The following is a 49,050-nucleotide window of genomic DNA, read 5'->3' as shown; positions in this document are numbered from 1 at the left end:
ATCACGGGCGGGCCACCATTGCCGCAACCGAGCCTGCGGTATAGCCGTGTAGCCGCGTAGGTTGGCTTAGGCCGCAGGCCGTAAGCCAACAAGGGCGAGCACGGTTGCCGCTTTTGGAGCGTGCGAGCCGGAGGGGTCTTGCGGGCTGCGTTCGGTGTTGGATTACGCTTCGCTAATCCAACCTACGCGCTGCGGGCGCTGTGTGCTTCACGATCGTTGTGATCACGGGCGGGCCCGACCACTGCTGGATCCGAACGCGCTGTATAGCCGTATAGCCGTGTAGGTTGGCTTAGGCCGCAGGCCGTAAGCCAACAAGGGCGAGCACGAGCACGGATGCCGCTTTTGGAGCGTGCGAGTCGGAGGGGTCTTGCGGACTGCGTTCGGTGTTGGATTACGCTTCGCTAATCCAACCTACGCGCTTGGGTCGAAAGGGACCGTAGCAGCAGCGCAAACCCTCAGCTGCGAAGCATTCGATAACGACGCTGTGCCACGCAGCATCGCTGCCCTAACGGGGTGAATACAGACAGGCTCGTTTTCGATCGCCCAAGGTCGCGTTTTAATAACGCTTTTTGTCTTTATTTGCGCTTTTCGCGTTTATTTGCGGACCTGCCTACCCTTTTTCTTCGGGTTCGCGAGGAGGCGCTCTACAAACGCGAGGCCGATTCTATGCGGCGATTGGCTGCCCGTCGGCGCCGAGAATCTGACCGGTGGTGCCGCGTGCGGCGACCGACAGCAGGTGCACGTAGGTATCGGCGATCGTTTCCGGCGGCTGGGCCGATGGGTCTTCGGTGGGGAACGCCTTGGCGCGCAGCGGCGTCTGGCGCGGGCCGGGGTCGATGCCGTTGAAGCGCAGGCGGTCACTTTGTTCGTGTTCGACGGCAAACATCTTCACCAGCGAACTCAGCCCGGCCTTGCTCACGCCGTAGGCGCCCCAGAACGCTTTCGGCCTGGCGGCCGCGTCGTCGAGGGTGAATACCACCGAGGCATCGTCCACGCTCTGCAGCAACGGCAGGCAGACCTGGGTGAGCGTGAAGGCGGCGGTGAGGTTGATATGCATGATCCGCTGCCAGCCGTCGATCGGGTGGGTGGCCAGCGGCATGAGTCCGTCGAAGCGGGCGGCCAGATGTACGAGACCGTCGAGATGCCCACAGTCGGCAGCAATGCCGTCCACCAGGCGTTGATAGTCGTCTTCGCCGGCGCGGGTCACGTCGAGCGGAAACAGCGCGGGTTCCGGGCTGCCGTCGGCGACGATGGCATCGAACACCGGGGTGAGGGTACGTTCGCGCCGGCCCAGCAGCACGCATTCGGCACCCGCTGCGGCGATCGCGCGGGCGACCGTGGCGCCCAGGCCGCCGCCCGCGCCGGTAATGAGAATCACGCGATCGGCGAGCGGTTTGGAATCGTTGGATACAGTCATGAGACGGGTCGTTGTCGTTCAGGTCGGATGGGCGCCCGCGATGGCCTGCGCATCAAGCTGCTCAAGCGCGGCTGCGAGGCCGGCGACGGTGTCGATGACCACATCGGCCTGCCAGCCGTGGATATCGTCACCGGGCGGAATATAGCCGTAGGACACGCCGATGGTGGCCATGCCGGCAACACGGCCAGCTTCGATATCGCGATCCGAATCGCCGATATAGACACAGCGGGCCGGTTCGATGCCGATGCGTTCGCAGGCCAGATACATCGGCGCCGGGTCGGGTTTGGCTACGCCCGCGCTGTCGCCGCCGATTACGCAGCCCGGTGGCGGGTCGAAGTTCATATGGTCCATCAACGGCAGCGCAAGGGCTTCCATCTTGTTGGTGACCACGCCCCAGGCCAGGCCGCTGTCGGCGAGCTGGCGCACGAACTCGCGCATGCCGTCGAAGGGCTGCGTGTCGCGGGTCATGCGTTGGCGGTAGGTTTCGATGAACAAGTCGTAGCTGGCGCGATAGTCGGCGTCGTCGGGGGTCAGACCCAGCCCCTTGCCGAGCATGCCGCGCCCGCCGAAGGAACACATGGGCGCGAGCTCGGTGAGCGGCATGGCGTCCAGCCCACGCTCGGCGCGCATGTCGTTGATCGCTCCGGCCAGATCCGGGGCGGTATCGAGCAGGGTGCCGTCCAGATCGAACAGCACCGCATCGAAGGCTTGTAACTTCATGCGCGGCTCGCGGCGGGTTTGCGGGCGTGCAGGAAGTAGTTCACGTCGGGCCGCTGGGTGAGCGAGGCGCGGCGGGTGAACGGGTTGTAGTGCATGCCCGCGATCTCGGCGACCTCGAGATGCGCGCGCCGGCACCAGGCGCCCAGCTCCGAGGGACGAATGAGCTTGCTGTATTCGTGGGTGCCGCGGGGCAGCAGTCCGAGCACGTATTCCGCGCCGCCGATCGCCAGCAGCCACGCCTTGGGGCTGCGGTTGATGGTCGAGAAGAACAGATTGCCGCCGGGGGCGGTGAGCATGGCGCAGTCGTCGACCACATAGGCCGGGGTGTCGACGTGCTCCAGCATTTCGTAGCAGACCACGATATCGAAGGCGCCGGGGGCTTCGCGCATCAGGTCACCACTGGAGATACAGCGGTAGTCGATATCGAGCCCGCTATCCTCGGCATGGGCCTTGGCGGCTTCGATCAGCTCAGGCGCCAGGTCCAGGCCGGTCACCTGGGCACCGCGCCGGGCCAGCGCCTCCGAGAGAATGCCGGCGCCGCAGCCGACGTCGAGCACGCGCTTGCCGGCGAGCGGGGCGCGGCGGTCGATGAAATCGGTACGCAGCGGGTTGATATCGTGCAGCGGGCGCATTTCGCCCGACGTGTCCCACCAGTGCTCGGCCATCCGGCCGAATTTCGCCAGTTCGGCGTTCTGATCGCTTGTCATGAGGCGTCCTTTGCGTGGGCGGCGAGCTTGTGCTGCCAGTCGGCCGCTCGTGCGGCGATATCGGCTTCGTCCAGGGTCGTGAGTCGGCGCTCGGCCAGTAGCCGCTGACCGGCCACCCAGGTATCGCTGACCTGTTCCCGGCATACGTTGTAGACCAGGGCGGAAATCGGGTCGAACACCGGCTTGGTTTCGAGTGCGTCCAGATCGATAGCGCAGAGATCGGCCATCTTGCCGGGCTCGATCGAGCCGGTGGTGTCGGCGATGCCCAGGGCTTCGGCGCCGCCCATGGTGGCCATGCGCAGCACGGTATCGGCGCTGACCGCGGCCGCGTCGTCGGCGGCGATCTTGCCGATGAAGGCCGCGGTGCGCATTTCGCCGATCATGTCCAGATCGTTGTTCGACGCCGCACCGTCGGTGCCCAGGGCCACGTTGATGCCGGAATCGATGAGTTTCTGTACCGGACACAGGCCGCTGGCGAGCTTGAGGTTGGACTCGGGTGAATGCAGCACGTGCACGCCGTTGCGGGCGCACAGCGCGATTTCCTCGTCGCTGAGCTGGGTCATGTGCACGGCCAGAAAGTTCGGCGTGAGCAGGCCCAGGTCGTCAAGTCGGGCCAGCGGGCGCTGGCCGTTCTTTTCCTGGGCGTCGGTCACTTCGAAGGCCGTCTCGTGCACGTGCATGTGCACGCGTAGATCCATTTCGTCGGCATAGGTGCGGATCTTTTTGAGCGGCGCATCGGAGACGGTATAGGGCGCATGCGGGGCGAATACCGTGGAGATGCGATCGTGCCCACGCCAGGCATCGTGCAGGGCCAGGCCTTTTTCCAGGTATTCCTCCGCGTTGGCCGCCCAGACCGTGGGAAAGTCGATCACGATCATGCCCACCGTGGCACGCATGCCGGCGGCTTCCACGCGTTCGGCCACCACGTCGGGAAAAAAATACATGTCGTTGAAGCAGGTGGTGCCGCTCCGCAACATCTCGGCCATGGCGAGGTCGGTGCCGTCGGCGACGAATTCGGGCGACATGAACTCGCCCTCGGTCGGCCAGATGTATTCGCTCAGCCAGGGCATGAGCGCCAGATCGTCGGCAATGCCGCGCATGAGATTCATCGCGGCATGGGTATGGGTATTGATCAGCCCCGGTATCAGCAGATGCGTGCTGCGGTCGATGACCTCTTTCGCATCGAAGCGCCTGCGGGCTTCATCGCTGGGCAGAACCGCTTCGATCATGCCGTGATGGATGGCTACGGCGTGGTTTTCCAGCAGCCGCGGCTCACCGCAGACAGGGGCGACCCAGCGGGCATGGACAAGGGTATCGATCTGGCGCATGGAAACAGGCGATCAGTAGGGAGCGCGAACGCCCGCCACTCTAGCGCAATCAAGCGCTTTTGGCACACGCGCTGTGCTAACATGACCGGCTTTACGCGACGGCGCTGAACCGCGCTGCACAACCGGCCAACACGGCCCGGTTGTGCCGACCCCAGCCCGTGGATACGCACCGAACGCGGCCTGCGTTGCAGGCTGCTTGAACGAAAACAAGTCTATGGCCGACGTCGCAAAAGAGATTCTTTCGATCAACCTCGAAGACGAGATGCGCCAGTCGTATCTCGACTATGCCATGAGCGTGATCGTCGGGCGTGCGCTGCCCGACGTACGCGACGGCCTCAAGCCGGTGCATCGGCGCGTGCTCTACGCCATGCGCGAACTGGGCAACGACTGGAACAAGCCGTACAAGAAGTCGGCCCGCGTGGTCGGCGACGTGATCGGTAAATACCACCCTCACGGCGATTCGGCGGTCTACGACACCATCGTGCGTATGGCGCAGGATTTCTCCATGCGCTACGTGCTGGTCGATGGCCAGGGCAACTTCGGCTCCATCGACGGCGACGCGCCGGCGGCGATGCGTTATACCGAAGTGCGCATGGCCCGGCTGGCCCATGAAATTCTGGCCGATATCGAAAAGGATACGGTCGATTTCATCCCGAACTACGACGAATCCGAGTCCGAGCCGGCGGTTCTGCCCACCCGTTTGCCCAACCTCCTGGTCAACGGCGGCACCGGTATCGCGGTGGGTATGGCCACCAACATCCCGCCGCATAACCTCACCGAGGTGGTGAATGCGGTGCTGGCGGTCATGGACGATCCGCAGATCAGCATCGCCGGGCTGATGGAACACGTGCCCGGCCCGGATTTCCCCACCGCGGCCATGATCAACGGCGCGGACGGCATTCGCGAAGCCTATGAAACCGGGCGTGGGCGTATCTACATGCGGGCCCGTGCGCACTTCGAAGAAGTGGACGAGCGCGGCAAGCAGGCGATCGTGGTCACCGAGCTGCCGTATCAGGTCAACAAGGCCCGGCTGCTGGAAAAGATCGCCGAGCTGGTGAAGGACAAGCGCATCGAGGGCATCACCGAGCTGCGCGACGAGTCCGACAAGGACGGCATGCGCATGGTCGTGGAGCTGCGCCGCGGGGAAACGCCCGAGGTGGTGCTCAACAACCTGTATCGCCATTCGCAGATGCAGACCGTGTTCGGCATCAACATGGTGGCACTGGACGACGGCCAGCCGCGCACGCTCAACCTCAAGCAGCTGCTGGAAGCCTTCATCCGCCATCGGCGCGAGGTCGTCACCCGGCGTACCCAGTACGAGCTGGCCAAGGCGCGTGCCCGGGCCCATGTGCTGGAAGGGCTGACCATCGCGCTGGCGAACATCGACGAGGTGATCGCGCTGATCAAGGCCTCCAGCGGCCCGGCGGAAGCACGCGAAGCGCTGATCAACCGCGAATGGCCGCCGGGGCAGGTCGTGGACATGCTCGAGCGCGCCGGCGCGGAATCGTCGCGCCCGGCCGATCTGTCCAAGGCCTACGGCCTGCAGGAAAACGGCAGCTACCGGCTGACCGAAACCCAGGCCCAGGCGATTCTCGATCTGCGTCTGCACCGGCTCACCGGCCTGGAACAGAGCAAGATCATCGAGGAGTTCGAGCAGCTGCTCGACAAGATCGCCGATTACATCGAGATTCTGTCCAACATGGCGCGGCTGTTCGAGGTCATCCGCGAAGAGCTGGAGGCGATCCGTCGCGACTACGGCGACGACCGCAAGACCGAGATCCTCGACAGCCACCTGGACCTGACCACCGCGGATCTGATCACCCCGGAAGACGTCGTGGTCACGCTCACTCACGAAGGCTATGTGAAGTCCCAGCCGCTGGATGCCTACCGCGCCCAGCGTCGCGGTGGGCGCGGCAAGTCGGCCACCCAGACCAAGGACGCCGACTTCATCGACAAGCTGTGGGTGGCGCATACCCACGATACGCTGCTGTGCTTCTCCTCGGCCGGCAAGGCGTACTGGCTCAAGGTCTACGAACTGCCCAGCGCCGGGCGCGGCGCGCGCGGCAAACCCATCGTGAACCTGCTGCCGCTCGAGGCCGACGAGCGTATCTCCCAGGTGCTGCCCATCAAGGATTTCAACACCAGCGAGAACGTGTTCTTCGCCACGCGCAACGGCACGGTCAAGAAGACCGCGCTGGAGCAGTTCTCGCGCCCGCGTTCGAACGGCATCATCGCCATCGATCTGCGCGACGACGATGCGCTGGTGGGCGTGGACCTGACCAGCGGCGACGACGAGCTGATGCTGTTCTCTTCCGGCGGCAAGGTGATTCGTTTTGCCGAACAGGACGTTCGCGAGATGGGCCGTACGGCCGCGGGCGTGCGTGGTATCCGCCTGCCCGAGGACGAGGCCGGCGCGGCCGTGATCGCGCTCATCGTGATTCGCGACGGCGATATTCTCACCGTCACCGAGCAGGGCTACGGCAAGCGCACGCCGGTGGACGACTATCCGCTGCGCGGTCGTGGCGGTCAGGGCGTGCTCGCGCTCAAGCAGTCCGACAAGAGCGGTGCGGTCGTGGGCGCGACCCAGGTGCTCGAGGACGATGAAATCATGCTGATATCCAATATGGGTACGCTGATTCGTACGGCGGTGGCCGAAATCTCGGTGCTCGGGCGTAACACCCAGGGCGTACGCATCATTCGGGTGGCCGACGACCAGCATCTGGTCGGCGTCGATCGCATCGTCACCGACGACGAGGAAGACGACGGCGAAGCGGATGGCGAAGACTCGGGCGCGGACAACGGCGCCGAGGATTCGAGCGACGAGCGCAGCGCGGGCGACGCGTCGGCCGCCGACGACAACGATTCGGACCCTGCCGCGGACTGACCTTCGCGCAGCGTCGATTTTCAAAGGAGATTTGTTCTATGGCACGCGTCTACAACTTCAGTGCAGGGCCGGCCACGCTGCCGGTCGAAGTGCTCGAAAAAGCCCAGGCCGATCTGCTGGATTGGCAGGGCACCGGCATGTCCGTGATGGAGATGAGCCATCGCGGCGATGCGTTCGTCTCCATTGCCGAAAAAGCAACCCAGGATCTGCGCAAGCTGCTGAATGTGCCCGAAGGCTACAGCGTGCTGTTCCTGCAGGGCGGCGCCGCCGGCCAGTTCGCGGGCGTGCCGCTCAACCTGATGGGTCGCTCGAACAAGGCCGATTACGTCATCAACGGCAGCTGGGGCAAGAAGGCGGTCAAGGAAGCCGGCAAGTACGGTGATGCCCAGGTCGCGGCCAATTCGGCGGTCGACGGCAGCTTTACCGACGTGCCTGCCCGGGCCGACTGGCAGCTGCGAGACGACGCGGCCTACGTGCATTACACCCCCAACGAAACCATCGAGGGCATCGAATACCCGGACGTGCCGGATACCGGCGACGTGCCGCTGGTGGGCGATTGGTCGTCGGCGTTCCTGTCGAAGCCGATCGACGTATCCAGATACGGCGTGATTTATGCCGGTGCGCAGAAGAACGCCGGCCCGGCCGGGGTCACCATGGTCATTGTGCGCGACGACCTCATGGGCAACCCGCAGTCCGGTGTGCCCATGGTGCTGGATTACAAGCAGCAGGCCGATGCCGATTCCATGCTCAACACGCCGCCGTGTTTCGCCTGGTACATGGCCGGTCTGACCTTCGAATGGATCCTGGACAACGGCGGCCTGGAAGGCATGGCCGAGCGCAACCAGCGCAAGGCCGACAAGCTGTACGGCTTCATCGACGGCTCGGACTTCTACAGCAACCCGGTGGCACCGCATGCGCGCTCGCGCATGAACGTCCCGTTTTTGCTCGCCAACGACGAACTCAACAAGACGTTCCTCGCCCAGGCCGAGGAAGCCGGGCTGTCCACCCTCAAGGGCCATCGTTCGGTCGGCGGCATGCGTGCCTCGATCTACAACGCCATGCCGGAAGAGGGCGTCGACGCGCTGATCGACTTCATGCGCGGCTTCGAAAAAGCCAACGGTTAAGACATTTGATCCACGGGTTACACCGATCGCACAGATTCGAAGACATGCCTCGTTAGCGGCTGTACTCGAATCGGCGCAATCAGTGAAATCCGTGGATGCCTGCTTTTGAAGAGTTTGCGGATAAAAGGGTTTTCATGACATTCAAGATTCAGACGCTGAACAATATTTCGGCCAAGGGGCTCGATCGCCTGCCGCGCGATCTCTACGAGATCGCGTCGGAGATGTCCAAGCCGGACGCCATCATCCTGCGTTCGCACAACATGCACGACATGACGATCGCCGATTCCGTGCGGGCCATCGGCCGCGCGGGCGCGGGCGTGAACAACATTCCCGTTGCCGACATGAGCAAGCGCGGCGTGCCGGTGTTCAATGCCCCCGGCGCGAACGCCAACGCCGTTAAGGAGCTGGTGCTGGCCGGCATGCTGCTGGCCTCGCGCAATCTCATGAGCGCCTGGCGCTATGTGGAAGAGCTGACCTCCACCGGGGAAGAGCTCAAGAAGGAAGTCGAAGCCGGCAAGAAGCGCTTCAAGGGCGTGGAACTGCCGGGGCGCACCCTCGGCGTGGCCGGCCTTGGCGCCATCGGCGTGAACGTGGCCAACGCCGCCCAGGCGCTGGGCATGAGCGTACAGGGCTTTGACCCGGGTATTACGGTCAACAACGCTTGGCGCCTGACCTCCAACGTCTCCCAGGCGCTGTCCATCGATGAACTGCTGTCGCGCTCCGACTATGTCTCGCTGCATGTGCCGCTGGTCGACGACACCCGTGGGCTGGTCGACGCCAAACGGCTCAAGCTCATGCGCAAGGGCGCGGTGCTGCTCAACTTCTCGCGTGCCGAAATCGTGGATGAAGACGCGGTGCTCGCCGCGCTGGAAAACGGCCGTCTGAGCTACTACGTCTGCGACTTCCCCTCCGAGAAGCTGCGCGGCCACGACCGCGTGATCACGCTGCCGCATCTGGGCGCCTCCACCGACGAGGCCGAAGACAACAGCGCGATGATGATCGCCGACCAGCTGCGCGACTATCTCGAAGTCGGCAATATTCGCAACTCGGTGAACTTCCCCGAGGCGATCATGCCGCCGACGGCCAGCGCCCATCGCCTGGCTGTGGTCAACCATAACGTGCCCAACATGGTCGGCCAGATCTCGTCCACGCTGGCCCGGCACGGTCACAACATCGCGGACCTGCTCAACAAGTCCAAGGGCGAGGTGGCCTATACGCTGGTCGATATCGACGCGCCGGTCGCCGATGAAGCCATCGAAGAGTTGCGTACCATCGAAGGCGTGCTGTGCGTGCGGTATCTGGGTGCCGTGGGTAGCGACGCGGCCTAAGCGATGAGTTCGTCGCAGGACAACTCCGACAACGAGGCTCTCGCCGGCGCGCGCGAGCGTATCGATGCCCTGGACGCACAGATCCAGGCTTTGATCGCCGAGCGGGCCGGCGTGGCCCTGGACGTCGCCCGTATCAAGGCCGAGCGGCAGCGCACCGACTTCTATCGGCCCGAGCGCGAAGCCGACGTGCTGCGTCGGGTGGCCGAGCGCAACGAAGGCCCGCTCGACGATGCCACCATCATGCGTCTCATGCGCGAAGTGATGTCGGCGTGCCTGGCCCTGGAATCGCCGCTGAAGGTGGCCTATCTCGGCCCTGAAGGTACCTACACCCAGGCCGCGGTCTACAAGCACTTCGGCCATTCGGTACGGGCCATGCCACTGCCGGCCATCGACGAGATCTTTCGTGAAGTCGAGGCCGGCAACGCGGATTTCGGCGTCGTGCCGGTGGAGAACTCCACCGAAGGCGTGGTCAGCCATACCCTCGACCAGCTGGTAGGCAGTTCGCTGCGCATCTGTGGTGAGGTCGCGCTTGGCGTGCATCACCACCTGCTGTCGAAGGCGGCGGATATCACCGGCGTCAAGCGCGTGGTCGCCCATGCGCAATCGCTGGCCCAGTGTCGCAAGTGGCTCGATCGCCACCTGCCGGGCGTGGTGCGCGAAGCCGTATCCAGCAACGGCGAAGCCGCACGACGCGTGGCCGGGGAGAGCCAGGCGGCCGCCATCGCCGGGCGCGCGGCTTCGGAATTCTACGAGCTGCCGATTCTGGCCTCGAACATCGAAGATGAGCCGAACAACACCACGCGTTTTCTCGTGCTCGGCAAGCAGCAGGTGCCGGCCACCGGCAATGATATGACCTCGATTCTGGTCGCCATCCGCAACCAGCCGGGCATGTTGCATCGGCTGCTCACCCCGGGCGCAGAAGCCGGCGTGGATCTCACCCGTATCGAGTCGCGGCCGTCGCGGCGCCAGGCATGGGACTATAATTTCTTCATCGATCTGGAAGGCCATATCGACGAGCCGCGGGTGCGCCAGGTGCTCGAAGCGATCGAATCCCAGTCGGCGATGCTGAAAGTGCTGGGTGCCTACCCGCGTGCGGTCGACGTCTCGTCAACTTGATGTCGCGAATTAAATTCAATCGTTAACGTGTTGAAATAACATGGGTAAGAGCCTAAACGAACAGGCGCATGCCGGTATTCACGGCCTGCACGCCTATGTGCCCGGCAAACCGATCGATGACCTCAAGCGCGAGCTGGGGCTGAGCTCGATCATCAAGCTGGCTTCCAACGAGAACCCCTTCGGCGTGGCGCCGGCGGTCACGAAGGCGTTTGCCGACTTCGTTCAGAACGGCGCCTCCGACCTGCATCGTTACCCGGACGGCGGCGGTTATGCGCTCAAGCAGGATATCGCCGCCCGCCATGCAATCGAGCCGGAGCGGGTCACACTCGGCAACGGTTCCAACGACGTACTGGAGCTCACCGCACGGGTTTTTCTGGGCCCCGGCAAGAATGCGGTGTTCTCGCAGTACGCGTTCGCGGTCTACCCGATCGTGGCCCAGGCGGTGAACGCCGAGGTGCGCGAGGTACCGGCACTCGGACCCGATGCCGACATGCCCTATGGCCACGATCTTGAAGCGTTTCTCGAGCATATCGACGAAAACACCGGCGTGGTCTTCATTGCCAGCCCGAACAACCCCACGGGCACCTGGTTGGCACCTGAGGCGATCGAGGCGTTCATGCAGTCCGTGCCGGCCGGCGTGGTCGTCGTACTTGACGAGGCCTATCTCGAATATCAGGCGGACAGCGAGCGTCCGGACAGCCGTGAATGGCTCGAACGCTTTGAAAATCTGATTGTTACGCGAACATTCTCGAAAATTTATGGGATGGCCGGCCTGCGCGTCGGCTATGCCTTGACCTCGCCCCAGGTGGCGGACTGGATCAACCGCATCCGCCAGCCGTTCAACGTCAACACCGTGGCCCTTTACTGTGCCCAGGCGGCGTTGTCGGACGAGGAGTTCGTGATCTACTCGACCCAGACCAACGCCGTGCAGCGGGCGTCGCTGGGCAGCGAGCTCGAGGCGCGGGGTCTGCGTTGTGTGCCGTCACAGGCCAATTTCATCACCTTCGACTGTGGCCGACCCTCCACGCCCGTCTACCAGGCAATGCTGCACGAAGGCGTGATCGTACGCCCGCTCGAAAGCTATGCAATGCCTGAACATTTGCGTGTAACTGTCGGTAGCGAAAAAGAGAATCAGGTGTTTCTGGCGGCGCTCGACAGCGTTCTCGAACGCGCATGAATCGAACCGATCAAAGCCTTGAAAACGAACGAATCTGTGTAATCGGGCTGGGCCTGATCGGCGGTTCGATCATACGTGCGCTGCAGGCGAAAGGCTGCGGCGCCCGCGTTGACGCCGTGGTGGCGGATGCCAACGAGGCGCGCCAGGCACGCGAATTGGGTTTGGTGAGCGAGGCGTCGACGGATGTCGCCACGGCCGTGGCCAAGGCCACGCTCGTGATCGTCGCCGTACCCATCGGCGCGATGGCCGGCGTGTTCGCCGATCTGGCCGCGGCGCTGCCCGCAGATGCCGTGGTGACCGATACCGGCAGTACCAAGCTGAGCGTGATTCGCGAGGCCCAGGCCAGCCTGGGCGAGGGCTTTGCCCGGTTCGTGCCGGGCCATCCCATCGCCGGCACCGAGCGTAGCGGGCTCGATGCGGGCTTCGCCGAACTGTTCGAACAGCGCCGGGTCATTCTCACTCCCACGCCGGCGACCGAGCCGCAGGCGCTGGCCCGGGTCGAAGCGCTGTGGCGTACGATTGGTGCGCGCATCAGCGAAATGGACGGTGCTCACCACGACGAGGTGCTGGCGGCCACCAGCCATCTGCCGCATCTGCTGGCTTACACGCTGGTGGATACCCTGGCGCGGATGGCCGAACGTACCGAGATATTCGAATATGCGGCCGGCGGCTTTGCCGACTTCACACGTATCGCATCCAGCAGCCCCTCGCTGTGGGCGGATATCGTGACCGCGAATCACGATGCCGTGCTGCCGGTGCTCGATCGCTATATCGGCGATCTGGCGGCGGTGAGGGCAGCGATTGCCGACGACGACCGCGATGCACTGGCGGCCACTTTCCAGCGCGCGAAGACCGCGCGCGACGGTTTTGCCATGAGGCGTTCCTGATATGCGGCGTTTTCATCTGCGGCCGGGCGGCGCCCTGCGTGGCGAGTTGCGCGTGCCGGGCGACAAGTCCATTTCGCACCGTGCGGTCATGCTGTCGGCGCTCGCCGACGGGCGCTCCCGTATTACCGGCTTTCTTGAAAGCGCGGACTGTCTGGCCACGCTGCATGCCTTTGAGGCGATGGGTGTGGTCTTCGCGCGCGACGGCGAGGCGCTGACCGTCGACGGGGTGGGGCGCGACGGCCTGCGGGCGCCGCAGGCGCCGCTCGACCTCGGCAATTCGGGTACGTCCATGCGTCTGATGTCCGGCCTGATGGCCGGGCAACGCTTCGACAGCCGTCTGGTCGGCGATGCCAGCCTGTCGCGTCGACCCATGGCGCGTGTGATCGAGCCCCTGAGGCTCATGGGTGCACGCATCGACGGCGAGGAAGGCGGGCGCGCGCCGCTCGTCATCCAGGGCGGCCAGGCGCTCAACGGCATCGACTACACGCCGCCGGTGGCCAGCGCCCAGATCAAATCCTGTGTATTGCTGGCCGGGCTGTATGCCCAGGGCAGCACGCGGGTCACCGAGCCGGGGATCAGCCGCGATCATACCGAGCGCATGCTCTCCGCCTTTGGCGTACGTATCGAACGCCAGGCGCGTACCCTGGCCATCGCGGGCGGCCAGTCTCTTCAGGCCGGTGACGTCGCGGTGCCGGCCGATCTTTCCTCGGCCGCGTTTTTCATGGTCGGGGCCAGCATCGCCGAAGCCAGCGCGATCGTGCTGCCCGGCGTGGGCATCAATCCGACCCGGCGCGGGGTAATCGATATCCTAGGCCGCATGGGCGCGGACATACGCCTGCACGACGAGCGTATTCAGGCCGGCGAGCCGGTGGCCGACATCGAAGTGCGCAGCGCGTCGCTCCAGGGCATCGATATCGGCGGCGACGAGGTGGAGCTTGCCATCGACGAGTTTCCGGCGATATTCATTGCTGCCGCCTGTGCCGAAGGCACGACCCGTCTGACCGGCGCAGCCGAGCTGCGGGTCAAGGAATCCGATCGTATCGCGGTGATGGCCGACGGCCTGAGTCAGCTCGGCGTCGATGTCAGCGTGGCGGATGACGGGCTCACGATCGTCGGCCGCGGCGCCGGGCCGGTATTCGGCGGCGGCCTGATCGAAAGCCACGACGACCACCGCATCGCCATGGCGTTCGCGATGGCAGCGCTGCGTGCCGATGCGCCCATTGAAATCGACGACTGCGACTTCGTGGATACCTCGTTTCCCGGTTTCGTGGCGCTGGCATCCGCGGCCGGCCTGCAAATCGAGGCCAGCGAGGTGTCGTCATGAACCCTGCGCCGGTGATGACGCTGGACGGGCCGGGCGGTGCGGGCAAGGGCACGCTGGCCTCAGCGCTCGCGCGCGAACTGGGCTGGTGGCTGCTCGATAGCGGCGCCTTGTATCGCCTGGTCGGCCTGGTCGCGCTTCGTGCCGGACTCGACGCATGCCTGGCGAGCGACTGTGCCACGGCCGTGGCCGCGGCCCGCTCGCTGGACATGGCCTTCGAGCCGGATCGCGGAGCCGGCCAGCGCGTGCTGCTGGCGGGCGAGGACGTCACCGACGTTATTCGTAGCGACGCCGTGTCGGATGCCGCCTCCAAATGGGCCGTCCAGCCGGAAATTCGTGCCGCGCTGCTCGCGCGCCAGCGTGATTTCGCCGGCGAGCCGGGGCTGATCGCCGACGGCCGCGATATGGGCACAGTGATCTTCCCCGAGGCCGACCTGAAGCTCTATATCACCGCCTCGGCCGAAGAGCGGGCCAATCGCCGTTTTGCGCAGTTGTCGGGCGCAAACGTTGATGCTACTCTTGACCGGATATATCGAGAGATATTGGAGCGGGACGCACGCGATGCTTCGCGTGAGGTCGCGCCCCTGAAGCCGGCGGCCGATGCCCATGTTATCGACACGACCGGCGAAAGCGTGGCGGCGTCACTGGAGAAAGTGCGTTGCCTTGTACGCGAAAAAGGCTGGATTTAAGCTGAATCCGGCTGTTTCGATTGGACCGGTCGCGGCGCAATGTCGTTGATCGGATTGTTTTATCAACCACGGATGGCGCTCGCTTTTCTCAAGCGCCGTAGGATCTTTTCCCCTCATGTCTGAAAGTTTCGCCGAACTATTCGAGCAAAGTCTGCAGGGTCGCACCATGCAGCCCGGTTCCCTCATCAACGCCGAGGTGCTGGAAATCAAGAACGACGTGATCATCGTCGATGCCGGCCTCAAGTCGGAAGGCGTGATTCCGATCGACGAGTTCTACGACGATAACGGCGAAATCTCCGTTGCGGAAGGGGACAAGGTCGAAGTCGCACTGGAAGCCGTGGAAGACGGTTTCGGCGCCACGCGCCTGTCGAAGGAAAAAGCCCAGCGCATCCGTACCTGGGACTTCCTCACCGACGCCTACGAAAACAGCGAATCCGTGGTCGGCCACATCAGTGGCAAGGTCAAGGGTGGTTACACCGTCGATGTCGGCAACATTCGCGCGTTCCTGCCGGGTTCGCTCGTCGACGTGCGTCCGGTTCGCGATACCACCTATCTCGAAGGCAAGCCGCTCGAGTTCCGTGTCATCAAGCTGGACCGTCTGCGCAACAACGTGGTCGTCTCGCGTCGCGACGTGCTCAAGGAAGAGTACAGCGAAGAGCGCAAGCAGCTGCTGGACACGCTCCAGGAAGGCATCGTACTCAAGGGCATCGTCAAGAACCTGGTCGACTACGGCGCGTTCGTGGACCTGGGTGGCATCGACGGTCTGCTGCATATCACCGATATGTCGTGGAAGCGCATCAAGGATCCGACCGACGTCGTCAACGTGGGCGAGGAAGTCGAGGTCAAGGTGCTCAAGTTCGATCGTGAGCGCACCCGTGTATCGCTGGGCCTGAAGCAGCTCGGCGACGATCCGTGGGTGGATATCGCCCGTCGTTACCCGGAAAGCACCCGTCTGTTCGGCAACGTCACCAACATCACCGACTACGGTGCCTTCGTCGAAATCGAAGAGGGCGTGGAAGGTCTGGTGCACGTTTCCGAAATGGACTGGACCAACAAGAACGTCAACCCGGGCCAGATCGTCGACGTCGGCGACGAGGTCGAGGTCATGGTGCTGGAGATCGACGAAGAGCGTCGTCGTATCTCGCTGGGCATGAAGCAGTGCAAGTCCAACCCGTGGGAAGACTTCGCCGCCAATCACCAGCGCAACGACGTCGTGCGCGGCCAGATCAAGTCGATCACCGACTTCGGTATCTTCGTGGGTCTGCCGGGCAACATCGACGGTCTGGTGCATCTGTCGGACCTGTCCTGGAACGACGCCGGCGAAGAAGTGGTGCGCGAATACTCGAAGGGCGACGAGGTCGAGGCCGTGGTGCTGTCGATCGACGCCGACCGCGAGCGCATTTCCCTGGGCATCAAGCAGCTTGCGCAGGATCCGATCGGTTCCTTCGTTGCGGACAACCCGAAGGGCAGCGTCGTCTCCGGCAAGATCGACACGGTCGATGCCCGTGGCGCGACGGTCGACCTGGGCAACGACGTGGTCGGTTACATCCGCGCCTCGGATATCTCCCGCGATCGCGTGGAAGATGCCCGTACCGCGCTGTCGGAAGGCCAGGAAGTCGAAGCCCGTTTCGTGGGCGTCGATCGGCGTAACCGCACCATCAGCCTGTCGATTCGTGCCAAGGACGAAAAGGACGAGCAGCAGGCGATGCGCGACTACGCGGATACCGATGCCTCGACCGGCACCACCAGCCTTGGCGAGCTGCTCAAGGAGCAGATCGACGCCAGCGACCGCAACAACTAAAAATATCGCGGTCGGAAATGACGCGGGGCGCTTGCGCGCGCCCCGCGTTTTAACTACCTTCTTATAAGGGGCGTGCCGTAAGGGCATGATTCGGGGGCGGCGTTTCCAGGGAGAGGACGCTGGATGACTAAATCGGAGCTGATCGAACGGCTGGTTCAGCGTCAGGCGCATATGTCGCACCGTGACGTGGAACTGGCGGTAAAACTTCTACTCGACGACGTAATTGCCGAGCTGGCCGAAGGCGGTCGCGTGGAGATTCGCGGGTTTGGCAGTTTTTCGGTACACCATCGCCCGGCGCGGCGTGGTCGTAACCCGAAAACCGGCGAATCCGTCGATATTCCGCGCAAGTACGTGCCGCATTTCAAACCCGGCAAGGAATTGCGCGAACGGGTGAACACAAACCATTCATAGCGGGTCGAAACCGCCTGCGTCGAAGGGCGGAGTCGCCCGTACAAGCAACGGGAAGTAAATGCTACGCCTGATTCGTAATCTGATCGTGGTCGTGGGGCTCGTGCTGGGCGTGGCGTTCGGTTTCTTCAACTACGATCTGGTCTCGATTGATCTGCTCTGGACGACGACCGAAGCACCGCTGGTGGTTCTGCTGGTTGTCGCTTTTGTTCTCGGCCTCGCAATCGCCGCTATCGTGTGTATCGGCAAGATCACCCGGCTACGTGCTCAGCTCACGAGCACGCGGCGCCGTCTGAAAGACGCGCAGACCGAGATTTCCAACCTGCGGAGCATGCCCATTCACGATGCTTGACGGCATCTGGTGGGTCCTTCTGGCGCTGCTGCCGCTGGCGGCCGCGTCGGGCTGGTACGTGCGGGGTCGCGCCGACCGCGGCGACGAACCCATGCCGCCGGTCAACGCGGACTATCTGCGCGGCATAAGCCAGCTCGTCAACGAAGACGCGGATCAGGCGATCGCCACTTTCGTGCGCGTGCTTGAAGTCGATAACGACACCGCCGAAACCCATCTGGCCCTGGGTAATCTGTTTCGCCGGCAGGGTGAGGTGGATCGCGCTCTGCGCATGCACCAGAACCTCGTCGCACGCCCCAACCTCAAGGCCATTCACCGCAACCAGGCACGCTACGAACTGGCCCAGGATTATCTGCGCGCCGGCGTGCTGGACCGGGCCGAGGGCCTGTTTCGCGAGCTGGCCGATCAGAATCTTTTCCTCGAACGCTCGCTGTCCGGCCTGATCGCGATCTATGAGCAGGAGCGCGACTGGGATCAATCCATCGCGACCACACGGCGGCTGGAGACGGTGCGCGGCACCTCGATGCGCCCGGTCATTGCCCAGTATTTCTGCGAACTGGCTGAGCAGGCGCGCAGCGCCGGCCAGCTAGACGTGGCACGCAATCATCTGAAGTCGGCACGGCAGTCTTTTCGCGACTGCGCGCGCGCCAGCCTGATCGGCGGGCTCATGGCAGAGCAGGCAGAAGATCATCGCGGCGCCATCCGCATTTACCGGCAGGTGATGCGTCAGGACGTGGATTTCATCAGCGAAATCATCGAGCCGATGCGACGCTGTTTCGATGCGCTCGATGATCCGTCGGGCTATGCCCAGTTCCTGCGCGAGCTGATGCCGCTCTACGACGGGGCGCACCCGCATGTTGCCTATGCCCGGTTTCTGCATCGCCAGCAGAAAACCGACGAGGCGATCGCGCATATCTCCCAGTATCTGCAGACCGAGCCGAACTGGATCGGCTTCTATCATCTGCTCGACCTCACCTGGTCGCAGACGCGCAGTACGCTCACCGGCCCCCTGGACAGCCTGCGCCAGTCGCTGGGCCAGATCATCGAGCGTCAGCCGACCTATCACTGCGGACAGTGCGGTTTCTCCGGGCGCTATCTGCACTGGCAGTGCCCGAGCTGCCGGCAATGGAACACCATCGTACCCATGCGCGATGTACGCCCGGTAGAGTCGGCGCCGGGTCGAAGCGGGCGCTAGAAAGCGCGCTAGTCTGATGCGTGCGCTGCGTCGAGAACGGTCGGCGGCGGTGGTGTGGCGGGGACCGTCGGCCGTCGCCGCTCAGTAGCGTGCGTCGGCCGTCACCTGTTCCCGGCACTCGCGTTCGGACCAGGCGCGGTGGCAGGACTTCACCATCTGATCGAGCAGGGCTCGCAGTCGGGCCTTGTCGAAGGCGTTCAGCTCGGCGGTCTGTAGCGCGGTACGCAGCTGGTTGATGGCGGGGCCGTAGGCACCGCGCAGCTCGTAGTACTTGGCCTGGCGATAGTAGGCCTCACCAAGATTGCCCTGATCGCCGGCCACCCGTGCGAGCATCTGCTGCGCATCGGCGGATTGCTCGAGCAACGCGCGATCCTGCAACAGAAACGAGCGAACTGCCTGCGCGTCACCCGTATCCATGAGGAATTCGGCATAGTCGAGCTTGACCGCGGCGCTGTCGGGGAAGGCCGTACGTGCCTGTTCGAGTAGCTCGCGCGCCTGCCGGGTCTGCCCTGACTGGCGACGAGCCTGGGCGAGAGCGAGGGAATAGGCCGCATGGGGCGGCTCTTGCGCGGCCAGGGGCTCGAGCAGGGTAATCGCATCGTCGCTGCGGCCAAGTTGCAGCAGCGTGAGCGCATAGCCGTAGTCGAGGGCCGGCGTGTCGCCCTCGTCGCGGCGGCGCTGCTCGTAGTAGCGCAGCAGTTCGCCGTATTGCTTGCTCATGAGCACGCGGGCGCGTTCCTTCATCAGCGCGTAGGTATCGCTTTCTCGTATGTTGGTGTTCGCATAGTCTCGCGCACGGGTTTCCGCTTCAGCCATGCGCGTGTTGCTCACCGGATGCGACAACAGGATATCGGGCAGCTGATTGCCGTACAGCCGTGAGCGGCGCTGCATCTTCTCGAAGAAGCTGGCCATGGCGTCCGGGTCGAAGCCCGATTCCGCCATGGTTCGAATGCCGATCCGGTCGGCCTCGAATTCGTGGGCACGGGTGAAGTTGGTCTGCTGCTGGTTGAGGTTGGACACACCCGCGGTCACGGCCGCCGAGAGGGCATCCGGATCGCCGCCGCCGGCGATCGCGGCCACCAGGATGGCCGCCGCGGTCGCCCAGCCCATGCCGGAGGTGGCTTCGATCTGGCGGGCGATATGGCGCTGGGTGACATGCGCCATTTCATGGCCCATGACGCCGGCCAGTTCGCTTTCGTTGTCGGTTTCGGTGATCAGCCCGGCGTTGACCCCGATATAGCCGCCCGGCAGCGCAAAGGCGTTGATCTGGCTGCTGTCGATCGGATAGAAACGAAACGCGCTGGCATCGGCGTCGGTATGGCCAGCCAGGCGCGCGCCCACGCTCGTGAGGTATTCACGCAGCTGCGTATCCTCGATGATCAGGTGGCGGGCCAGCAGTTGCGCCACCACCTGCAGGCCGATTTTCTGCTCTTCGGCCGGCGACATATAGTTGTCCGCCGGCTGGCCGATGCTCGGCAGCTGGTAATCGCGCGCGCTCGCGAGCGTGCTGATGGTCAGCAGGCAGGCCATCAGCAGGACCAGGAAACGGGCCGGACGGTGCGAAGAAAAAGTCACGAGAGGGACATGTGGTAAGCGTTGGGGCGCATGAACTTCTGACCCCAGATTAGCGTGTTTCGTTCATTCGATTAAACTGGCGCCATCAGGAATCTCTGCTCCATTCATACACGTTCGCGTTGCTGTTATTGCGCCTAAGTACCTGGCTGCTACGCCGTCCGCGAGGCGTCGACGGGCGCTATCGGCCGCGCAGGCGCGATCGGTGTCATACGGCAGAGGTTCACGCATGTTATTCAGCACGCTGGTTGCGAGCCGCTTTCGCCCAGCGCACAGGAGCCGATGTGTCGAAGCTATTGTTCTCTCCGGTCGTCTTAAGAACGGGCACGACACCAGTCGTCGCGCGGGGGCCGCGATGAACGTCGTACGCGAATGGTTCAGCCGACACTTCTCTGACCCGCAGGTGGTCGCGCTGGCGTTGATCCTCATCAGCGCGCTGGTGCTAGTGATGGTGTTCGGCACCTTGCTCACGCCGGTACTGGCGGCCGTGGTGGTGGCCTATCTGCTGGATTCGCCGGTGCTCTGGCTTGAACGCGTGCACGTGCCGCGCTGGCTGGGCGCGGCCCTGTTGTCCACCGCGTTGCTGATTGGCGTGGTGTGGGTGAGCTTCGCGCTGCTCCCGCTGCTGACCCGTCAGGCCGGCCAGGTGCTTACCGAGGTGCCCAGCCTGATCAGCCGGGCGCAGGAGTGGGTTGCCGCCTTGCCCCAGCGTTATCCGGCCCTGATCACCGATGACCAGATCAACGCCATGATCAACAGCATGACCTTCGACGTGGGCTCTCTGCGCCAGACCGTGGTCAGCCGCTCGCTGGTGGTGGGCATGAGCCTGCTGTACCTGTCGGTCTATCTGCTGCTGGTGCCGCTGATGGTGTTCTTCATGCTGCGCGACAAGGCACAGATCCTGCGCTGGTTCGCCAATTTCGGCCCGCGCAACGGGCGGCTGGTGCGCAATGTGTGGGCGGACGTGAATGCCCAGCTCGGCAACTACGTTCGCGGCAAGGCGCTCGAGATCGTCATCGTCTGGATCGCGGCGTACATCGTGTTCTCGTTGCTCGGGCTCAAGTACGCGATGCTGCTTTCGGCGCTGGTGGGGTTCTCGGTACTGGTGCCCTATATCGGCGCCTTCGGCATGACCGTGCCGGTGATGCTGGTGGCCTATGCGCAGTGGGGCTTCGAGGCACAGACGGTCTATGTACTGATCGCCTACGCCATATTGCAGATGCTCGACGGCAATCTGCTCGTGCCGGTGCTGTTCTCGGAGGCGGTGGACCTGCATCCGGTGGCCATCATCACCGCGGTGCTGTTCTTTGGCGGTATCTGGGGCTTCTGGGGCGTGTTCTTCGCGATTCCGCTGGCCACCGTGGTGCATGCGGTCATCAAGGCCTGGCCGCGTCGAGAGGCCGTGCTTCCGGAGCTTGATAACGGACGCGACGCGCAGGAGGACCCGTAATCGTCGCCCTCTCGCGACGGCGCCCCGCGCCCGGCGGGGCAGCGCCGGCCGCATGGGTTAGCTCTGCGTAAGCCAACAAAGGAACGCAGTCCCGATATGCTAATCGGCGATCGAGGCTCGAACGGCCTCACAACTCCGTTTCGTGTCGGTTTACGGCCTGCGGCCTAAACCAACCTACGCGGCTACGTGCCGGGTTCGGTGTGTGTTAACGCCGCATCGATTGGAGTCTGCAACCGAACGCCAATAGCGCGAATGAAGACCCCGAAAGCCGGGCAGGACGTAGGTTGGATTAGCGCAGCGTAATCCAACAAAGAACGCAACCCCGATACCAATCCCGCGATCGCGGCTCGAATCGCGCGAAGGATCAGTTTCCCTGTGGGCTTGCCGCCTGTCGACAAGGGCCTGGCCAGCGCGAAGGCCGGCCAGGACAGGGCGCAGGCGTAGGTTGGATTAGCGCAGCGTAATCCAACGCGGAATGCGGCGCGGATAGCCACTTCGGCATCACGACTCAAACGGCCTCGGTGGCCCGTTCCGTGTTGGCTTACGGCCTGTCGGCCTAAGCCAACCTACGCGGCTAGCCTAGCGGCGTGTCGCAATGAACACGCCGCTTTCTGCAGCTGCCGAGCTATGCCGCGACGGCCGGTTCCAGCAGCTCGATCCAGTGGCGTACCGGCACGCCGGCAGCGGATTCGAGATGCAGCTGGCAGCCGATGTTGGCGGTCACGATGACGTCCGGATCGCCCGCCTGCAGGGAGGCCAGCTTGTTCGAACGCAGCTCGTTGGCCATGGTCGGCTGCAGGATCGAGTAGGTGCCCGCCGAGCCGCAGCACAGATGCGGGTCGCGCACATGGGTCAATTGATAGCCGGCCTGGGTCAGGATTTCGGCTACGTTGTCGTGCAGCTGCGGCGCATTCTGCAGCGTACATGGCGGATGATAAGCCACCTGACGGCCGTGGCCCAGGTCGCCCAGCTGGCTGAGATCCTCTTCGGCGAGCACGTCGCTCAGATCGCGTGCCAGGGCGGAAACGCGTGCGGCCTTCTCGGCGTATTCCGGGTCGTTACGCAGCATATGCCCATACTCGACCACCGATGCCCCGCAGCCGCTGGCCGTGAGCACGATCGCCTCGGCGCCGTCCTCGATATAAGGCCACCAGGCGTCGATATTGCGGCGAGCGAAGTCGTTGGCCTCTTCGCGGTGTGCGAGATGCTGAGACAGCGCGCCGCAGCAGCCGCTGGCCTTCGGTGCGACCAGGCGCACCCCCAGCTGGGAAAAGATGCGCGCGGCATGGGCATTGGTATTGGGCGCGGCGACCGGCTGCACGCAGCCGTCGAGCACGATCATCGTACGCTGCGCGTTCTCGGCCTTCGGCCAGGCAAGCGCCTTGCGCCGCGGCGGCATCTTCTGCTTGAGCGGGGCCAGCGGGCCGACCAGCAGCGGCTTGAAGATATGGCCGAGGGCGAAGAAGAAGGCAAAGCGGTTGCGATAAGCCACGATATGGCGCAGCAGCCAGCGCAGCACGCGCTCATGGCGCGGGCGTTCGACCTGCTGGTCGACCAGGTCGCGGCCGATGTCTGCCAGCTTGGCGTATTCCACACCCGAGGGGCAGGTGGTTTCGCAGGCGCGACAGGTCAGACAGCGGTCCAGATGGGTCTGCGTCTTCTGCGTGGGTTTTTCGCCTTCGAGCACCTGTTTGATCAGGTAGATGCGTCCACGCGGGCTGTCGCGTTCGTCGCCAAGGAGCTGGTAGGTGGGGCAGGTGGCGGTACAGAAGCCGCAGTGCGTACAGGCACGCAGAATACGATCGGCTTCCTCGCCGTCCGGAGTATCGCGCAACTGCGGGATGATGGAAGTCTGCATGGTAAGGGCTCGTCTAAAGCTCGGGGTAAATACGGCCCGGATTGAGAATGCCGGCCGGATCCATGGATTTTTTCAGGCGCTGCTGCAGGGCCAGGATCGATTCGCCCATCGGATGAAAGCGCGGCTGCGCTTCGCCGCGATATACCGTGGCATGCCCGCCGGCCTCCTTGGCGACACGACGCAGGGCGACGGCCTCCATATCGGTCTGCACCCAGCGCTGGGCGCCGCCCCAGTCAATCACGCACTCGCCGTCGATATCGAGCATGGGCGCGGCCGGCGGCACGGAAATACGCCAGAGGGGGCGATCGCTTTGCGCAAAGAAGGGGCGTTCGTGCTCACGCACGGCACGCCAGAAAGGCCCGTCGTCGTCGAGCGTTTCGCCGCCGAGTTTCTCGCAGGCGGACTCGACCGAGGAAGTCGCGCCGGCCAGGCGCAAATACGTCTTGCCGTCTTCCCAATAGGCGCCGGTGATGGGCCAGGGCTTGCGCTGCCAGTCGCTGATCTGCTGCAGCGCCTGGGCGGCGGTGTGTTCGAACACCCGTGTGACCTGGGTGCGTGGCACCGGCAGCACTTTGAGGCTGACGTCGAGCAGCACGCCGAGCGTGCCGTAGGCGCCGGCCATTAGCCGCGACAGGTCGTAGCCGGCCACGTTCTTCATCACTTCGCCGCCGAAGCTGAGTATCTGGCCCTGGCCATTGATGATGCGGCAGCCCAGCACGAAATCCCGCGCTGCGCCGGCGAACGGCCGCGCCGGGCCGGACAGGCCGGTGGCGATGGTGCCGCCCAGGGTGGCGTTGGCGCCGAAATGCGGGGGTTCGAAGGCAAGCATCTGGTGCGACTCATCGAGTACCGCTTCGAGTTCGGCCAGGGGCGTGCCCGCGCGTGCGGTCATTACCAGTTCGCCCGGTTCGTAGTTCACCACGCCGGCATGGCCGGTCACGTCGAGGGTTTCGCCGTTGACCGCTTCGCCGAGGAAATCCTTGCTGCCACTGCCGCGCAGATGCAGCGGCTTGGCGTTGGCGAACGCCTCGCTCACGCGCTCGCTGAGTTGTTGGCTCTGATCGGCAGAGGTGGTCACAGTCGCTCCAGTTCGGGAAAGGGCAGTTCGCCGTTGTGTACGTGCATGGCGCCGAATTCGGCACAGCGATGCAGGGTGGGCACCGCCTTGCCGGGGTTGAGCAGGCCCTTGCTGTCGAAGGCCTGCTTGACGGCATGAAACTGGGTCAGTTCATCGGGCGGAAACTGCACGCACATCTGGTCGATCTTCTCGACGCCCACGCCGTGCTCGCCGGTGATCGTGCCGCCGTGCTCCAGGCACAGTTCGCAGATCGCGCCGCCGAATTCCTCGGTGCGCTCCAGCTCGCCCTCGATGTTCGCATCGTAGAGAATCAGCGGGTGCAGATTGCCGTCGCCGGCATGAAAGACGTTGGCCACACGCTGGCCATACTTCTTGGACAGCTCGCCGATGCCGATCAGCACGTCGGCCAGCGCCTTGCGCGGAATGGTGCCGTCCATGCAGTAGTAGTCCGGCGAAATACGGCCCATGGCCGGGAAGGCGGCCTTGCGCCCGGCCCAGAAGATGGCGCGCTCGGCGTCATCGCGCGATACACGGACTTCCGTCGCGCCTTCGCGTTCGACCACTTCGCGTACGTCGGCGATATGCTCATCCACTTCGGCATGGGTGCCGTCGACTTCGCACAGCAGGATCGCGGCCGCGTCGGTCGGGTAGTCGGCGTGCACGAACTCCTCGGTGGCCACGATGGCCGGGTTGTCGAGCATTTCCAGCCCGGCCGGCACGATGCCGGCCTGAATGATTGCGGCCACCGCGTCACCGGCCTTGCGGACGTCATCGAAGGCGGCCAGTACGACCTGGGCGCGTTCCGGCTTGGGCAGCAGCTTGACCACCACCTGCACGATCACGCCCAGCAGGCCTTCCGAGCCGGTCATGAGCGCGAGCAGATCGTAGCCGGGCGTATCCAGGGCCTCGCTGCCGATCGTCATGCGTTCGCCTTCGACGGTCACGATCTCGAGCTCGACGATATTGTGGGTGGTCAGCCCGTATTTCAGGCAGTGCACGCCGCCCGAGTTTTCGGCCACATTGCCGCCGATCGAACAGGCGATCTGCGACGACGGATCCGGCGCGTAGTACAGGCCGAGATCCGATACCGCTTCCGAAATCGCGAGATTGCGTACGCCGGGCTGAACCGTGGCGCGGCGATTGGCGGTATCGATATCCAGAATTTTCTTGAACTTGGCCAGCGACAGCAGCACGCCGTTTTCCATGGGCAGGGCGCCGCCGGACAGGCCGGTACCGGCACCGCGTGCCACCACGGCCACGTCATTGGCATAACAGACCTGCATGGCGATCTGTACCTGCTCGATCGTTTCCGGCAGCACCACGATCATCGGCAGTTTGCGATAGGCCGACAGGCCATCGCATTCGAAGGGGCGCAGGTCCTCTTCGGCGTGCAGTACGACGTGTTCCGGCAGTTTGGCGACCAGCTTCTCGATCAGCTGGGCCTTGTCGGGGCGTGAGGCGAGCACCTGTTCCGCGGCGTCCGCGATTGCGGTATCGGCCATGGGCGATCTCCGAGAAAAGGGGGCGACGGGGCGCGGCCGAGCGGCCGCTGTATCGCTAGATTATCGGCTTCAAAGTTTATCAGAGGCGTAATGGGCCAAACGCGATCGCTCGCCTCTGGCCAGCGTTACGTGCCCCGCATGACGCCAGTTTCGGAAGCGATCTACGACATTGGTCAAACCCGAGGTCGTTTCCGTGAGATACGGCGTATCGATCTGCGCGAGGTTGCCCAGACACACGAACTTGGTGCCCGGCCCGGCACGGGTGATCAGCGTCTTCATCTGCTTGGGCGTGAGGTTCTGGGCCTCGTCGAGGATGACGAAACGCTCCAGGAAGGTACGCCCGCGCATGAAGTTGACCGAGCGGATCTTGATGCGCTTGGCCAGCAGTTCGTTGGTAGCCGCCCGCTCCCAGTCGGAACCGCCGCCGGTGCCGGTGAGCACTTCGAGGTTGTCCATGAGTGCGCCCATCCAGGGCGTCATCTTCTCTTCCTCGGTGCCGGGCAGAAAGCCGATATCGTCGCCCACCGGCACGGTCACGCGGGTCATGATGATTTCGCGATAGCGCGACTCGTCCAGCGTCTGGGCCAGACCGGCGGCCAGGGTCAGCAGGGTCTTGCCGGTACCGGCCGCGCCCAGCAGGGTCACGAAATCGATATCCGGGTCCATGAGCAGGTTCAGTGCGAAGTTCTGCTCGCGGTTGCGTGCATGCACGCCCCAGACGGCCTGCTTGCCCACGCGATAATCCTGCGCGAGTTCGAGCACGGCGCTGTCGCCCTCGATTTCGCGGGTGATCAGTTCGATATCGTTGTCGTGGTCGAAATGCAGCAGCTCGTTGAGATGCCAGTCGGCGACCTGCGGGCCGCGCAGGCGGTAGAAGGCGTTACCGGCCTCCTGCCAGGATTCCATCGTCTGGCCATGCGTATCCCAGAAATCGGTGGGCAGGGTGGCATGACCGGTATAGAGAAGGTCGAGGTCTTCGAGCACCTTGTCGTTGATGTAGTCCTCGGCCTCGATACCGATGACCGACGCCTTGATGCGCAGATTGATGTCCTTGGACACCAGCACCACTTCGGCCTCGCCAAATACGTTTCGCAGCGCCAGCGCGCTCAGCAGAATCGAGTTATCGGCCTTGTTGCCGGGCAGCATTGCGGGCAGGGCGCCTTCGGCCGGCCGGGTTTCGAAATACAGCCGGCCGCTGGCATGGGGCGCGTCGTCCTTGCGGTGGCCGTTGAATTCGATGCCGGCATTCAACGCCAGGCCGGCGTCGATTTCGGAATGTGTCTTGTGCGCCATTAGCTCGTCGAGAAAACGACTCACCTGACGCACATTGCGTGCGACCTCCGATACGCCTTTCTTGCCGGCATCCAGTTCTTCGAGCACCACCATCGGGATGAAGATGTCGTGTTCCTGAAAGCGAAACAGCGCGGTCGGGTCGTGCATGAGCACGTTGGTGTCGAGAACGAACACGCGTCGGGACATAGCGATCCCCTGGGTTGGCTTGCGCGGGTGCGCGATGGGTCAGTCGAGTGCGCGTACGCAGTCGAGCACTTCCTGGGCGTGGTCGGCCACCTTGACGCCGCGCCATACCTCGCGCACCACGCCGTCGCCATCGATAACGAACGTGCTGCGCTCGATGCCGATATGCGTACGGCCGTACATATTCTTCTCCTTGAGCACGCCGAACGCGTTGCAGACCTTCTCGTCGGCATCGCTGATCAGGTCGAAGGGGAAGTCGTACTTGGCACGGAAGTTCTCGTGCTTGCGCAGCGAATCGCGGGATACGCCCACGATCTCGGCGCCCGCGGCCTTGAACTCGTCATACAGGTCGCGAAACGCTTCACCTTCCTGGGTGCAGCCGGGCGTGTTGTCGCGCGGGTAGAAATAGAGCACCAGGGTACGGCCGGCAAAGTCGGACAGCGCCAGCTTCTTGTCACCCGTGGCCGGGGCCGAGAAAGCGGGGGCACGTTCCTTGGGTTGCAGGGTCATGGTCGCGATGAACTCCAGTTAATGCTGCATGGAATGCAAGATGACGGAAGGTCAGGTCTTGATCGGGTCGAGCAGGCCATCGGCATGCAGGTCGTCACAAACGTCCATGAAGGCGTCACGCAGGGTTTGCGGGTGATGCAACGTCGGCACGTTCACGGCCAGGTGCATGGTGCACATCAATGCGCCGGTCAGGCCGGATTCATAAGACTGGGCACTGATCTCGATTACCTGGGTGCCCTGGTCGGTGAAGAAGTCGAGCAGTTCGCCCAGCAGTCCCGGCTGCTGCGGCGCCACCACTTCGGCCGCATAGGGGCGAAAATCGGGCTGTGCCTGCGCCGGCCGGGCATGCTCGAACTGGACCGCCAGGCCCAGATGCTCGGCGAGCCCGGGCAACGCACTTTCCATCTTGCCCATCGCGCTCCAGTTGCCACGTAGCAGCATGGAGGCCGAAAACTGGTCGCCCAGCGGGGTGATTCGGCACTCGCTGATCTCGCAGCCGCGCCGGGCGATGGCACCGACGAGATCGCGGGCGAGCTTGTCGCGATTGCCACCCAGCGCCACGATCGATAGATATTTCTTGATTTCCGGCATGGGCCTGGCGTTGTCCTGGAGCGAATGAGCGATTGTAAAAGCCGGCTATGGTAGCACTACACGTTATCTGTTCACGTGGTTACAATGCGCGCCCAATCGCTGTAGGAGAGAACAGTGGCGCAGGCAAACGCACAACTGGGTGGCAGCATGGTGGCGATCATCACGCCCATGCATGCCGACGGCAGTGTCGACTGGGACAGCTTCGAAAAACTCATCGACTGGCATATCGCGGAAGGCACCGACGGCATCGTCGCGGTCGGCACCACCGGCGAGTCCGCCACGCTCGGGTTTTCCGAGCACGATGAGGTCATCGAGCGTACGGTCGAACTGGTCGACAAGCGGGTACCCGTCATCGCCGGCACCGGCGGCAACGCCACTGACGAAGCGATCCGCCTGACGCGGCATGCCAAGCGTGCCGGCGCCGATGCCTGTCTGCTGGTCTGCCCCTACTACAACAAGCCCACCCAGGAAGGCCTTTATCGCCACTTCCACGCCATCGCGATGGCCGTGGATATTCCGCAGGTGCTCTACAACGTGCCGAGTCGTACCGGCGTCGACATGCTGCCGGAAACGGTCGCCCGGCTGGCGCATATCGACAACATCGTGGCGCTCAAGGAAGCCAAGGGTTCGATCGAGCGTATTCATGCACTCATAGAAGAGGTCGGCGACGGCATCGACATCTTCACCGGCGACGATGGCACGGCCATGGAATCCATGCTGGTGGGCGGCAAGGGCGATATCTCGGTCACCGCGAACGTCGCGCCGCGGCTGATGCACGAAATGTGCGAAGCGGCCATCGCCGGCGATCGCCAGAAAGCGGAAATGCTGGATGCCAAGCTGCAGCCACTGCACAGCGCGCTGTTTCTGGAACCCAACCCCATCGCCGTCAAGTGGGCGCTGTACCAGATGGGTTATATCGGCCCGGGTATTCGCCTGCCCATGACCCCGCTGGCGGACCATTTTCATCAGCCGGTGCTGGATGCGTTGAAATCCATGGGGTTGCTGCCCGAAACGGCTTGATGCGGGGGCAGGCCGTTGTGATTCGGCCGGTTTTGTCCTAAGGTAAAAGCATCATATCCAACGAGCCACCGGGGCTCATGCAGCACGCTATGCGTAAGTTTCTGATTGCCACCGCTTTGATTGCCTTCTCCGCGCCGGGTGCGGTCTGGGCTCAGTCGTCTGTCCAGGGGGCATCCGGCCAGGGCTCGTCCAATGGGTCCGGCGCTGCCACCAGCAGCACGACGACTCAGGGCGGCGTCGCTGGCGGCGGTGCTGCAGGCTCCGGTGCCGCCGTGACCAGTTCGGCCGTGCTGGCCGGCGTGGGTGCGGCCGCCGTGGTCGGTGGTGCGCTGGCGCTGTCCAATAGTGGCGGCAGCAGCGACGACGACACGGTGTCGACCGGTACCACCGGTACCACCGGTACGAACTAAGGCGCCGTTCGTCGAGTTTTGCTTGCGGATTTGCCGGTGAGCCGGTAGATTCGCGCCTAAGGCTACAAATTCAGCCGTTCACGGGAGTGATGTGATGAAAAATATTCTTGCGGCAACCGCCATTGCCATGTTCGTTGCTTCGCCGATGGCCTTCGCACAGAATGCGTCGGGCTCGGCCAGTGCCAGTGGTAGTGCGGGTACGGGCGGCGTGGCTGCGGGTGGCGCTGCGGGCGCTGGCGGCGCTGCTGTCACCGGCGGTGCCATCCTCGCGGGTGTCACCACGGCCGCTCTGATCGGCGGTGTGATCGCCGTGTCGAACAGCAGCGACGATGATGAAGTGATCAACGCGCCGGCGACGGGGACCACCGGCACCACCCCGTAGTACGCGCGCATGAAACGCCTCAAAGGGCTTTTCATTGAAGGCCGCCTTCGGGCGGCCTTTCTATGTGTGCTCGTTATACCGGGCGTGGCGTTGCTGGCCGGTTGCGCCGACGCGCGGCGCGGCGGGAGCCCGTTCGTATCGACCTTTGCCTCCATCCTGCCGGGTGGCGGGGGCGATGTCGGTAAGCAGGCGAACGCCATCCCCTATGCGTCGGTGGATTTATCCGTCGACGGGCGTGGCGGGCTGCTCATCCTTGCTGAGACCACGGATGAGTTGACGTTCTGGCAATCGAGTACGCGCGAGACCGTCGTACTGCGCGACGGCTATCCGGAGTCGACCCAGGGGTTGGATAAAGACCTGCTTTACAGTCGCATGGGGAGCGCATCCGATCCGCAGCAGGCACCCTGGGAAACGGCGCCCGCGGATGGAACGACTGTGGTCGCTTATTCGGTGGAACGGGGTTGGCGGGATTCGCAGGGCCGTGAACACGCGGCCGCCGGCCAGGCGAGTTTTACCTGCGCTGCGCAAACCGAACATAGGGAACTGCCGCTCACCAGCCTCGATCTGACCCGCTGTGTAGAAACGGTGGCCTGGGCAAATGGCGCGAAGACGCGGTCGGTGGTCTGGCGGCGTCCTGAAACGCATCGTATCTGGGCGGGCGATGTGGCGGCCTGGCCCGGCGGGGTTAGAATAACCTGGAACGTCGCGCGCCCGTGGTGGTAACGCGAATACTTGGCGCGAGCACTCGCGTGATTTGGGGAGAAGCAGGGCATGCAAAGCCGCGTCAAGAGCGCTGGGCACCATCGGCGCCTGCGTTGGGTCTATACCTGTAGCGTTATTGCACTCTGTCTAAGCTTTGCTTGCCATGGCCAGCAAAGCGAGGTGGCGCCCACTGGTGCGCCGCAGGTGCCCGATGCCACGCCCTCCGCCGGATTCACCACCGTGCTTCAGGCATGGCTGGCGTTCCCATCGCTGGCACAAAGCAGCGCGCCTTACAGTTATCTACGCGCCACGCCAACGGCTGATCGCATGCGCGTCAAGCGCGACGAGCTCTTTCGTGAGCTCGATGACCTACGTTGGCGGCTGGAGGGCAGCGGCTACGCGAAGCTCGTGGACGCGCTCGATCAATGGAAGTCGCGGCTTTCGCAGGTCAGCGTGTTCAGAGAACCCGGCGACTGGGGCCCGGCATGGCTCATGGCGAACCCGCTGCGCAACCCGCCCATAGCCGAGGTCGCGGCCATCGGGACGTGCGAGGTGCCGGACTGGGTGGAAGTCTGGTCGGCCGACGGCGTGCAGCGTACGCCCTGGCGTACGGGGCTGACGCTGTCGGGACTTGCAAAGAGCGATGCCATGAACGTTCGCGGAATCAAGGTGGTGAGTGTAGTCGCACCCAACGGCGAGATTCGCCGCTACGGCCAGGCGGCGTTCAACTACAGCGACACGGCCCTGTTGCCGGGCGCGCGCGTGGTGCTGCCACTGCCGCTGGGCGGCGAGGCCTTTCCCTGGATTCGTAATACCATCGCGGAAATACTGGCGCATGCGCCGTCGGGCGAAAACTGTACCGAAATGAGGCTTGCGCATACCGGGAGCACGCAATGAGCGGGGATTCGCCGAAAGTCCGCCGCATACGCCAGCGTTTCTGCGCGCTTTGTGGCTCGCTGCTGGTTTGCCTGCCGGCCACGCACGTATGTGCCGAAGAAACGGACGTGCCCGACAGCGACGTATCCCCGGTATTCCAGGCCGATTACGGCGGTGTCGGTCTGCTCGAGACGCCGACTGCCCGTATGGCCCCGGTGGGTACGTTTTCGTTCACCTACAGTGAAGTCGACCCCTATACCCATTACGGCTTCAGCTTCCAGCCGTTCGAATGGATGGAGGCAGGGTTTCGCTATACGCAGATCGGCAACCGCTTGTACGGGCGTTCCATCGCGGGCGATCGGGATTACCTCGACAAGGGCGTCGACGTGAAATTCTCGCTGCTCGACGAGCGCACCTATACGCCGGAAGTATCACTGGGCTTTCGGGATTTCGGCGGCACGGGCCTGTTCAGTAGCGAATACCTCGTAGCCAACAAGCGTTGGTACGACTTCGATTTCAGTCTGGGCCTGGGATGGGGCTATCTGGGCTCGCGTGGCGATCTGGGTAACCCCATCGGCGTTTTTTCGGAACGCTACAAGGAGCGTATCGACGAGGACACGGGCCAGGGCGGCGACTTCAATCTGAAACAGCTGTTTTCCGGGCGCACGAGCGTGTTCGGGGGGATCCAGTACCACACCCCGTTTGAGCCGTTGACGTTGCAGATCGAATACGAGGGCAACGACTACGAAAGCGAGCCGCTCAACAACCCGCAGGAGCAGGATTCGCCGATTAACGTCGGCGCCCGCCTGCAGGTCAACGATAATCTGACGCTTTCGGCGGCCTGGGAGCGCGGCAATACGGCGATGCTTGGGGCAACGCTGAGCGTCAACCTGGCCACGATCATGCAGCCCAAGAGCGACCCGCCGCCGGTCGCCGTAGGCAAGCCCGGCGCCGCGCGCGAACAGGGCCAGGGCTGGGACGAAGCCGCCAAGCAGCTATCCGCCAACGCCGGTATCGCCACCCGTCGTATTTCGCGCGACGGCAAATCGCTGGTGGTGGAAGGTTCGCCCAACCGGTACCGCAATACGGCCGAAGCCGAGCTGCGCGCCAATCGAATCCTGCACAATTTTGCCGATGCCGATATCGAGCAGTTTCGTTATCGCTGGGTCGAACGGGGCATTGTCTCGCGCGAAGACGTACTGCCGCGTGAGCCGTTGCCGGCCGATCCTTTCATCGTTAACCCCGGCAGCGTGTTCAGCGATCAGGACTACCGTTACGGCGTCGCTTCGGTGGCATCTTCGAGCAAGCGCGCCCAACGCGAAACCGAGCAGCCGCTGTACGACGATTTCGGCAAGGTGTTCAGCTGGCGCTTCTCGCCCGGTTTCCGCCAGAACTATGGCGGTCCGGACGGCTATCTCTACCAGGTGCTCGCCAAGCTGGATACCCAGCTCAAGACCGACGACCACGGCTGGTTCTCCGGTACGCTGGGCTACACGCTGCTCGATAACTTCGATCAGTTCGACTATATCGCCGACTCCGATCTGCCGCGTGTACGCACCTTTATTGCCCAGTACCTCGACGAAACCGAGCTGGGCATCTACAACCTCCAGTACACGCGCACCGCGCGCCTTGCCGACAACTGGTTCGGCATGGCCTATGCGGGCTATCTGGAGCAAATGTACGCGGGTGCGGGCGGCGAGATCATGTATCGGCCGTTCAACAGCCGTGTCGCCCTCGGTTTCGATGCCAACTGGGTCCGCCAGCGCGACTTCGATACGCAGTTCGGTTTGCGCGACTATGAAACCTGGGTCGGCAACGCAACCGCCTATATCGATACCGGCTTCAAGGACGTGCTTGCCAAAGTCAGCGTCGGCCGTTATCTGGCCGAGGACATCGGTACCACGATCGACTTTTCGCGTGAGTTTGAATCGGGCGTGCGGCTGGGCGCCTTCGCCACCTTCACCGACGCCGGCGACGACTACGGCGAAGGCGGCTTCGACAAGGGCATCTACCTGAGCATGCCGCTCGACCTGTTCTTCAACAAGTCGTCGCGCGGCTATGCCGCGGTGGGTTGGCAGCCGCTCACACGCGACGGCGGCGCGCAGCTGGCACGCCGCTATTCGCTTTACGGGCTGACCGACATGCGCGCGATTGACGATTACTGGGAAAACTACGAAGACGTCAAACGCTGATGGCGAAGTCAGGCTACGTACACATGCTCAAAGGCGAGGGCAGTGATAGGATGCGCCCAGCGGGCGGCGTGAAACCGCGTATGCCCAGCGGCCGATTTAGTGGAGTATCCGTGAAAAAATTGCTTCTTCCCGTATTCGCGACGGGCCTGCTGGGCCTCGCGGCCTGCAGTTCGACGCCCGCTTGCCTGAAGACGCAGCCCTATATGAGCGCGCAATCCTTTCCGCCGCTGACAAGCCCGCCCGGCCTGGACGCCCCGCGGCCCGACCCGAGCATGCGCATTCCCGATGTGGCCGCCGGGCCGGTGGGTTATTTCGACGAAGTGCCCGCCGATCGCGATGCCGAAGACCCGGCCGCCCGCTGCCTGGCCACACGTCCGGCGATGAGCAGCTAAAACCCGGTTTCCCCGACTGGCTGTTCACACGCAGCCAGCGTGTAGCCAGCGTAGGTTGGATTAGCGAAGCGTAATCCAACTACGACCGCAGCCTGCGAGACCCAATTCATCGCATGTCCCGACCATGCACCCCGAATTGTCGGATGCGCGCCTGCGTGCCTCCGGCCACGCCGACCTGCATCGCGCGGGTGCTTGAAGGCCGAACGCGGCCATTGAGTCCGATAACCGCCGCGAATGGCCAGAGGCCGGTGGCCAAGGTTGGGGCCCGTTCGATGCCTAGCGCCACACCGTACGCCTTGTTTACGACACAATGCGCAATCGTAACGGAAGAGGTGTCCGAGCGGTCGAAGGAGCACGCCTGGAAAGCGTGTGTGCGCCTTCAATAATCGAGGCCCGTGCCGAGGGTTCGACCCGCTGCGTCGCAGCCCACGCGAACATGCTTCGCATGTGAGTCCGCCAGGATTGAAGATCGCGAACAATCCCTCCCGCTCCGACACCCGTAAGGGCTCTTTTTACGATACAATGCGCAGCCGTAACGGAGAGGTGTCCGAGCGGTCGAAGGAGCACGCTTGGAAAGCGTGTGTGCGCCTTCAATAATCGAGGCCCATACCGAGGGTTCGACCAGCTGCACCGCAGCTGACGCGAACATGCGAAGCATGTGAGTCCGCCAGGATTGAAGATCGCAAACAGCGAGCTTCAACAATCCCTCCCTCTCCGACAGCCCGTAAGGGCTGTTTTTACGATACAATGCGCAGCCCGTAACGGAGAGGTGTCCGAGCGGTCGAAGGAGCACGCCTGGAAAGCGTGTGTGCGGTAACCCCGTACCGAGGGTTCGAATCCCTCCCTCTCCGCCATTACGGCAAATCGCAGGCGATAATACGGGCGCAGCGCCGCAGGCCGCGCCCGCTGCTGTGCATCAGTAGGTGATGCCTGGATCCTTGCTTTGGGTCGACTTGTCGCCGACGTTCCCGCCCTGCGTTTTCTCTTGTTCGTGCTCAGTGGGTTCCGGCTCGCCTTGCACCGACGGATGATCGACTTCCTGATCCGTGGTTTTCGAATCGAGCGTGCTGTCTTCCGGTACGCGCTGACAGCTTACGTCGCCTTCCGCCGATTTACGGCATTCCGTATCCGCCGAGGCCGGCGTAAGGGTCAGGGCAAGAACCAGCCCGATTCCGAGATATACACTCTTCATGATGTCCTGGGGTCGCTGAGGCATAGGTCTGCCAATAGAACATTGTCCGTGGCGCAGCGCAAATGCGCGTAGTGCTTTACAAAAAATGGCCGTGGTCGAAGGGACTTATATAGCCCTCTAAAACGAGTTTGTGATAAACACCGTGCAGTACGGTGTAAGCTGCAGCTTTAAAATCACCCACGTAACGGCGCGCAACGCACGCGCTGCGTGGCAAACACGATAGTTGTCATCGCGGCGACGCCGATCCGGCAGGCGCCGACAAGGGGACTTATTTTGGGGGGCAACGCGTTGCAAAGCGTTTATATGTCGGGAGGCTACGATGCGCGGCTCGTCGTGTTGTCGGTCCTCGTGGCAACGCTTGCCTCGTATACCGCCTTCGATGTGGTCAGCCGCGTGGGTACGCGCCAGAGCTGGCGTGCCTATGGCTGGTTGCTGGCCGGGGCGCTCGCCTTGGGGACGGGGGTGTGGGCGACCCACTTCGTGGCGATGATCGCCTTCGAGTTGCCGGTCGATCTCACCTACGATCTGCGCACTATCGTCTCCGCCTGGGTGATTGCAGTCGTGGCGAGTGCGGTCGCTCTGAACGCTTCAACACGCCTGGGGCAGCCGCTGCGCCGCGGGCTCGCGGGTGGCGTCACACTCACGCTGGGTATCACCAGCATGCACTACACGGGCATGCACGCAATGCACGTGGAGCCGGGGATCGAGTACGACGCGGTGCTCGTGCTGGCCTCGGTGGCGGTATCGTTCGGCGCCTCGGTCATCGCGATTTACAGTGCGTCGTTCGTGCGCGAGCCCCGTGGGCGCGGCGGCTTTTTGCGCAAGATCGTCGCCGCGCTGATGCTCGCGGTGAGCATCTCGACCGTTCACTACGTGGGCATGGCTGCCTCCCGGTTCGCCGCGGGTAGTGCCTTCGCAGGCAACGCGGCACTCGACTCCATGCTGCTGGCAACGCTGGTGGGTGCTTCGACGCTGGTGTTTCTGGGCATCGCGCTGGTGGTGTCGATACAGGACCGCCGGGTGGAATCGGAAACCGCGAATCTGGTCGCCTCCTTGAGTAAGGCCAACGCTGAACTGCTGCATCGCAGCCGCCACGATGCGCTGACCGGGCTGCCCAACCGGTCGTTGTTGAACGAGCGCATCGATAAACGCCTGGAGAGCTGGAAAACCCAGGGGGACGGGTTCGCTGTTGCCTATATCGATATCGACGGCTTCAAGGCGATCAACGACCATCTGGGCCATCGGGCCGGCGATTCGCTGCTCAATACGATCGCTGAGCTGCTCATCCAATCTCTGGATAGGCAGGATATGGTCGCGCGTATCGGCGGCGACGAATTCGTGGTCCTCATGGATGCGGTGGACGAGAGCCAGACGGCGCGCGCTGTCTGCGAACGCATCCTGAGTGCCATCACGGCTGTCGAATATCAGGGTATTGAGCTGGCGGCCAGTATCGGCTACGCGCTGTGCCCGAACGATGGCGCCGATACCGAGATACTGATCGCCGCGGCCGATATGGCGATGTATCGTGCCAAGCTCGCGGGCAAGAACCGGGTACAGCGCTATCGCGAAGACATGGGCGCGCGCATGTCGGACGATTTCGCCCTGCAGGGCGAACTGCGCGAAGCCATTCGCGGCGACGGTCTAGCGGTTTATTTTCAGCCAAGATTTCATGCCGGGGAGCGCACTCTCATGGGGGCCGAGGCCCTGGTGCGCTGGCCGCACGCGGTGCGTGGCTTCATCTCGCCGGAGCGCTTCATCGGTATCGCCGAGCGCTGCGGACTGATCACCGAGCTGGAGGTGCGCGTGCTCGATCTGGTGGGCCGCCAGATTCGCCAATGGCTGGATGCCGGGCTGTGCGTGCCGCCCATATCGGTGAACCTGTCGGCGGTACGTCTTCGCGACGAAGCCTTGTCGGATCATGTCCGGGCCTGTCTCGACAAGTACCGGTTGAACCCGTCCTGTATCAGCTTCGAGATCACCGAGTCGCTGGCGGTGCGCGAAATCGTGCAGGCGCGCAGCGCCATGGGCATGTTCAAGCATATGGGCATCGATGTCGCACTCGACGATTTCGGTACCGGCTATTCCAGCCTGTTCTATCTCAAGCAGCTGCCGATCCAGCAGATCAAGATCGACCGCGGCTTCATTGCCGATCTGCCTGCGTTCAGTGAATCCCGGGCGGAAATCGTCGACTGGATCATTCGCCTGTCGCATGAGCTGGGGCTCAGGGTCGTGGCCGAGGGCGTGGAGACGGAATCCCAGCTGCGTTATCTCCAGCGCGTGGGTTGTGACGAGGTGCAGGGCTTTCTGCTCAGTCGACCGCTGCCTGCCGATGCCTTTCGCCGCCTGATGGCGCCCGCTGACGAAAACCCGGTTTAGCAGCACGGGGTATATGACCCGGGGTCGGTCGATTTCGGCTGGCCCAAGTGTGTGTTTTTGTGTATCGTCTGCGCCCACAGGACAGGCAGCGACCGCGCTGCGCAACGTTCTTTCGCTTTCCATGGTGGCCCGCGTCGGTGCCCCCGCGACGACATGCCGTGAACCCCGTCAGGCCCGGAAGGGAGCAGCGGCAGCGGCAGACTCGGGCGCCGGGGTGTCGCTGGCGCGGGCCGCCACCTCTTACGCTTGAAACCGGCCGCGTTCGCCGCGATAGTCGAGCTTATGAGCCATCATCGTGCGCTGTCCGGCGGCGCTGCGTATCCGAGCGAATCATGACCCACCATCTTTCGCATCTGTGTAAAACGGGCACCTCTAGCGCATGAGTTTTCAGGCGCTTGCCCGAACCTGGCGGCCGCGACGTTTCGACGAACTCGTTGGCCAGACGCACGTGGTGCGCGCGCTCACCCATGCGCTCGAACACGACAAGCTGCACCATGCGCTGCTGTTTTCCGGCACCCGCGGCGTGGGCAAGACGACGCTCGCACGTATCATCGCGAAATGCCTGAACTGCGAGCACGGCACCACCGCGCATCCCTGTCGTGGCGACGATGCCTGTGCCACCTGTCGCGAGATCGACGAGGGCCGCTTCGTCGACCTCATCGAAGTCGACGCGGCGTCGCGTACCGGCGTCGATGACACGCGCGAACTCATGGACAACGTCCAGTACGCGCCCACGCGGGGGCGGACCAAGGTGTACCTCATCGACGAGGTGCACATGCTCTCCAAGCATTCCTTCAACGCGCTGCTCAAGACGCTCGAAGAGCCGCCGCCGCGGGTGCAGTTCCTGCTGGCGACCACCGAACCGGAGAAGATTCCGGTCACGATCCTGTCGCGCTGCCTGCAGTTTCCGCTCAAGCGATTGCCGGTTACAGAGATCGCCGCGCAGCTGCGTCATATCGTCGACGCCGAGTCCATCGACGCCGAAGAGCAGGCACTGGTGGAAGTTGCGCGCGCGGCCGATGGCAGCATGCGTGACGGGCTGTCGCTGCTCGACCAGGCGATTGCCTTCAGCGGCGGCCGGCTCGAGGCCGAACCGGTACGCGACATGCTGGGCACCATCGGCCAGGGCCGGGTGGTGGAACTCGTGGAAGCCATTGTCGATGCGCGCGCGCCGGCCGCGCTCGATGCGCTGGCCGCGCTTTATGCCCAGGGCATAGACATGCGCTATCTGCTGGAAGCGCTGGCCACGGCCTGGCAGCAGATCGCCACCATTCACGTGGTGGGCGAGGCCACCGACGACGGCAGCGAAATCTGGGCGCCGGTCGCCGAGCGGGCCGACCGGGCGAGCGTGCACCTGTTCTACGACATCGCGCTGGCCGGCATTCGCGATCTGGCCCACGCGCCGGATCCGCTGGTTGGCGTGAAGATGAGCGTGCTGCGCATGCTGGCCTTTGCGCCCGCCGAGGCCGAGGTGGGCGGCACGCCGCCGCCCCAGGCAAATAACGATTCGGCGCAGGATCCGCCGTCTGCGCCGTCCGCGCCCGCGACAGCCAAGGCGTCAGCGCCGGCCAGCGGTATCGCCCAGGTACGCGCGCAGCTCAACGGCACCGCCAAGCCCGATACCGATCAGCCGTCCAGGGCGAGCAGGAATACCGCAGCGCCCCCGCCGCAAGCGCCGTCCAAGCCGGCTGCTGAGCAGGCGCCGTCCGAGGGTGTCGACAGCCGTCCGGCTTCTTCGCCAGCAGCTGCGCCGTCAGAGCAAACAGCGGCCAAGCAAGAAGCGGCCGAGCAGCCATCGTCATTCGCCGATGCCGACGAAAATGCCGTACTCGAGCCAGCACCGAACGTAGACGAACGGCCCAGCGCGGCCCCACAGGCCGAGGCGCCCGCCGAAGACGCCGCCGCGCCGACGCCGGCGCAGCCAGCGTCCACTCCCGAGCCGACTGAGCCGGCCGCGAACATGGGCCCGGACGAGTGGCATACGCTGGTGGAGCGGTTGAAACTGGGCGGTTTCGCCGCCCAGCTAGCCCACAACGGTATCTGTCGGCGCCTGGACGAAAACCAGATCGTGCTGGCGCTGGCGCGGGCCAACGAATTTCTCGCAACGCCCAATAACAAGGACGCGCTGCAACAGGCGCTCGCTGCAGAGTGGTCGCCCAGCGAAGCGCCGCGCCTGACGATCGAATTCGTCGACGAGGCCCGCGATACGCCCGCTCAGCGGATCGAGGAAGACGCCCAGGCGCGCCAGCAGGCCGCCGTGGCCTCGATCGAAAACGATCCCTTCGTACAAAAGCTGCGCCAGCGCCTCGGCGCGCAACTGCGCGCAGAAACCATCAAGCCACATCGCCAGAGCAAGGCGATGCCCAACCGAGACGAACTATGAAAGGTCAACTAGGCAAGATCATGCAGCAGGCGCAGGCCATGCAGGGCAAGATGCAGGAAGCCCAGGCCGAGCTTGCCAAGATGGAAATCACCGGCGAATCCGGCGCCGGCCTCGTCAAGGTCGTGATGAACGGCAAGCACGAGGTCAAGAACGTGGTCATCGATCCGAGCGTATTCGACGAAGACCGCGAGTTCGCCGAAGACCTTATCGCAGCCGCCATCAACGATGCCGTCCAGCGCGTAAGCGCGGCCAGCAAGGAAAAGATGTCGGAAATGACGGGCGGTCTGGATCTGCCGCCCGGCATGAACCTGCCGTTCTGATTGTGAGCGTGGCCCGGATGGCAGGCAGCTAGGGCATGGCGTTTTCCCCGGCCTTGACGAGCCTGATCGACGCGCTGCGCATACTGCCCGGCGTGGGCGCGAAAAGCGCTCAGCGCATGGCGTTCCACATGCTTCAGCGCGAACGCGAGGGCGCCGCGCATCTGGCGCGTACGATCGAGCAGGCGGTCGAGAACGTGCAGCACTGCAAGTCCTGTCGCATGTTCACCGAACACGAGATCTGCGATATCTGTTCCAACGAGCGCCGCGACCCGTCGCTGGTATGCGTGGTGGAAAGTCCGGCCGACGTCATGGCCATTGAACAGAACACCGACTTCGGCGGCCGCTACTTCGTGCTGCTGGGGCGGCTGTCGCCGATCGACGGCATCGGCCCGAACGAGCTTGGCCTGGATATCCTGCGCCAGCGTCTGGCCGACGGCAGCGTCGAGGAAGTCATTCTGGCCACGGGCGCCACCGTCGAAGGTGAAGCCACCGCGCAATACGTAGCCGACCTGGCCCGCCAGAACAACGCCGGCGTGTCGCGTATCGCCCACGGCGTGCCCATCGGCGGCGAGCTCGAATATGTGGATGCCGGCACCCTGAGCCAGGCCTTCAGCGGGCGCCGAGCGTTCTAGTTGCGCCACCTGCAGTCGGCACGTAGGTTGGATTAGCAAAGCGTAATCCAACAAAGAACGAAGCCTGCGGGTCTGATCCGGCCCACGCGCCGCGCCGGCAAGAGAGGCCGTTCCAGGTTGGCTTACGGCCTTCGGCCTAAGTCAACCTACGCAGCCTCGATCGGGCGTAGGTTGGATTAGCGAAGCGTAATCCAACAAAGAACGCACCCCAGAGCCAATCAGGCCGCCGTACTTCAAATTGGCCTTGAGGCTTGTCCACGTTGGCTTAAGGCCTTCGGCCTAAGCCAACCTACGCGGCCCCGATCGGGCGTAGGTTGGATTAGCGAAGCGTAATCCAACAAGAACGAAGCCCGCCGCTAAATTTCGCTGCGATGTCCCATCTTCTGGCGCCGTGTTCTTGATGCCTCGAAGCCCCGGCTGAAGCCGGTCGACGCAGGCCATTACAAGCGCCGTACAACGGCCAAAGTCAGTCATCCACCAGCCGATCCACCTTGGCGGCAAAAATGAAATCGTTCTCGGACAAGCCGTCGATGGCATGGGTGGTGAGTTCGACCCGGCACTGGTTGTAGCCGAAGGTGATCTCGGGATGGTGCATTTCCCGATGTGCGATATAGGCCACGGCATTCACGAAGGCCTGCGTCTTGCCGTAGTTCTTGAACTTGAAGTCGGCGCGAATGCGGGTGTTCTCTACCTGCGTCCATCGCCCGGCCAGCTGGGACAGCGCCGAGTCGATCTCGTTGGCCGAGAGCGCGGGCGTGCTGCTGTCGCAGGCCTGGCAATGGCGTTGGCTCAAATCGGACATGGCGTACTCGTAGGTCGAAAGAGGGTGGTTGCAGGTTAACAGTCTGCGAACGACCGGCAACGCTTTTGCGCTTGCCCGCAGCGCATCGCACAATGGCGTTTTGTTCGTAACCACGCCCCATGAACCAAGCCGAAGAAAACCTCATCTGGATCGATCTGGAGATGACCGGCCTCGACCCGGAGACAGATCGGATCATAGAAATCGCCACGCTGGTAACCGACAAGGACCTGAACGTCCTCGCGGAAGGGCCGGTGCGCGCGATCCGCCAGGACGAGGCGCTGTTGGAGGGCATGGATGCATGGAACACGCGCCAGCACAATCAGTCCGGCCTGGTGGCGCGGGTGCGGGCCAGCGACGTGGACGAAGCCGAGGCGCAGCGCGAAACCATCGAATTTCTTGCCGAGTATGTTCCGCAGGGCGCATCGCCCATGTGCGGTAATAGCATCTGCCAGGACCGTCGGTTTCTGGCCCGCTACATGCCCGAGCTCGAAGCCTTTTTCCACTATCGGCATATTGATGTGAGTACGCTCAAGGAGCTGGCCAAGCGCTGGGCGCCGGAAGCCGCGAAAGGCTTCAAGAAGCAGTCGTCGCATCTCGCCATGGACGATATTCGCGACTCGCTCGCAGAGCTGGCCTACTACCGGGAAACGCTGCTCAAGATATAGGGCACCGACCGACGAACCGGATATGACGCGTACGTCATTAGTTGACGCGGTAATCATATCGGTGTACAAAAGTCGCCAAGGAAACGAATTGCACGTCTGGACCAGCGAGTCCACCCCAGAATAATAGGCGGCAGGCGCTTTCGGAGGCAGAACCACGGTCACCCGACCCGACGACAATTAAAAATCAGTTTTCCCGCCGATATCCGGTCAACGGATAACCAAAAACCACAATGTGCGGGAATGACGACTAAAGGCTCCTTAGGGAGCCTTTTTTTTTGGTCGGCCAGTCAGGTGACGGGCGCGTCATGTCGGCCTGGTCAGTCGTCGTTCTTGATTTCGTCGAAGGCGGCCAGCGCCTCCCTGCGCGATGCCTTCAGGTCCACAATGGGCTCGGGATAATCGCGGCCCAGCGTGATATTCGCGGCTTTGAGCGCTTTCGCAGGCGCTTTCCACGGCTCGTGGATATGGCGGTTTTCGAGGTTGGCGAGTTCCGGCACCCAGCGGCGCACATAGTCGCCCTGGGCATCGAAACGCTCGCCCTGACGGGCCGGGTTGAAGATCCGGAAGAAGGGCGCGGCATCGGCGCCGCAGCCGGCGGCCCACTGCCAGCCGAGGGTGTTGTTCGCCAGGTCGGCGTCCACCAGCGTATCCCAGAACCAGCGCTCGCCATGCTGCCATTTCACGCGCAGGTTCTTGGTCAGAAACGATGCCACCGTCATGCGCAGGCGGTTGTGCATATAGCCGGTCTCCCAAAGCTCGCGCATGCCGGCATCGACCATGGGAATGCCGGTGCGGCCCTGCTGCCAGCATGTCAGCCCCTCCTCATCGCCCGACCAGGGGAAATCCTTGAAGCGCGGGTCGAGGGGCTCTTCGGGCGTCTGCGGGAAGTGATAAAGCACATGATGCGAAAACTCGCGCCAGCCGATTTCGCTTAGAAAGCTGTCGGCGTGGGTACGCAGCGTTTTGGTTTCGCGGTGGTCGTCCAGCCATTCTTCCACCCGATGCACGATCTGGCGCGGCCCGATCTCGCCCCAGTGCAAGTGCGGTGAAAGATAGGAGGTGCCGTAGCGCGCCGGCTCATCGCGCGTTTCGTCGTATTCCGGCAATACGTCTTCGAGGAATGTCTCGAGTCGTTCGTGGGCGCCGTCCTCGCCGGGCGACCAGATGTCGCGGATGCCGCGGTCCCACCCGATTTTCGGACGCAGTTCAAGCGACGCCAGCGACTCCGAGCCGATGCGCGACCATACATCGGGCATCGACGTGGGCGCGGCCAGCGGTGTATCGACCGGGCGATTCTTGACCGCTTTCCAGAATGGCGTGAATACCTTGTAGGGACCGCCTTGCTTGGTTTCCACGCTCCACGGCTCGTGCAGCAGGTGTGCCTTGAAGCTTGCCGTCTGGATATCGTTGTCTTCCAGGTGCTGCTTGACCTTCTTGTCGCGCTCGATGGTGAGCGGGTCGTACAGCCGGTTCCAGTAGACGGCGGTTGCGCCGCTTTCCTCGATCAGCTCATCGAGCACGTCGGTGGTATCGCCTTCGCGGATAATCAGCCGCGAACCCAGCGCCTCAAGCGCATCGGAGAACGCCGACAGTGAGTCATGCAGCCATACGCGCTGCGCACCGCCCGGCGCCCAGGCCCCGAGCTCCTGCGGCGCATGAATGAACACGGGGACGATCGCATCGAAATCGCCGTCCAGCGCGGCGCGCAACGCGGGATTGTCCGCAAGGCGCAGATCACGCCGAAACCATACGATGACCCGTTCTTTCATAAATCCTGCTCGGTTGGGATAGCGGCCGGACCGCCAGTATGCAAGCCGCATGGTACGGCAGTGGCTGCGCAAACGATGCGCCGGGAATGCTCAGCCCATGCCGTCGTCAAAATACACCGCGGGGCCGCTCAAGCCTGGCGAATTCCAACCAACGCCAGGCGTAGTTGCACGCCGAGGGAGGCTTCGTTCTTGTTGGATTACGCTTCGCTAATCCAACCTACGCCGGCGCTGGGCGAAGCCGCGTAGGTCGGCTTAGGCCGAAGGCCGTAAGCCGACACGGGCGAGGGCGCCGCAGTCCGGGTTGATTACGCCAGTTCGACCGAAATGGCCGGTTCGGCGCGACCGCCTGTGCGCGATCGATGGCAGCTAGCCGATTGGTTCACCTTGCTTATTCGAGGCAGGCACGGGGTCGCGCCAGCCGCGTAGGTTGGCTTAGGCCGGCAGGCCGTAAGCCAACACGAACGAATCCTGTAGACGCCAAGCGCCGCAACCGCCCGGCGGACGACGACACCGCCTGTGTGGCAACCCGCAAACAACGCAAAATGTCGATGGGCTCAATCGACGGATAGGCGCGCCGATACCGAACATAGAGCCTCGAGCGCTAAGTGCTATGCGCTATCGTCGCAACTATCAAAAGGGTGGCTGCTTTTTCTTCACGGTCGTGACGGCGGAACGCCGGCCATGGTTAGCCGAGTCCGCCGACGTCGCCGTGCTGCGCCAGGCCATGCGACGCGTAAAAAAGCGATACCCGTTCGCAATCGATGCCATCGTCATTCTGCCCGATCACCTGCATACGGTATGGACGCTCCCGCCGCACGATGCCGACTTTTCATTGCGCTGGCGTTTGATCAAAGGTGATGTCGCGCGCCATAGCCGGCACCCTAAGCCGCTATGGCAACGGCGTTTCTGGGAACACACCATCCGCGATGCCGACGATTATGCGCAGCATCTGGATTACATTCATTACAACCCGGTCAAGCATGGATATGTGGATACGCCCGGCGCATGGCCGTATTCGAGTTTTCATCGGGCGGTGCGACAAGGGCGTTATCCGTTGGACTGGGGGCATACACCGCCGGCCGTGTCGCCGGCCATCGGCCATGAATGAGAGTGGCCGCGCAAGGCCTGGCGGGGTCGCCTCGTGTTAGCCAGGCTTCGTTCTTTGTTGGGTTACGCTTCGCTAACCCAACCTACGGGTCGCGGGAAGGTGCGGGCGCCGCGTAGGTTGGCTTAGGCCGATAGGCCGTAAGCCAACACGAAGCAGGCACTATGCCCGTTTGGCGCCTGGCGGGTATGGCTGAGCAGATAGGCTTGGTTCTTTGTTGGGTTACGCTTCGCTAACCCAACCTACGGGTCGCGAAGAGGTGCGGGCGCCGCGTGGGTTGGCTTAGGCCGGCAGGCCGTAAGCCAACACGAAGCAGGCACTATGCGCGTTTGGCGCCTGGCGGGTATGGCTGAGCAGATAAGCTTCGTTCTTTGTTGGGTTACGCTTCGCTAACCCAACCTACGCGTCTGCGCGATCAGCGTTTTATGTCGGCTCAAACGCGTTCGCCTTTGTGGATTCTTGCTTTCAAATCCTTCGCCTGCTCGCGGATGGCGTCCATTAATTCGGGGTCGTTACGCTTCTTCTCCAGGTTCTTTACCTGGAACACCATGCGCTGGTTGTTCTCGAACTGTTCGACGTTGCGGTCGAGAAAATCCCAGTACAGCGTGGTCACGGGGCAGGCATCGTCGCCGGTGGCCTTGCGGTAGTCGAAACGGCAGTTCTTGCAGTAGTTGCTCATCTTGTTGATGTAGTTGCCGGAGGCGCAATACGGTTTGGTGCCAAGCACACCGCCGTCGCCGAACTGGCTCATGCCCAGGGCGTTCGGCAGACTCACCCAGTCGATGGCGTCGAGATACATGGCCATATGCCAGTCGTGGAAGGCGCGCGGGTGCACGCCGGCGTTGAGCGCGAACAGGCCAAGCACCATCAACCGCTGGATATGGTGGGCATAACCGTTGTCGAGCACATTGGCCATGGCGTCGCCCACACAGGCCATATCGGTATCGCCGGTCCAGTAGCTCTGCGGGACGGGCAGCTGGGCACGCAGGGCGTTGCGCCGGATATAGCCGGGCATTTTCAGCCAGTACACCCCGCGCACGAATTCGCGCCAGCCGAGAATCTGGCGTACGAAGCCCTCGACGCTTTCGATGGGGGCGTTGCCGTTGCGGTAGGCCTCGACGGCGGCATCCACGCATTCGCGCGGGCCGATCAGATGCAGGTTGAGGGCGGCCGACAGGCGTGAGTGATAGCCAAAGCGCAGGTCGGTCCAGAGTGCATCCTGATAGGGGCCGAAGGATGCCAGGCGGTTGTCGATGAAATCGCGCAGCGCCGTACGCGCCTCGGCGTGGGTCACCGGCAGGTCAAAACCGTCGGTATGCCCGGGGTGATCGCCGTAGCGCTGCTCGACCATATCGATCACCGCCCGGGTGGTGTCATCCGGTCGAAAACCGCGCACATGCGGGAGTTCGCCGGGCCCGCCACGGCCAAAGGACTGGCGATTGCTCTTGTCGAAATTCCAGGCGCGGCCGGCCGGCTTGTCGCCGTCCATGAGCACGTCTTCCGAGCGCCGCATCTCGCGATAGAAATCTTCCAGTACCAGCGTCGAACGTGAGCCCGCCCATTCCTCGAAGTCTTCGAGCGAGCAGTAGAAATGCCGATCCGGGCGCACCTGCAGGTTTAGCTCCTGCTCGCTCGCGCACTGGGCGAGCATTGCCTGTACGCGATGATCGCCGCACTCGGTCATCACCAGTCGCTGCGGGGCGAGCTTGCGCACGCTGGCAGCCAGGATAGCCGCAAAATCCGCACCGCTGTCGTGCCGACGGTCGGCTTCGAGCGCGTGATAGTGCACCGGCCAGTCACGATCGCGCAGCGCATCGCGAAAATGGCGCATGGCGGCAAAGAAGAGGGCCAGCCGCTTCTTGTGGCACCACACATGGGTGGCCTCGGTCTCGTTCTCTGCCATCCAGATGGCATCGCGTTCCGGGTCGAAACCGTCCAGGGCGGAAAGATTCAGGTCGAGCTGGTCGCCCAACACGAGGACGAGGTTGCGAAGTTCGGGCATGGCGACTTGAGACTGACGAGTGAGGTGAGCGGGCCAGGCGGGCCGGCTGGGTACGCTGAGACGATGCCCCCTGGATGCCCTATTGGCAATGGTGCGGTGCCTGCAAGCACGCGCACGGGATGCGCGACGAAGAAACCTGCTAGAACCTGTGGGTGCCACGCGTGCGTTAGCTGTTTGCGCAAATAGCGTTATCGGCACGCGGTCGCGGGCTTATGGGTATCCCAAAGCCGAAGCCGTTGCGTTGGGCGAATCTCCACGCTGCGGCACAATGTCGCGCCACGGATATTCTTAAAAGCGGTATCGGCCGCGGCAATGGAGACGCCCGACGTGCAAAGCGAAGCGGATTCGAACGACATGCAACAGGCGGCCCGTATGCTGGCCGATGCCCGACGGGTGCTGGTAATCACCGGCGCCGGCATGTCGGCCGACTCCGGCCTGCCGACCTATCGCGGGGTAGGCGGGTTGTACGATCGCGACCTCACCGCCGACGGCATCTCCATTGAAGAGGCGCTTTCGGGCGATATGTTCGAGCGCGACCCGTCGGTGTCGTGGAAATACATTGCCGAGATAGAACGCGCCTGCCGGGGGGCGTTGCCCAACGACGGCCACCGGGCCCTGGCGGCCATGGCGCCGAAGTTCGAGCGTTTTTGCGTGCTCACGCAAAACGTGGACGGCTTCCACAAAAGCGCGGGCAGCCGGGATGTGATCGAAATGCACGGCACCATTCACCAGCTCAAATGTACGCAGTGCCACTGGCAGGCAACGGTCGAGGATTATGCCGCACTGGTTACGCTGCCGCCGGCCTGCCCGGACTGCGGCGGGGTGGTCAGGCCCGACGTGGTGCTGTTTGGCGAAATGCTGCCCGAACGCGCGGTGAGCCAGTACGAGCAGGCGCTGGGCGAAGGCTTCGATCTGGTCATGGTCGTGGGCACGAGTGCAGTGTTCCCCTACATCGCGGCGCCGGTTCAGCAGGCAATGATGCAGCGCCGTGCCACCCTCGAGATCAATCCTGAGCGTACGGACATTTCAGAGTATTGTGGTGTCTGTCTACGCACGAGCGCCGCGCAGGCGCTAATGACGTTGGCGCGCGCGCTGACTGCACAGGTTTAGCGAGGGCGCAAAAGGCGCGGGCTGCGCCGTGTTGATGAAGGAAACGCGAATGACCGAAAGCAAAAGCTCGAACATCGTCTGGCACGAAGGTACGGTCAGCCGTAAGCACCGTGAACTGCTTAACCAGCACCGGGGGTTTACGATCTGGTTTACCGGCCTGTCCGGCTCGGGCAAATCCACGTTGTCGGTAGCGCTCGAGGAACGGCTCTATCACATGGGCTGTCGGACCTAT

General features: G+C 63.5%; 43 protein-coding genes, 2 tRNA genes and 1 other RNA gene. 31 read left to right on the top strand and 15 right to left on the bottom strand.

Annotated features, from left to right (window positions below; translation table 11 throughout):
• Positions 1–664 precede the first annotated feature (664 nt).
• Genes CMN27_RS06030 through CMN27_RS06015 form a run of 4 tightly spaced genes read right to left on the bottom strand, consistent with a single transcriptional unit; the run spans position 665 to position 4,172 of the window.
• Positions 665–1,417, bottom strand: a complete 753-nt coding sequence (locus CMN27_RS06030; RefSeq protein ID WP_293624849.1) for an SDR family NAD(P)-dependent oxidoreductase — start codon at positions 1,415–1,417, stop codon at positions 665–667.
• Positions 1,418–1,435: 18 nt separating this feature from the next.
• Complete coding sequence (locus CMN27_RS06025) at positions 1,436–2,137, bottom strand: HAD-IA family hydrolase (RefSeq protein WP_293624848.1); 702 nt, start codon at positions 2,135–2,137, stop codon at positions 1,436–1,438.
• Positions 2,134–2,844 (bottom strand): bifunctional 2-polyprenyl-6-hydroxyphenol methylase/3-demethylubiquinol 3-O-methyltransferase UbiG, encoded by a 711-nt coding sequence (gene ubiG / locus CMN27_RS06020; protein WP_293624847.1) that lies wholly within the window; start codon positions 2,842–2,844, stop codon positions 2,134–2,136. Before ubiG ends, CMN27_RS06025 begins: the two co-directional genes overlap by 4 nt.
• A complete protein-coding gene (locus CMN27_RS06015; protein WP_293624846.1) occupies positions 2,841–4,172 on the bottom strand; it encodes a TRZ/ATZ family hydrolase in 1,332 nt (443 codons plus the stop codon). The genes ubiG and CMN27_RS06015 overlap by 4 nt, the downstream gene beginning before the upstream one ends.
• Before the next feature lie 214 nt (positions 4,173–4,386).
• On the opposite strand from CMN27_RS06015, the gene gyrA reads away from it, so the two are divergent.
• The 12 genes from gyrA to lapB all read left to right on the top strand — a co-directional run bounded on the left by gyrA (position 4,387) and on the right by lapB (position 18,451).
• Entirely contained in the window at positions 4,387–7,056 is a 2,670-nt protein-coding gene (gene gyrA, locus CMN27_RS06010) for a DNA gyrase subunit A (RefSeq protein WP_293624845.1), read from the top strand.
• A 38-nt stretch (positions 7,057–7,094) separates the two neighbouring features.
• Positions 7,095–8,180, top strand: coding sequence for a 3-phosphoserine/phosphohydroxythreonine transaminase (gene serC / locus CMN27_RS06005; RefSeq protein WP_293624844.1), 1,086 nt, complete (start codon positions 7,095–7,097; stop codon positions 8,178–8,180).
• A 134-nt stretch (positions 8,181–8,314) separates the two neighbouring features.
• Positions 8,315–9,508 (top strand): phosphoglycerate dehydrogenase, encoded by a 1,194-nt coding sequence (locus tag CMN27_RS06000; RefSeq protein ID WP_293624843.1) that lies wholly within the window; start codon positions 8,315–8,317, stop codon positions 9,506–9,508.
• Between the two features lie 3 nt (positions 9,509–9,511).
• Positions 9,512–10,624, top strand: a complete 1,113-nt coding sequence (pheA, locus tag CMN27_RS05995) for a prephenate dehydratase (protein ID WP_293624842.1) — start codon at positions 9,512–9,514, stop codon at positions 10,622–10,624.
• Positions 10,625–10,664: 40 nt separating this feature from the next.
• Complete coding sequence (gene hisC / locus CMN27_RS05990) at positions 10,665–11,801, top strand: histidinol-phosphate transaminase (protein ID WP_293624841.1); 1,137 nt, start codon at positions 10,665–10,667, stop codon at positions 11,799–11,801.
• Positions 11,798–12,688, top strand: coding sequence for a prephenate dehydrogenase/arogenate dehydrogenase family protein (locus CMN27_RS05985; protein WP_293624839.1), 891 nt, complete (start codon positions 11,798–11,800; stop codon positions 12,686–12,688). Before hisC ends, CMN27_RS05985 begins: the two co-directional genes overlap by 4 nt.
• 1 nt (position 12,689) lies before the next feature.
• Positions 12,690–14,012: a 3-phosphoshikimate 1-carboxyvinyltransferase gene (gene aroA / locus CMN27_RS05980; RefSeq protein WP_293624837.1), complete on the top strand. Its 1,323-nt coding sequence runs from the start codon at positions 12,690–12,692 to the stop codon at positions 14,010–14,012.
• Positions 14,009–14,698 (top strand): (d)CMP kinase, encoded by a 690-nt coding sequence (gene cmk / locus CMN27_RS05975; RefSeq protein WP_293624835.1) that lies wholly within the window; start codon positions 14,009–14,011, stop codon positions 14,696–14,698. The genes aroA and cmk overlap by 4 nt, the downstream gene beginning before the upstream one ends.
• Before the next feature lie 115 nt (positions 14,699–14,813).
• Positions 14,814–16,499 (top strand): 30S ribosomal protein S1, encoded by a 1,686-nt coding sequence (gene rpsA / locus CMN27_RS05970; RefSeq protein ID WP_293624833.1) that lies wholly within the window; start codon positions 14,814–14,816, stop codon positions 16,497–16,499.
• A gap of 123 nt (positions 16,500–16,622) precedes the next feature.
• Complete coding sequence (locus CMN27_RS05965; RefSeq protein WP_006913502.1) at positions 16,623–16,910, top strand: integration host factor subunit beta; 288 nt, start codon at positions 16,623–16,625, stop codon at positions 16,908–16,910.
• A 58-nt stretch (positions 16,911–16,968) separates the two neighbouring features.
• Positions 16,969–17,259: a lipopolysaccharide assembly protein LapA domain-containing protein gene (locus CMN27_RS05960; protein WP_293624829.1), complete on the top strand. Its 291-nt coding sequence runs from the start codon at positions 16,969–16,971 to the stop codon at positions 17,257–17,259.
• A complete protein-coding gene (lapB, locus tag CMN27_RS05955) occupies positions 17,252–18,451 on the top strand; it encodes a lipopolysaccharide assembly protein LapB (protein ID WP_293624827.1) in 1,200 nt (399 codons plus the stop codon). Before CMN27_RS05960 ends, lapB begins: the two co-directional genes overlap by 8 nt.
• A gap of 81 nt (positions 18,452–18,532) precedes the next feature.
• Here the strand turns inward: lapB and CMN27_RS05950 are convergent, their stop codons facing one another.
• Entirely contained in the window at positions 18,533–20,026 is a 1,494-nt protein-coding gene (locus CMN27_RS05950) for a M48 family metalloprotease (RefSeq protein ID WP_293624826.1), read from the bottom strand.
• 352 nt (positions 20,027–20,378) lie between these two features.
• Here CMN27_RS05950 and CMN27_RS05945 point away from each other — a divergent pair, with 352 nt between their 5' ends.
• Complete coding sequence (locus tag CMN27_RS05945; protein WP_293624825.1) at positions 20,379–21,473, top strand: AI-2E family transporter; 1,095 nt, start codon at positions 20,379–20,381, stop codon at positions 21,471–21,473.
• 625 nt (positions 21,474–22,098) lie between these two features.
• Here CMN27_RS05945 and glcF read toward each other — a convergent pair.
• From glcF to CMN27_RS05915, 6 genes are all read right to left on the bottom strand, one after another.
• On the bottom strand, positions 22,099–23,331 hold the full coding sequence (gene glcF, locus CMN27_RS05940) for a glycolate oxidase subunit GlcF (protein ID WP_293624824.1): 1,233 nt from the start codon (positions 23,329–23,331) through the stop codon (positions 22,099–22,101).
• A gap of 13 nt (positions 23,332–23,344) precedes the next feature.
• Entirely contained in the window at positions 23,345–24,409 is a 1,065-nt protein-coding gene (gene glcE, locus CMN27_RS05935) for a glycolate oxidase subunit GlcE (RefSeq protein WP_293624823.1), read from the bottom strand.
• Positions 24,406–25,911, bottom strand: a complete 1,506-nt coding sequence (locus CMN27_RS05930) for an FAD-linked oxidase C-terminal domain-containing protein (protein ID WP_293624822.1) — start codon at positions 25,909–25,911, stop codon at positions 24,406–24,408. Before CMN27_RS05930 ends, glcE begins: the two co-directional genes overlap by 4 nt.
• 69 nt (positions 25,912–25,980) lie before the next feature.
• Positions 25,981–27,390, bottom strand: coding sequence for a PhoH family protein (locus CMN27_RS05925; RefSeq protein WP_293624821.1), 1,410 nt, complete (start codon positions 27,388–27,390; stop codon positions 25,981–25,983).
• A gap of 39 nt (positions 27,391–27,429) precedes the next feature.
• The gene (locus tag CMN27_RS05920) at positions 27,430–27,897 is read right to left on the bottom strand and encodes a peroxiredoxin (RefSeq protein WP_293624820.1); all 468 of its coding nucleotides are present in this window, start codon (positions 27,895–27,897) and stop codon (positions 27,430–27,432) included.
• Positions 27,898–27,948: 51 nt separating this feature from the next.
• On the bottom strand, positions 27,949–28,488 hold the full coding sequence (locus tag CMN27_RS05915) for an ACT domain-containing protein (protein WP_293624819.1): 540 nt from the start codon (positions 28,486–28,488) through the stop codon (positions 27,949–27,951).
• Between the two features lie 147 nt (positions 28,489–28,635).
• Here CMN27_RS05915 and dapA point away from each other — a divergent pair, with 147 nt between their 5' ends.
• From dapA to CMN27_RS05870, 9 genes are all read left to right on the top strand, one after another.
• Positions 28,636–29,508 (top strand): 4-hydroxy-tetrahydrodipicolinate synthase, encoded by an 873-nt coding sequence (dapA, locus tag CMN27_RS05910; protein WP_366515409.1) that lies wholly within the window; start codon positions 28,636–28,638, stop codon positions 29,506–29,508.
• A gap of 89 nt (positions 29,509–29,597) precedes the next feature.
• Positions 29,598–29,918, top strand: coding sequence for a hypothetical protein (locus CMN27_RS05905; protein ID WP_293624817.1), 321 nt, complete (start codon positions 29,598–29,600; stop codon positions 29,916–29,918).
• Positions 29,919–30,012: 94 nt separating this feature from the next.
• Positions 30,013–30,300 (top strand): hypothetical protein, encoded by a 288-nt coding sequence (locus CMN27_RS05900; RefSeq protein WP_293624816.1) that lies wholly within the window; start codon positions 30,013–30,015, stop codon positions 30,298–30,300.
• An 84-nt stretch (positions 30,301–30,384) separates the two neighbouring features.
• Positions 30,385–31,023 carry a YjbF family lipoprotein gene (locus tag CMN27_RS05895; RefSeq protein ID WP_293624815.1) on the top strand — a complete coding sequence of 213 codons (639 nt, stop codon included), beginning with the start codon at positions 30,385–30,387 and terminating at the stop codon, positions 31,021–31,023.
• A gap of 48 nt (positions 31,024–31,071) precedes the next feature.
• Positions 31,072–31,899, top strand: coding sequence for a hypothetical protein (locus CMN27_RS05890; protein ID WP_293624813.1), 828 nt, complete (start codon positions 31,072–31,074; stop codon positions 31,897–31,899).
• Complete coding sequence (locus tag CMN27_RS05885; protein ID WP_293624812.1) at positions 31,896–34,070, top strand: YjbH domain-containing protein; 2,175 nt, start codon at positions 31,896–31,898, stop codon at positions 34,068–34,070. The genes CMN27_RS05890 and CMN27_RS05885 overlap by 4 nt, the downstream gene beginning before the upstream one ends.
• 110 nt (positions 34,071–34,180) lie before the next feature.
• Positions 34,181–34,462 carry a hypothetical protein gene (locus CMN27_RS05880; protein ID WP_293624811.1) on the top strand — a complete coding sequence of 94 codons (282 nt, stop codon included), beginning with the start codon at positions 34,181–34,183 and terminating at the stop codon, positions 34,460–34,462.
• A gap of 537 nt (positions 34,463–34,999) precedes the next feature.
• Positions 35,000–35,179: transfer RNA gene (locus CMN27_RS05875), tRNA-Ser, on the top strand.
• Positions 35,180–35,225: 46 nt separating this feature from the next.
• A tRNA-Ser gene (locus CMN27_RS05870) sits at positions 35,226–35,316 on the top strand.
• A gap of 62 nt (positions 35,317–35,378) precedes the next feature.
• Here CMN27_RS05870 and CMN27_RS05865 read toward each other — a convergent pair.
• Complete coding sequence (locus CMN27_RS05865) at positions 35,379–35,654, bottom strand: hypothetical protein (protein ID WP_293624810.1); 276 nt, start codon at positions 35,652–35,654, stop codon at positions 35,379–35,381.
• Between the two features lie 303 nt (positions 35,655–35,957).
• Between CMN27_RS05865 and CMN27_RS05860 the strand changes: the two genes are divergently transcribed.
• From CMN27_RS05860 to recR, 5 genes are all read left to right on the top strand, one after another.
• Positions 35,958–38,030: an EAL domain-containing protein gene (locus tag CMN27_RS05860; RefSeq protein ID WP_293624809.1), complete on the top strand. Its 2,073-nt coding sequence runs from the start codon at positions 35,958–35,960 to the stop codon at positions 38,028–38,030.
• 132 nt (positions 38,031–38,162) lie between these two features.
• Positions 38,163–38,259, top strand: an RNA gene (gene ffs / locus CMN27_RS05855) — signal recognition particle sRNA small type.
• Positions 38,260–38,409: 150 nt separating this feature from the next.
• The gene (gene dnaX / locus CMN27_RS05850) at positions 38,410–40,413 is read left to right on the top strand and encodes a DNA polymerase III subunit gamma/tau (RefSeq protein WP_293624808.1); all 2,004 of its coding nucleotides are present in this window, start codon (positions 38,410–38,412) and stop codon (positions 40,411–40,413) included.
• Complete coding sequence (locus CMN27_RS05845; protein WP_293624807.1) at positions 40,410–40,733, top strand: YbaB/EbfC family nucleoid-associated protein; 324 nt, start codon at positions 40,410–40,412, stop codon at positions 40,731–40,733. Before dnaX ends, CMN27_RS05845 begins: the two co-directional genes overlap by 4 nt.
• 35 nt (positions 40,734–40,768) lie before the next feature.
• Complete coding sequence (gene recR / locus CMN27_RS05840) at positions 40,769–41,365, top strand: recombination mediator RecR (protein ID WP_293624806.1); 597 nt, start codon at positions 40,769–40,771, stop codon at positions 41,363–41,365.
• A gap of 466 nt (positions 41,366–41,831) precedes the next feature.
• Here the strand turns inward: recR and CMN27_RS05835 are convergent, their stop codons facing one another.
• Positions 41,832–42,167 (bottom strand): 4a-hydroxytetrahydrobiopterin dehydratase, encoded by a 336-nt coding sequence (locus CMN27_RS05835; protein ID WP_293624805.1) that lies wholly within the window; start codon positions 42,165–42,167, stop codon positions 41,832–41,834.
• Positions 42,168–42,286: 119 nt separating this feature from the next.
• Between CMN27_RS05835 and orn the strand changes: the two genes are divergently transcribed.
• Positions 42,287–42,832 carry an oligoribonuclease gene (orn, locus tag CMN27_RS05830; RefSeq protein ID WP_293624804.1) on the top strand — a complete coding sequence of 182 codons (546 nt, stop codon included), beginning with the start codon at positions 42,287–42,289 and terminating at the stop codon, positions 42,830–42,832.
• A gap of 317 nt (positions 42,833–43,149) precedes the next feature.
• Here orn and CMN27_RS05825 read toward each other — a convergent pair whose 3' ends face one another.
• Positions 43,150–44,601, bottom strand: coding sequence for a deoxyribodipyrimidine photo-lyase (locus tag CMN27_RS05825; RefSeq protein ID WP_293624803.1), 1,452 nt, complete (start codon positions 44,599–44,601; stop codon positions 43,150–43,152).
• Between the two features lie 610 nt (positions 44,602–45,211).
• On the opposite strand from CMN27_RS05825, the gene CMN27_RS05820 reads away from it, so the two are divergent.
• Positions 45,212–45,709 (top strand): transposase, encoded by a 498-nt coding sequence (locus CMN27_RS05820; protein WP_293624802.1) that lies wholly within the window; start codon positions 45,212–45,214, stop codon positions 45,707–45,709.
• Between the two features lie 430 nt (positions 45,710–46,139).
• Here the strand turns inward: CMN27_RS05820 and CMN27_RS05815 are convergent, their stop codons facing one another.
• A complete protein-coding gene (locus CMN27_RS05815; protein WP_293624800.1) occupies positions 46,140–47,708 on the bottom strand; it encodes a cryptochrome/photolyase family protein in 1,569 nt (522 codons plus the stop codon).
• 312 nt (positions 47,709–48,020) lie between these two features.
• Between CMN27_RS05815 and CMN27_RS05810 the strand changes: the two genes are divergently transcribed.
• Both CMN27_RS05810 and CMN27_RS05805 read left to right on the top strand, forming a co-directional pair.
• Positions 48,021–48,818, top strand: coding sequence for an NAD-dependent deacylase (locus tag CMN27_RS05810; RefSeq protein ID WP_293624798.1), 798 nt, complete (start codon positions 48,021–48,023; stop codon positions 48,816–48,818).
• Between the two features lie 49 nt (positions 48,819–48,867).
• A partial coding sequence (locus CMN27_RS05805) for an adenylyl-sulfate kinase (RefSeq protein ID WP_293624796.1) occupies positions 48,868–49,050 on the top strand: 183 nt, incomplete at its 3' end.

Origin of the sequence: Salinisphaera sp. (genome assembly GCF_002729955.1) — a bacterium.
Classification (GTDB): Bacteria; Pseudomonadota; Gammaproteobacteria; order Nevskiales; family Salinisphaeraceae; genus Salinisphaera.
This window is presented reverse-complemented; position numbering and strand designations above follow the sequence as displayed.

Bases quoted from the DNA above. Each gene is read 5' to 3' on its own strand.
- CMN27_RS05945 (WP_293624825.1), top strand. From the start codon at position 20,379: ATGAACGTCGTACGCGAATGGTTCAGCCGACACTTCTCTGACCCGCAG.
- CMN27_RS06030 (WP_293624849.1), bottom strand. From the start codon at position 1,417: ATGACTGTATCCAACGATTCCAAACCGCTCGCCGATCGCGTGATTCTC.
- orn (WP_293624804.1), top strand. From the start codon at position 42,287: ATGAACCAAGCCGAAGAAAACCTCATCTGGATCGATCTGGAGATGACC.
- rpsA (WP_293624833.1), top strand. From the start codon at position 14,814: ATGTCTGAAAGTTTCGCCGAACTATTCGAGCAAAGTCTGCAGGGTCGC.
- cmk (WP_293624835.1), top strand. From the start codon at position 14,009: ATGAACCCTGCGCCGGTGATGACGCTGGACGGGCCGGGCGGTGCGGGC.
- CMN27_RS05960 (WP_293624829.1), top strand. From the start codon at position 16,969: ATGCTACGCCTGATTCGTAATCTGATCGTGGTCGTGGGGCTCGTGCTG.
- gyrA (WP_293624845.1), top strand. From the start codon at position 4,387: ATGGCCGACGTCGCAAAAGAGATTCTTTCGATCAACCTCGAAGACGAG.
- dapA (WP_366515409.1), top strand. From the start codon at position 28,636: ATGGTGGCGATCATCACGCCCATGCATGCCGACGGCAGTGTCGACTGG.
- dnaX (WP_293624808.1), top strand. From the start codon at position 38,410: ATGAGTTTTCAGGCGCTTGCCCGAACCTGGCGGCCGCGACGTTTCGAC.
- CMN27_RS05920 (WP_293624820.1), bottom strand. From the start codon at position 27,897: ATGACCCTGCAACCCAAGGAACGTGCCCCCGCTTTCTCGGCCCCGGCC.
- CMN27_RS05885 (WP_293624812.1), top strand. From the start codon at position 31,896: ATGAGCGGGGATTCGCCGAAAGTCCGCCGCATACGCCAGCGTTTCTGC.
- CMN27_RS05820 (WP_293624802.1), top strand. From the start codon at position 45,212: ATGCGCTATCGTCGCAACTATCAAAAGGGTGGCTGCTTTTTCTTCACG.
- CMN27_RS05900 (WP_293624816.1), top strand. From the start codon at position 30,013: ATGAAAAATATTCTTGCGGCAACCGCCATTGCCATGTTCGTTGCTTCG.
- lapB (WP_293624827.1), top strand. From the start codon at position 17,252: ATGCTTGACGGCATCTGGTGGGTCCTTCTGGCGCTGCTGCCGCTGGCG.
- CMN27_RS05925 (WP_293624821.1), bottom strand. From the start codon at position 27,390: ATGTCCCGACGCGTGTTCGTTCTCGACACCAACGTGCTCATGCACGAC.
- CMN27_RS05860 (WP_293624809.1), top strand. From the start codon at position 35,958: ATGTCGGGAGGCTACGATGCGCGGCTCGTCGTGTTGTCGGTCCTCGTG.
- CMN27_RS05835 (WP_293624805.1), bottom strand. From the start codon at position 42,167: ATGTCCGATTTGAGCCAACGCCATTGCCAGGCCTGCGACAGCAGCACG.
- CMN27_RS05825 (WP_293624803.1), bottom strand. From the start codon at position 44,601: ATGAAAGAACGGGTCATCGTATGGTTTCGGCGTGATCTGCGCCTTGCG.
- glcF (WP_293624824.1), bottom strand. From the start codon at position 23,331: ATGCAGACTTCCATCATCCCGCAGTTGCGCGATACTCCGGACGGCGAG.
- CMN27_RS05915 (WP_293624819.1), bottom strand. From the start codon at position 28,488: ATGCCGGAAATCAAGAAATATCTATCGATCGTGGCGCTGGGTGGCAAT.
- CMN27_RS05930 (WP_293624822.1), bottom strand. From the start codon at position 25,911: ATGGCCGATACCGCAATCGCGGACGCCGCGGAACAGGTGCTCGCCTCA.
- ubiG (WP_293624847.1), bottom strand. From the start codon at position 2,844: ATGACAAGCGATCAGAACGCCGAACTGGCGAAATTCGGCCGGATGGCC.
- CMN27_RS05965 (WP_006913502.1), top strand. From the start codon at position 16,623: ATGACTAAATCGGAGCTGATCGAACGGCTGGTTCAGCGTCAGGCGCAT.
- CMN27_RS06025 (WP_293624848.1), bottom strand. From the start codon at position 2,137: ATGAAGTTACAAGCCTTCGATGCGGTGCTGTTCGATCTGGACGGCACC.
- CMN27_RS06015 (WP_293624846.1), bottom strand. From the start codon at position 4,172: ATGCGCCAGATCGATACCCTTGTCCATGCCCGCTGGGTCGCCCCTGTC.
- CMN27_RS05905 (WP_293624817.1), top strand. From the start codon at position 29,598: ATGCGTAAGTTTCTGATTGCCACCGCTTTGATTGCCTTCTCCGCGCCG.
- CMN27_RS05845 (WP_293624807.1), top strand. From the start codon at position 40,410: ATGAAAGGTCAACTAGGCAAGATCATGCAGCAGGCGCAGGCCATGCAG.
- pheA (WP_293624842.1), top strand. From the start codon at position 9,512: ATGAGTTCGTCGCAGGACAACTCCGACAACGAGGCTCTCGCCGGCGCG.
- CMN27_RS05865 (WP_293624810.1), bottom strand. From the start codon at position 35,654: ATGAAGAGTGTATATCTCGGAATCGGGCTGGTTCTTGCCCTGACCCTT.
- serC (WP_293624844.1), top strand. From the start codon at position 7,095: ATGGCACGCGTCTACAACTTCAGTGCAGGGCCGGCCACGCTGCCGGTC.
- hisC (WP_293624841.1), top strand. From the start codon at position 10,665: ATGGGTAAGAGCCTAAACGAACAGGCGCATGCCGGTATTCACGGCCTG.
- recR (WP_293624806.1), top strand. From the start codon at position 40,769: ATGGCGTTTTCCCCGGCCTTGACGAGCCTGATCGACGCGCTGCGCATA.
- aroA (WP_293624837.1), top strand. From the start codon at position 12,690: ATGCGGCGTTTTCATCTGCGGCCGGGCGGCGCCCTGCGTGGCGAGTTG.
- CMN27_RS05810 (WP_293624798.1), top strand. From the start codon at position 48,021: ATGGAGACGCCCGACGTGCAAAGCGAAGCGGATTCGAACGACATGCAA.
- CMN27_RS05985 (WP_293624839.1), top strand. From the start codon at position 11,798: ATGAATCGAACCGATCAAAGCCTTGAAAACGAACGAATCTGTGTAATC.
- CMN27_RS05815 (WP_293624800.1), bottom strand. From the start codon at position 47,708: ATGCCCGAACTTCGCAACCTCGTCCTCGTGTTGGGCGACCAGCTCGAC.
- CMN27_RS06000 (WP_293624843.1), top strand. From the start codon at position 8,315: ATGACATTCAAGATTCAGACGCTGAACAATATTTCGGCCAAGGGGCTC.
- CMN27_RS05890 (WP_293624813.1), top strand. From the start codon at position 31,072: ATGCAAAGCCGCGTCAAGAGCGCTGGGCACCATCGGCGCCTGCGTTGG.